The 55374-nt window shown below is 69.8% G+C and carries 52 protein-coding genes, 1 pseudogene and 1 riboswitch (1 of these 54 only partly in view); of the genes and pseudogenes, 27 read left to right on the top strand and 26 right to left on the bottom strand.

Features of this window, described 5'->3' with window-relative positions:
• Window positions 1-608 carry the 3' portion of a DUF899 family protein gene (locus tag ABT186_RS30090; RefSeq protein WP_351927698.1) on the top strand. Its footprint begins 76 nt before the window's first position, so the window shows 608 of its 684 coding nt (coding positions 77-684); the start codon falls outside the window, past its left edge; it ends in the stop codon at window positions 606-608.
• A 406-nt stretch (window positions 609-1014) separates the two neighbouring features.
• A complete protein-coding gene (locus ABT186_RS30085) occupies window positions 1015-2874 on the top strand; it encodes a M1 family aminopeptidase (RefSeq protein WP_351927696.1) in 1860 nt (619 codons plus the stop codon).
• Between the two features lie 162 nt (window positions 2875-3036).
• Here the strand turns inward: ABT186_RS30085 and ABT186_RS30080 are convergent, their stop codons facing one another.
• Together ABT186_RS30080 and ABT186_RS30075 are read right to left on the bottom strand one after the other, a co-directional pair.
• Window positions 3037-3906 (bottom strand): helix-turn-helix domain-containing protein, encoded by an 870-nt coding sequence (locus ABT186_RS30080; RefSeq protein ID WP_351226246.1) that lies wholly within the window; start codon window positions 3904-3906, stop codon window positions 3037-3039.
• A gap of 36 nt (window positions 3907-3942) precedes the next feature.
• Window positions 3943-4670, bottom strand: a pseudogene (locus tag ABT186_RS30075) (helix-turn-helix domain-containing protein); the annotation flags it as partial.
• Between the two features lie 328 nt (window positions 4671-4998).
• On the opposite strand from ABT186_RS30075, the gene ABT186_RS30070 reads away from it, so the two are divergent.
• The 3 genes from ABT186_RS30070 to ABT186_RS30060 all read left to right on the top strand — a co-directional run bounded on the left by ABT186_RS30070 (window position 4999) and on the right by ABT186_RS30060 (window position 6884).
• Window positions 4999-5364 carry a carboxymuconolactone decarboxylase family protein gene (locus ABT186_RS30070; protein WP_351226238.1) on the top strand — a complete coding sequence of 122 codons (366 nt, stop codon included), beginning with the start codon at window positions 4999-5001 and terminating at the stop codon, window positions 5362-5364.
• A 68-nt stretch (window positions 5365-5432) separates the two neighbouring features.
• Window positions 5433-5840 carry a (R)-mandelonitrile lyase gene (locus ABT186_RS30065; RefSeq protein WP_351226236.1) on the top strand — a complete coding sequence of 136 codons (408 nt, stop codon included), beginning with the start codon at window positions 5433-5435 and terminating at the stop codon, window positions 5838-5840.
• A gap of 27 nt (window positions 5841-5867) precedes the next feature.
• Window positions 5868-6884 carry a zinc-dependent alcohol dehydrogenase family protein gene (locus ABT186_RS30060; protein ID WP_351927694.1) on the top strand — a complete coding sequence of 339 codons (1017 nt, stop codon included), beginning with the start codon at window positions 5868-5870 and terminating at the stop codon, window positions 6882-6884.
• Window positions 6885-6953: 69 nt separating this feature from the next.
• Here ABT186_RS30060 and ABT186_RS30055 read toward each other — a convergent pair whose 3' ends face one another.
• The 4 genes from ABT186_RS30055 to ABT186_RS30040 form a co-directional block, all read right to left on the bottom strand.
• Window positions 6954-7928 (bottom strand): aldo/keto reductase, encoded by a 975-nt coding sequence (locus tag ABT186_RS30055; protein ID WP_351927692.1) that lies wholly within the window; start codon window positions 7926-7928, stop codon window positions 6954-6956.
• A 236-nt stretch (window positions 7929-8164) separates the two neighbouring features.
• Window positions 8165-8536 (bottom strand): YybH family protein, encoded by a 372-nt coding sequence (locus ABT186_RS30050; RefSeq protein WP_351226230.1) that lies wholly within the window; start codon window positions 8534-8536, stop codon window positions 8165-8167.
• Window positions 8537-8548: 12 nt separating this feature from the next.
• Window positions 8549-9256: an SDR family NAD(P)-dependent oxidoreductase gene (locus ABT186_RS30045; protein WP_351927690.1), complete on the bottom strand. Its 708-nt coding sequence runs from the start codon at window positions 9254-9256 to the stop codon at window positions 8549-8551.
• Window positions 9257-9531: 275 nt separating this feature from the next.
• Window positions 9532-10152, bottom strand: a complete 621-nt coding sequence (locus ABT186_RS30040; protein ID WP_351226226.1) for a TetR/AcrR family transcriptional regulator — start codon at window positions 10150-10152, stop codon at window positions 9532-9534.
• 375 nt (window positions 10153-10527) lie between these two features.
• Between ABT186_RS30040 and ABT186_RS30035 the strand changes: the two genes are divergently transcribed.
• The 5 genes from ABT186_RS30035 to ABT186_RS30015 all read left to right on the top strand — a co-directional run bounded on the left by ABT186_RS30035 (window position 10528) and on the right by ABT186_RS30015 (window position 16428).
• Window positions 10528-10965 carry a Fur family transcriptional regulator gene (locus ABT186_RS30035; protein WP_351226224.1) on the top strand — a complete coding sequence of 146 codons (438 nt, stop codon included), beginning with the start codon at window positions 10528-10530 and terminating at the stop codon, window positions 10963-10965.
• Between the two features lie 52 nt (window positions 10966-11017).
• The gene (katG, locus tag ABT186_RS30030) at window positions 11018-13222 is read left to right on the top strand and encodes a catalase/peroxidase HPI (RefSeq protein ID WP_351927688.1); all 2205 of its coding nucleotides are present in this window, start codon (window positions 11018-11020) and stop codon (window positions 13220-13222) included.
• A gap of 308 nt (window positions 13223-13530) precedes the next feature.
• Window positions 13531-14448: an SGNH/GDSL hydrolase family protein gene (locus tag ABT186_RS30025; RefSeq protein WP_351927686.1), complete on the top strand. Its 918-nt coding sequence runs from the start codon at window positions 13531-13533 to the stop codon at window positions 14446-14448.
• Between the two features lie 179 nt (window positions 14449-14627).
• Window positions 14628-15752, top strand: a complete 1125-nt coding sequence (locus tag ABT186_RS30020) for an acyltransferase family protein (protein WP_351226218.1) — start codon at window positions 14628-14630, stop codon at window positions 15750-15752.
• Between the two features lie 85 nt (window positions 15753-15837).
• Complete coding sequence (locus tag ABT186_RS30015) at window positions 15838-16428, top strand: histidine phosphatase family protein (protein WP_351226216.1); 591 nt, start codon at window positions 15838-15840, stop codon at window positions 16426-16428.
• A gap of 145 nt (window positions 16429-16573) precedes the next feature.
• Here the strand turns inward: ABT186_RS30015 and ABT186_RS30010 are convergent, their stop codons facing one another.
• The 3 genes from ABT186_RS30010 to ABT186_RS30000 all read right to left on the bottom strand — a co-directional run bounded on the left by ABT186_RS30010 (window position 16574) and on the right by ABT186_RS30000 (window position 18749).
• The gene (locus ABT186_RS30010; RefSeq protein ID WP_351226214.1) at window positions 16574-17332 is read right to left on the bottom strand and encodes a CbtA family protein; all 759 of its coding nucleotides are present in this window, start codon (window positions 17330-17332) and stop codon (window positions 16574-16576) included.
• 21 nt (window positions 17333-17353) lie between these two features.
• Complete coding sequence (locus ABT186_RS30005; protein ID WP_351226212.1) at window positions 17354-17575, bottom strand: CbtB domain-containing protein; 222 nt, start codon at window positions 17573-17575, stop codon at window positions 17354-17356.
• A gap of 35 nt (window positions 17576-17610) precedes the next feature.
• Window positions 17611-17768: riboswitch (cobalamin riboswitch) on the bottom strand.
• A gap of 210 nt (window positions 17769-17978) precedes the next feature.
• A complete protein-coding gene (locus ABT186_RS30000; RefSeq protein ID WP_351927684.1) occupies window positions 17979-18749 on the bottom strand; it encodes an SDR family NAD(P)-dependent oxidoreductase in 771 nt (256 codons plus the stop codon).
• Window positions 18750-18997: 248 nt separating this feature from the next.
• Between ABT186_RS30000 and ABT186_RS29995 the strand changes: the two genes are divergently transcribed.
• Together ABT186_RS29995 and ABT186_RS29990 are read left to right on the top strand one after the other, a co-directional pair.
• Window positions 18998-19624, top strand: coding sequence for an acyl-CoA-like ligand-binding transcription factor (locus tag ABT186_RS29995; protein WP_351927683.1), 627 nt, complete (start codon window positions 18998-19000; stop codon window positions 19622-19624).
• A 17-nt stretch (window positions 19625-19641) separates the two neighbouring features.
• Window positions 19642-21258, top strand: coding sequence for an MDR family MFS transporter (locus ABT186_RS29990; RefSeq protein WP_351927681.1), 1617 nt, complete (start codon window positions 19642-19644; stop codon window positions 21256-21258).
• Window positions 21259-21438: 180 nt separating this feature from the next.
• Here the strand turns inward: ABT186_RS29990 and ABT186_RS29985 are convergent, their stop codons facing one another.
• From ABT186_RS29985 to ABT186_RS29975, 3 genes are all read right to left on the bottom strand, one after another.
• Window positions 21439-22008, bottom strand: a complete 570-nt coding sequence (locus tag ABT186_RS29985) for a TetR/AcrR family transcriptional regulator (protein ID WP_351226204.1) — start codon at window positions 22006-22008, stop codon at window positions 21439-21441.
• Window positions 22009-22200: 192 nt separating this feature from the next.
• The gene (locus ABT186_RS29980; protein WP_351927679.1) at window positions 22201-23523 is read right to left on the bottom strand and encodes a DUF3533 domain-containing protein; all 1323 of its coding nucleotides are present in this window, start codon (window positions 23521-23523) and stop codon (window positions 22201-22203) included.
• Between the two features lie 43 nt (window positions 23524-23566).
• Window positions 23567-24268, bottom strand: a complete 702-nt coding sequence (locus ABT186_RS29975; RefSeq protein WP_351226200.1) for an SDR family oxidoreductase — start codon at window positions 24266-24268, stop codon at window positions 23567-23569.
• A gap of 526 nt (window positions 24269-24794) precedes the next feature.
• On the opposite strand from ABT186_RS29975, the gene ABT186_RS29970 reads away from it, so the two are divergent.
• The 3 genes from ABT186_RS29970 to ABT186_RS29960 all read left to right on the top strand — a co-directional run bounded on the left by ABT186_RS29970 (window position 24795) and on the right by ABT186_RS29960 (window position 27067).
• The gene (locus tag ABT186_RS29970; RefSeq protein ID WP_351927677.1) at window positions 24795-25799 is read left to right on the top strand and encodes a sugar ABC transporter substrate-binding protein; all 1005 of its coding nucleotides are present in this window, start codon (window positions 24795-24797) and stop codon (window positions 25797-25799) included.
• A gap of 172 nt (window positions 25800-25971) precedes the next feature.
• The gene (locus tag ABT186_RS29965) at window positions 25972-26607 is read left to right on the top strand and encodes a TetR/AcrR family transcriptional regulator (RefSeq protein ID WP_351927675.1); all 636 of its coding nucleotides are present in this window, start codon (window positions 25972-25974) and stop codon (window positions 26605-26607) included.
• A 4-nt stretch (window positions 26608-26611) separates the two neighbouring features.
• A complete protein-coding gene (locus ABT186_RS29960) occupies window positions 26612-27067 on the top strand; it encodes a hypothetical protein (RefSeq protein WP_351927673.1) in 456 nt (151 codons plus the stop codon).
• 33 nt (window positions 27068-27100) lie between these two features.
• Here the strand turns inward: ABT186_RS29960 and ABT186_RS29955 are convergent, their stop codons facing one another.
• On the bottom strand, window positions 27101-27604 hold the full coding sequence (locus ABT186_RS29955) for a MarR family winged helix-turn-helix transcriptional regulator (protein ID WP_351226192.1): 504 nt from the start codon (window positions 27602-27604) through the stop codon (window positions 27101-27103).
• Between the two features lie 78 nt (window positions 27605-27682).
• Here ABT186_RS29955 and ABT186_RS29950 point away from each other — a divergent pair, with 78 nt between their 5' ends.
• Both ABT186_RS29950 and ABT186_RS29945 read left to right on the top strand, forming a co-directional pair.
• The gene (locus ABT186_RS29950; RefSeq protein ID WP_351927671.1) at window positions 27683-29050 is read left to right on the top strand and encodes an MFS transporter; all 1368 of its coding nucleotides are present in this window, start codon (window positions 27683-27685) and stop codon (window positions 29048-29050) included.
• Window positions 29051-29104: 54 nt separating this feature from the next.
• Window positions 29105-29881 carry a polysaccharide deacetylase family protein gene (locus tag ABT186_RS29945; RefSeq protein WP_351226188.1) on the top strand — a complete coding sequence of 259 codons (777 nt, stop codon included), beginning with the start codon at window positions 29105-29107 and terminating at the stop codon, window positions 29879-29881.
• Between the two features lie 12 nt (window positions 29882-29893).
• Here the strand turns inward: ABT186_RS29945 and ABT186_RS29940 are convergent, their stop codons facing one another.
• From ABT186_RS29940 to ABT186_RS29930, 3 genes are all read right to left on the bottom strand, one after another.
• Entirely contained in the window at window positions 29894-31099 is a 1206-nt protein-coding gene (locus ABT186_RS29940; RefSeq protein ID WP_351927669.1) for a cytochrome P450 family protein, read from the bottom strand.
• 49 nt (window positions 31100-31148) lie between these two features.
• A complete protein-coding gene (locus ABT186_RS29935; protein ID WP_351226184.1) occupies window positions 31149-32366 on the bottom strand; it encodes a cytochrome P450 in 1218 nt (405 codons plus the stop codon).
• An 89-nt stretch (window positions 32367-32455) separates the two neighbouring features.
• Window positions 32456-33463: a DUF2278 family protein gene (locus ABT186_RS29930; protein WP_351927667.1), complete on the bottom strand. Its 1008-nt coding sequence runs from the start codon at window positions 33461-33463 to the stop codon at window positions 32456-32458.
• A gap of 160 nt (window positions 33464-33623) precedes the next feature.
• On the opposite strand from ABT186_RS29930, the gene ABT186_RS29925 reads away from it, so the two are divergent.
• On the top strand, window positions 33624-34073 hold the full coding sequence (locus ABT186_RS29925; protein WP_351927665.1) for an SRPBCC family protein: 450 nt from the start codon (window positions 33624-33626) through the stop codon (window positions 34071-34073).
• A gap of 31 nt (window positions 34074-34104) precedes the next feature.
• The gene (locus tag ABT186_RS29920; protein ID WP_351226178.1) at window positions 34105-34752 is read left to right on the top strand and encodes a class I SAM-dependent methyltransferase; all 648 of its coding nucleotides are present in this window, start codon (window positions 34105-34107) and stop codon (window positions 34750-34752) included.
• A gap of 38 nt (window positions 34753-34790) precedes the next feature.
• Here ABT186_RS29920 and ABT186_RS29915 read toward each other — a convergent pair whose 3' ends face one another.
• Entirely contained in the window at window positions 34791-35426 is a 636-nt protein-coding gene (locus tag ABT186_RS29915) for a ScbR family autoregulator-binding transcription factor (protein WP_351226176.1), read from the bottom strand.
• 109 nt (window positions 35427-35535) lie between these two features.
• Between ABT186_RS29915 and ABT186_RS29910 the strand changes: the two genes are divergently transcribed.
• Window positions 35536-36450: a ScbA/BarX family gamma-butyrolactone biosynthesis protein gene (locus ABT186_RS29910; RefSeq protein WP_351927663.1), complete on the top strand. Its 915-nt coding sequence runs from the start codon at window positions 35536-35538 to the stop codon at window positions 36448-36450.
• A 271-nt stretch (window positions 36451-36721) separates the two neighbouring features.
• The gene (locus ABT186_RS29905) at window positions 36722-37546 is read left to right on the top strand and encodes an HAD family hydrolase (RefSeq protein WP_351927661.1); all 825 of its coding nucleotides are present in this window, start codon (window positions 36722-36724) and stop codon (window positions 37544-37546) included.
• 9 nt (window positions 37547-37555) lie between these two features.
• Here ABT186_RS29905 and ABT186_RS29900 read toward each other — a convergent pair whose 3' ends face one another.
• The 5 genes from ABT186_RS29900 to ABT186_RS29880 all read right to left on the bottom strand — a co-directional run bounded on the left by ABT186_RS29900 (window position 37556) and on the right by ABT186_RS29880 (window position 44222).
• Window positions 37556-38707 (bottom strand): XdhC family protein, encoded by a 1152-nt coding sequence (locus tag ABT186_RS29900; RefSeq protein WP_351226170.1) that lies wholly within the window; start codon window positions 38705-38707, stop codon window positions 37556-37558.
• A 52-nt stretch (window positions 38708-38759) separates the two neighbouring features.
• On the bottom strand, window positions 38760-40217 hold the full coding sequence (locus ABT186_RS29895) for an NCS2 family permease (protein ID WP_351226168.1): 1458 nt from the start codon (window positions 40215-40217) through the stop codon (window positions 38760-38762).
• Window positions 40218-40375: 158 nt separating this feature from the next.
• Window positions 40376-42754 (bottom strand): xanthine dehydrogenase family protein molybdopterin-binding subunit, encoded by a 2379-nt coding sequence (locus ABT186_RS29890; RefSeq protein ID WP_351226166.1) that lies wholly within the window; start codon window positions 42752-42754, stop codon window positions 40376-40378.
• 2 nt (window positions 42755-42756) lie between these two features.
• A complete protein-coding gene (locus ABT186_RS29885; protein WP_351226163.1) occupies window positions 42757-43329 on the bottom strand; it encodes a (2Fe-2S)-binding protein in 573 nt (190 codons plus the stop codon).
• Window positions 43329-44222 carry an FAD binding domain-containing protein gene (locus tag ABT186_RS29880; RefSeq protein WP_351927659.1) on the bottom strand — a complete coding sequence of 298 codons (894 nt, stop codon included), beginning with the start codon at window positions 44220-44222 and terminating at the stop codon, window positions 43329-43331. The genes ABT186_RS29885 and ABT186_RS29880 overlap by 1 nt, the downstream gene beginning before the upstream one ends.
• A gap of 329 nt (window positions 44223-44551) precedes the next feature.
• Between ABT186_RS29880 and ABT186_RS29875 the strand changes: the two genes are divergently transcribed.
• The 4 genes from ABT186_RS29875 to ABT186_RS29860 all read left to right on the top strand — a co-directional run bounded on the left by ABT186_RS29875 (window position 44552) and on the right by ABT186_RS29860 (window position 48106).
• Complete coding sequence (locus ABT186_RS29875; protein WP_351226159.1) at window positions 44552-46270, top strand: PucR family transcriptional regulator; 1719 nt, start codon at window positions 44552-44554, stop codon at window positions 46268-46270.
• A gap of 73 nt (window positions 46271-46343) precedes the next feature.
• Window positions 46344-46478 carry a hypothetical protein gene (locus ABT186_RS29870; protein ID WP_351927657.1) on the top strand — a complete coding sequence of 45 codons (135 nt, stop codon included), beginning with the start codon at window positions 46344-46346 and terminating at the stop codon, window positions 46476-46478.
• Between the two features lie 193 nt (window positions 46479-46671).
• Window positions 46672-47460: a hypothetical protein gene (locus ABT186_RS29865; RefSeq protein WP_351226157.1), complete on the top strand. Its 789-nt coding sequence runs from the start codon at window positions 46672-46674 to the stop codon at window positions 47458-47460.
• A 133-nt stretch (window positions 47461-47593) separates the two neighbouring features.
• Window positions 47594-48106: a DUF2231 domain-containing protein gene (locus ABT186_RS29860; RefSeq protein ID WP_351927655.1), complete on the top strand. Its 513-nt coding sequence runs from the start codon at window positions 47594-47596 to the stop codon at window positions 48104-48106.
• A 15-nt stretch (window positions 48107-48121) separates the two neighbouring features.
• Here ABT186_RS29860 and ABT186_RS29855 read toward each other — a convergent pair whose 3' ends face one another.
• Entirely contained in the window at window positions 48122-49012 is an 891-nt protein-coding gene (locus ABT186_RS29855; protein WP_351927653.1) for a GntR family transcriptional regulator, read from the bottom strand.
• Between the two features lie 637 nt (window positions 49013-49649).
• On the opposite strand from ABT186_RS29855, the gene ABT186_RS29850 reads away from it, so the two are divergent.
• Window positions 49650-50693, top strand: coding sequence for a DUF2637 domain-containing protein (locus tag ABT186_RS29850; RefSeq protein ID WP_351226149.1), 1044 nt, complete (start codon window positions 49650-49652; stop codon window positions 50691-50693).
• Window positions 50694-50749: 56 nt separating this feature from the next.
• Here ABT186_RS29850 and ABT186_RS29845 read toward each other — a convergent pair whose 3' ends face one another.
• Window positions 50750-51232: an ATP-binding protein gene (locus ABT186_RS29845; RefSeq protein WP_351221348.1), complete on the bottom strand. Its 483-nt coding sequence runs from the start codon at window positions 51230-51232 to the stop codon at window positions 50750-50752.
• Between the two features lie 498 nt (window positions 51233-51730).
• Here ABT186_RS29845 and ABT186_RS29840 point away from each other — a divergent pair, with 498 nt between their 5' ends.
• A complete protein-coding gene (locus ABT186_RS29840; RefSeq protein ID WP_351221349.1) occupies window positions 51731-52357 on the top strand; it encodes a hypothetical protein in 627 nt (208 codons plus the stop codon).
• A gap of 87 nt (window positions 52358-52444) precedes the next feature.
• Here ABT186_RS29840 and ABT186_RS29835 read toward each other — a convergent pair whose 3' ends face one another.
• Together ABT186_RS29835 and ABT186_RS29830 are read right to left on the bottom strand one after the other, a co-directional pair.
• Window positions 52445-54187, bottom strand: a complete 1743-nt coding sequence (locus ABT186_RS29835; RefSeq protein ID WP_351221350.1) for a pyruvate dehydrogenase — start codon at window positions 54185-54187, stop codon at window positions 52445-52447.
• Window positions 54188-54291: 104 nt separating this feature from the next.
• Window positions 54292-55272, bottom strand: coding sequence for a protein phosphatase 2C domain-containing protein (locus ABT186_RS29830; protein WP_351927710.1), 981 nt, complete (start codon window positions 55270-55272; stop codon window positions 54292-54294).
• Window positions 55273-55374: the final 102 nt, after the last annotated feature.

The following is a 55374-nucleotide window of genomic DNA, read 5'->3' as shown; positions in this document are numbered from 1 at the left end:
TCGACCTGATGCGCCACCGCGAGGAGGTCGCGGCTCGGCGGCGGGCGCTTCCCCAGGGACCGCCGGTCGATGACTACGTCTTCATCGAGGGCCCCGCCGACCTCGACGCGGGCGACACCCCCGTCCGCGAGGTCACCCTGAGCGGGCTGTTCACCGCCCCCGGCCGGCCGCTGATCGTCTACCACTTCATGTACGGCAAGCTGCAGACCGAGCCGTGCCCGATGTGCACCCTGTGGATCGACGGCTTCAACGGCGCCGCCCACCACCTCACCCAGAACGCCGACTTCGCCATCGCCGCGGCCGCCGACCTGCCCACTCTGCGGCAGCACGCCCGCAACCGCGGCTGGTCCCGGCTACGCCTGCTGAGCTGCGGCGACAGCACCTTCAAGTACGACCTCGGCAGCGAGGACGAGAACGGCGAGCAGGACTCCACCATCTCCGTCTTCACCCGGGACGACGACGGCACGGTCCGCCACTTCTACTCCACCCACCCGCGCATGGCCGAGGACATCGCCGAGCGCGGCATCGACCTCCTCACCCCCGTCTGGCACTTCCTCGACCTGACGCCGGGCGGCCGCGACGACTGGTATCCGCGGCTGAACTACTGACCGTCAGCCATCAGGTTCAGCACTGCGTCATCAATTTTTTACGTTGAGTGAGCGTGCTGGTGCGCACCGCCAGGAGTTGATCGGTACGGAGCGGCGGCGGTCCTCCGTCCGTCGCTCACCCACGCCCTTCCAGTGACCGCCTTGATCACCTGGTGGCGGCACTCGGCCCCACGAACGTGAGCTTGGTCCCACGACCGGGACCACTTTTGCCTGGCTTATGGCATGTTCTCGTCAACTCTGTCAGGCTTTCGGCAGTCGTTGCCCTGCCCCAGGGGGACGCGACGCAGATCTCACCCCAGCGATCACGCAACCGATACGCGCAGCCCGCGGCCGGCCTCCGGCGCACCCATGCCGGCAGGTGGCCACCGAGCAGGCCGGAACCCCGGCCGTCGCAAAGGAGTTTCGTGTGAGACCAACCCCCCACAAGGCCCTCGCCACGAGCGCAATCGCCCTCGCCGCGTTGGCCGTTGTCTCGCTCCCCGTCGAACCAGCGGCAGCCGCGCCGCCCACGGCCCCTCTGGCCGCCGCCTGCACCCCGGCCCAAGTGGTCTCCAACGGCGGTTTCGAAAGCGGTACTTCACCCTGGAGCCAGTCGTCGGCCGACGTGATCACCAACCGCTCCGGACAGACCGCCCACGGCGGCACCAGCTTCGCCTGGCTTGACGGGGTCGGCAGCACACACACCGACACCCTCTCCCAGAGCGTCACGATCCCGGCCGGGTGCAGCAACGCCACTCTCACCTTCTGGCTGCACATCGACACCGCCGAGACGACGTCGTCCACCGCGTACGACAAGCTGACGGCGAAGATCGGCAGCACGACGCTGGCGACGTACTCGAACCTCGACGAGAACACCGGGTACGTGCAGAGGTCCTTCGACGTCTCGGCGTTCGCGGGCCAGACCGTGACCGTCGCCTTCACGGGCACCGAGGACTCCAGCCTCCAGACGAGCTTCGTCGTCGACGACGTCGCCCTCAACACCTCCGGCGGCACGACCCCGCCCGCGGACTCCACGCGCACCCCGGCCGCACCCTCGTACACGGTCAGCCTGAGCAGCAACACCAGCGGCACCATCTGGACCGGACACGAGAGCGCGACCTTCACCAACGCCTCCTCCACCGCGCTCAGCGAGGTGTACCTGAGGCTGTGGGACAACTACCACGGCACCTGCTCCGCCATGCCGATCGCGGTCAGCAACGTCACTGGTGGCACCGCGGGCGCCCTCTCGGTCGACTGCACGGCCCTCAAGATCGACCTGCCGACGCCACTGGCACAAGGGCAAACCGCCACGATCGGCTTCGACCTGGGCATCACCGTCCCCAGCGGCGCCGACCGGTTCGGCCACGACGGGGCCTTCAGCTTCATCGGCAACGCTCTGCCCGTTCTCGCGGTCAAGGACGCGGCCGGCTGGCACCTGGACCCGTACACCAACAACGGCGAGTCGTTCTACTCACTGACCGCCGACTTCAAGGTGACCCTCGACCACCCCAGCACCCTGCTGGTGCCGGCCACCGGCACCTCGACCGACACCCCCGGCTCCAGCGGACGCACCATCACCACCGCCACCGCCACCAAGGCCCGTGACTTCGCCTGGGCCGCCGGCCCCTTCAGCAAGATCTCCGGCACCTCGACCGCCGGCACCGCGGTGAACATCTACTCCGTCTCGGGCATCAGCTCGGCCGACGCCCAGTCCATGCTCACCACCGCCAAGACCGCCGTGGACACCCACGCGTCGCGGTTCGGCGCCTACCCGTACGGCGAGCTCGACGCGGTGATCGACAACAACTTCTGGTTCGGCGGCATGGAGTACCCGGGGTTCGTCCTCGACCTGGTCAGCACCACGGCACTCACCCACGAGATCGGTCACCAGTGGTGGTACGGGATCGTCGGCGACGACGAGTACAACAGCCCCTGGCTCGATGAGGCGTTCACCGACTATGCCACCGACCTGGCGCTGAACAAGACCGGCACCAACTGCTGGAACAGCGTCTCCTGGGCCTCGGCGGCGGAGAAGATCACCAACTCGATGGCCTACTGGGACGCCCACTCCTCCCGGTACTCCACCGTCGTCTACGGCTACGGCAAGTGCGCCCTGCACGACCTGCGGCGCGTCCTCGGCGACACGGCCATGGCCAAACTCCTGAAGGACTACGCCACTTCGCACTGGTACGGCGTCTCGACCACGGCCGAGTTCAAGGCAGCCGCCCAGGCCGCCACGACCACGGACCTGACGTCGTTCTGGACCACGCACCGCATCGACGGCTGACCCGGCACGGTGCGCTGCGGCGGGCGCCATGTGGCGTCCCCCGCGGCGCACCCGTGACGCATTCGGAGCCGACGTCTGCTGCGCCCCGGTCTGCTGATCACGGCGTTCGCCGCCGGCATGGCGAGGCCCGCTCGTCGTACCGCCGTCGCGTCGAGCGGGAGATCAGCAGGCGGCGCCGGGCATGGGCTGGTTCCCGTGTTCGCCCGCGGCCCAGGAGGCGAGGATGCGCAGGCCGTCATGGGTGGGCGTACCGGGCTCCGCGGTCCAGATGACCAGCTGCTGCTCGGGGTCGGATGTGCAGGTCAGGGTGTCCCACTCCAGGGTGAGTTCACCGGCGACCGGGTGGTTGAGGGTCTTGGCGCCGACCCTGCGGGCGGAGACGTGGTGTTCGGCCCACCACCGCCGGAAGTCAGGGTCGCTCTCGGACAGTTCGGCGACGAGGGCGGTGAGCCCCGGAGATCCGGCGTTGCGGGCGGCCTCCATTCGCAGCTGGGCGACGGTCATTCGAGCCGTGGCCTCCCACTCCGCGTACAGGCCCCTCATACGGTCGCTGAAGACCATCTTCGCGTAGTTGCGGTCCCTGGCCGGAATCTGCGCGAAGTCGCCGACCAGGGCGGCGGCCAGCGGATTCCACGCCAGTACGTCCATCTGACGCCCGAGGACCATGGCAGGGATCGAGACGAGGTCGTCGAGCAGTCGCTGGAGCTGCGGGTTGACCTTCTGCACCTCGTTGCCGCGCGAGCGGCCGGCTTCCTTCCCGGCGAGCTGGAACACGTACTCACGCTGGTCCTCATTGAGCTTCAGGACGCGAGCGAGGGCGTCGAGCACCGGCTCGGACGCCTGCATACGCCCCTGTTCGAGGCGGGTGTAGTAGTCGGTGCTGATCGCAGCGAGCCGGGCCACTTCCTCCCGGCGCAGGCCGGGAACGCGGCGGGTGGCACCGGAGTCGGGCAGTCCCGCCGCCCCGGGGCTCAGCTCCGCGCGCCGGGCCTTGAGGAACTCACCTAGCTCATGAGCTGCGCTCCGCGTCATGACAGCCATTTTCGCAGAGCCGGGCACGGAGTCCCCATGCTGGGCGGCGGTCCAGGAGGACAGGAAACGCAGGCCCTCGTCGGTGGGGCTGCCGGGCTCGGCAGTCCAGATGCACAGTTCCTGGTCGGGGTCGGTGCCGCAGGTGAGGGTGTCCCAGTCCAGGACGAGTTCTCCCGCCACCGGATGGTTGAAGACGTACTTCGCGGCCTGCATACGCAGGTGGGCGACGCAGGTGCGGGCGACGGTCTCCCAGTCGGCGTACAGCGACTTCATCGAGGGATCGGTGAAAAGAATACGGAGGTAGTACGGCTGTTTCTCCGGAACCCTCGCGAAATCGGTGAACAAAGCGGCGGCGGGTTCCAGGCGAGAATGTCCATACGGCGCCCGAGCACCATGCCAGGGGTCGCGGTGAGGTCGTCGAGCAGTCGGCGCAACTGCGGGTCGACCTTCTGTACGGCCCGTCGACGCGGCCGGGCGGTTTCCCTCCCGGCCAGCCGGAACAGGTACTCCCGCTGGTCGTCCCCCAGCTGGAGGACGCGGACGAGGGCGGCCAGCACCTGCGCCGACGGCTGGATACGGCCCTGCTCCAGACGCGTGTAGTAGTCGGTGCTGATGGCCGCGAGGAAGGCGACCTCCTCGCGGCGGAGTCCGGTCACGCGCCGCGGCCCGTCCGTCTCGGGCAGGCCTGCCGTGCGGGGGGTCAGCTCGGCCCGCCGTGCCTTGAGGAATTCTCCCAGCTCGTTGAGATGGACGTTGCTGGTCATGCCCGCCAGTCTGACACCGATCGCCGGTCGTGATGGGGGGAGAGTTTTCTCCCTGGATGAATCCCTCCCAGGATCGAACTCTCCCCTTTGCGGGCCCGCGCAACCGTGACAAGGTCGGTGACGAGGCCGGTGAACAGCACCCGGCACGCGGAAAGATTTAACCGCCAGGAATGGGCGCCCGCCCGTACGGCTCGGCTTGTTTCCGGCTGTCACCGAAATTCACCGATATTCCGTGTGTCACACGCACGAGGCAGGAAAAGACGTGAGGGAAGCGGGGCCGGACGCCACGACTACCACCGCACCCCCATCCCGCAAGGAGCATCACCCCATGGCCGAAGAAGCCGAAGAAGCCGAAGAGGCCGAAGAGGCCGAAGAGGCCGAAGCAAAGGCCGTCGCCCCGCAGGAACTCGCCCGGTTCGCGCCCAAGCTCGTCGACCTGACCGACAAGGTCCTGTTCGGCGACGTCTGGGAACGCCCGGGCCTGTCCCCGCGCGACCGCAGCCTGGTCACCGTCACCACCCTGGCCGCTCTGTACCGCACCGAGCAGCTCGGCTTCCACCTGCGCAAGGCGCTCGAGAACGGGCTGACGCAGGAAGAGCTGGTGGAGGCCATCACCCACCTGGCCTTCTACGCCGGCTGGCCCAACGCCATGACCGCGGTCAACCAGCTCAAGGCGATCGCCGAAGAGCAGTAATCAGAGCAGTAATCAGAGCAGCGATCACAGCAGCGATCAGAGCAGTATTCAGGAGAGAGAAACCCCCCATGGAACTGCTGAAACAGCCCCCGACCATGAAGCTCCCCGCCGAGTGGTTCACCGGCGACGCCTACGCCGATGTCATCCACCGCGGCGAGGAACCCTCCCGCGCGCGGGCGAACATGGTCCGGTTCACGCCAGGCGCTCGCACCGCCTGGCACTCCCACGGCCTGGGCCAGACCCTCTACATCGTCGAGGGCATCGCACTCATCCAGTCCCGCGGCGGCGAGATCCTCGAAGCCCACCCAGGCGACGTGATCTGGACCCCTCCGGGCGAGGAGCACTGGCACGGCGCCGCACCCGACAACTTCATGGTGCACCTCGCGCTGTGGGAGACCGACGAGGTCGCCTGGTTCGAACACGTCACCGACACCGAGTACAGCGGCCCCCGCGTCAGCACCCGCACCCGTCCCTGACCGCCTCGAAAGACCTGAGAAACCGTCATGCGCGCAACCATCATTCACGCCCCCGGTGACATCCGGGTGGAGAACGTCCCCGAGCCCGGGATCGTCAACCCGACCGACGCGGTCATCCGCACCGTCGCCACCTGCGTGTGCGGCTCCGACCTGTGGGACTACCGCGGCATCAACCCGGTCGGCCAACCCCACCCCATGGGCCACGAGTACGTCGGCATCGTCGAGGAGGTCGGCAGCGAGGTCATCTCGGTGAAGCCGGGCCAGTTCGTCATCGGCTCCTTCGCCACCTCCGACAACACCTGCCCGAACTGCCTGGCGGGCTACCAGTCGAACTGTGTGCACCGCGAGTTCATGAGCACCTGCCAGGCCGAGTACGTCCGCATCCCGCAGGCCCAGGGCACCCTCGTCGCCACCCCCGACCAGCCGGCCGAGGCCCTGATCCCCAGCCTGCTGACCCTGTCCGACGTGATGGGCACCGGCTGGTACGCCGCCAAGGCCGCCGAGGTCAAGCCCGGCTCCACCGCCGTCGTGGTCGGCGACGGCGCGGTCGGCCTGTGCGGCGTGATCGCCGCCAAGGAACTCGGCGCCGAGCGCATCATCGCCATGAGCCGCCACGCCTCCCGCCAGAAGCTGGCCCTGGAGTTCGGCGCCACCGACATCGTCACCGAACGCGGAGAAGAAGGCATCGCCCGCGTCAGGGAACTGACCGGCGGCATCGGCGCCGACTCGGTACTGGAGTGCGTCGGCACCCAGGAGTCGATGACCCAGGCACTGCGCTCCACCCGCCCCGGTGGCAACGTCGGCTTCGTCGGCGTGCCCCACGGCGTGGCGATCGACGGCCAAGAACTGTTCTTCTCCCACGTCGGCCTGCGCGGCGGACCGGCCCCCGTCCGCGCCTACCTGCCCGACCTCATCCAGCGGGTCTTCGACGGCAGCATCAACCCCGGCAAGGTCTTCGATCTCACGCTCCCCCTCGACGAGGTCGCCGAGGGCTACAAGGCGATGGACGAGCGCCGCGCCATCAAGACGCTGCTCCGTCCCTGACCTGCCGTCCGGGGGCCGCGGGCACGGCTGAGCGCCGGGCCCGTGACCCTGCGGGCCCCTCGGACGCGGTCAGTACCGGGCGCCGACGGGGGCCGGGATGGCGTCGAGGTCGGCGAGATCGGCCGGGGACAGCTGGACGTTTGCGGCACCTGCATTGTCGGCGAGGTACTTCGGGGTCTTGGTGCCGGGGATAGGGACGACGTGCGGGCCCTGGGCGACAAGCCAGGCGAGGGCGACCTGCGCAGGGGTGGCGCCGATCCGGTCGGCGACTTCGCGGACCTTGGTCGCGATGTCGAGGTTGGCCCGCAGGTTGTCCTGCTGGAAGCGCGGCAGACGCCGCCGCTGGTCCTTTTCCGGCAGCTCGCCGAATGAGGAGAAGCGGCCGGCGAGGAAGCCGCGGCCCAGAGGCGAGTACGGCAGCAGGCCGATGCCGTGCTGCTTGCAGTAGGGCAGGACCTCGGCCTGGACGTCGCGGGTCCACAGGGAGAACTCGGACTGCACGGTGGTGACCGGGTGCACGGTCCGGGCGCGCCGGATCTGCTCGACGCTGACCTCGGACAGGCCCAGGCAGCGGGCCTTGCCGACTGCGACGGCCTCGGCCATGGCACCCCAGGTCTCCTCGATGGGGACCTCGGGGTCGACGCGGTGGAGCTGGTAGAGGTCGACATGGTCGGTGCCCAGGCGGCGCAGACTGGCGTCGATGGAGGCACGGACATGCTCAGGCCGGCCATTGGGCCTGACCAGCGGGGAACCGCCGGGGCCGCCGGTCGGATCGATGGCCTCCATGCCGACCTTGGTCGCGATCACAGCATGGTCGCGTCGGCCGGCCAGGGCCCGGCCGACGAGTTCCTCGTTGGTGTAGGGGCCGTAGACGTCGGCGGTGTCGATCAAGGTCACGCCCAGGTCGAGGGCCTGGTGGATCACGGAGACGGAGGTGGCTTCGTCACGCGGGGTGGCCATGTCGTAGGCGAAGCTCATCCCCATGGCGCCCAGGCCGATGACGCCGGCCCGCGGCCCGTGGGTGCCCAGGGTGGTGTTACGCATGCTGTGTTTCTGCCTTCGTGTTGGATCGGAGGGCTGCCGGGTCACAGCCCGTGAAACGAAAGGGGTCGTGCCGGTCCGGGCGGACGCATCGCCGCACCCGGAGCTGGAATGTGACCGCGCACAGACCCAACCTCCGTGTTTGCAAAGAGAGTTGGGCCATATGACGGCGAGTCGAGCCGCAACGGCCTGAGGCGTGCCAGGGCCCGCGACGCCGGGCTGATCCGAAAGAGCAGGCCCTAGCCGAGGCGGGAGACCTGGTAGTGGCTGATGCGCCAACCGGCTTCTGACCGCTTCAGCAGTACGAGGAGGTTGACCTTGATCGTCGGCCGGTCCGTGAACGAGAAGTCGACGGCCAGGTAGCCGAGCACGATGTCCTCGGAGAGGCGCCGGCTTTCCAGGACGTGGTAGGCGGCCGACAGGCCGGCGGGCTGGGATTCGTAGTAATCGGCGACGCCCTGCCTTCCCACGCTGTAGGGATGCAACCCCTGGAAGATCGCGTCCTCGGTGAAGAGGGATGCGACCAGATCCGGCTGGTGGTTGTCGACGCCTGCCTTCCACCGGTCGAGGAGGTCATGCAGGATCACTTCGGTGTCTGCCATGCCGGGCATCACGGTTCTCCTTCAGTGACCCGCGCTCATGCCACCGTCGACATGGAGGATCTCGCCGGTGACGAACGGAGCGTTCTCCAAGTAGATCACCGCGTCCACGATGTCGCTCTGCTCACCCATCCGGCCGACCGGGTGCAGGGCGGCGAGGGCCTCATGGGTCTCCTCGGCGTGCATGGGCGTCTTGATGGTGCCGGGTGAGACGGCGTTGACGCGGATGCCGCGAGTGGCGTACTCGATGGCGAGGGACTTGGTGGCGGACTGCAGTCCGCCCTTGGTCAGCGAGGCCAGTACGGAGGGAACCCGGGAGTCGGCGTTGTCGACCAGGCTGCTGGTGGCGTTGACGATGTGACCGCCGCCCTGAGCGAGCATCCGATCGAGGGCCAGCTGGGTGATGCGGAAGAAGCCGGCCATGTTCACACCGGTCACGGCGGCGAAGTCGCCCTGGGTGTAGTCGGTGAAGGGCTTGGCGACGAAGATTCCGGCGTTGTTGACCAGAGTGTCGACGCGACCGAACCGCTCCACGCCGGCGGTGATGACACGTTCGGCGGTGGCGGGGTCGGCGATGTCGCCCTGGACCGTCAGGACGCCCGCGTCGGTGGAGGGGGCGATGGTGCGGGAGGTGGCGACGACGGCGTAACCGAGCTTGCGGTAGGCGTCGACGAGACCGGCGCCGATGCCCTGCGAGCTGCCGGTGATGACTGCGACCTTCTGAGTGCTCATGGTGACCTTCTCGGGGATGGGGTGGGGATGCCGCGGCCTGACGCCGCGTCCCTAGCCGACCGGTCGACTATTTGGAACGTAGGCGTGTGGGCAGGGGGAAGTCAAAGGTCAAGAGGGCTTGGGCCGGGACCTGCTTCCTAGTACCTGATAGGCCCGGACTCCCAGCGCACGTCGGAGCGACGGCGGCATCCGATCGGTGCGGTCCGGTCGGGGGCAGGGTGGGAATCCGAATGCTCCCCTCGTCCCGCCCGCCGCATCATCGCTACGGGCGGGCGTCAGACACCGGCCACGGTCTCCCGCGGCGCACGAGCGCCGAGCAGGGCAAGGCAGTTCGCCCACAGGGGACCGAGCCGGTGGGTGCTGTTGTAGAGCTTGGCGAACAGCACCTGACCCTCGAGCTGGGCAACCACCGCCCGCGCGGCTTCCCGCGTGTCGGCCACCTCGACTTCCTGCCGCTCAAGCGCCTCGGTGATGACCGAGTCGACCATCTCGACCTGCGCGTCGAAGATCTCCTGGAGCCGGGTGCGGATGGCCTCGGTCTGGTTGCTCATCTCCAGGGTGAGGTTCCCGAACAGACACCCCGAGACGGTGCCGCAGCTCTGCTGGGCGGCACGGAGGCCGGCCTCCGTCTCCTCGAACAGCCGGCGCAGACGCAGCAGCGGTTGAGCGTCACCGCTGAGAGCAGTTGCCCAGGCGCGCTTCTGACCGGCCCAGTGCTCATCGATGACCGCCAGCGCGAGGGACTCCTTCGAATCGAAGAAGTAGTAGAAGCTGCCCTTGGGCACGCCGGCCGTCTTGCATATCTCGGCCACCCCCAGGGCTGAGTAACCGTGCCTCTCGATCAGCGACCGCGCGGCGCTCAGAATTCTCTCGCGAGCATCACTGGTCCGTCCCATGAAGCCAGTTTACGACCGGTCGACTATTACGGGACCTGACTGACTTCCGGCGGCACGGGAGACGTCGTACACGGCGAAGTCGGTAACCGGGACGTACCCGATTCGCTGGTAGAGGGCGTTGCTGGTGGGGTTGGCCGGGTCCGCGAACAGGACGACGTCGCCGCCCCCCGCCGCCTGCGCCCTCGCACCCGACCCGGGCGTGCCCCTCGGCGCTCGGCTCGTCCAGGGCACGGGCGCCGCCCTGATGATGCCGTCCTCACTGACACTGATCCGCGAGGCGCCGCCGCCACGCCGGCACCGCCCCGGAGCGACACTCAAGACTTGGCATGTTCGTTTTCTTGAACTTCTCGTGTTTATGAGGGTAGGTTCGGGGTCATGACCGCAGCACAGACTCCGTCCACCGCCGAGGAGCTGCGCGGTGCCGGCCTGCGCGTGACGGCCGCCCGCGTCGCACTGCTCGAGACCGTCCGGGGCGGCGACCACCTCGGCGTCGAGGCCATCGCGTCCGGGGTGCGCGGTCGCGTGGGCCATATCTCTCTGCAAGCCGTGTACGAGGCCCTGCACGCGCTCACCGCGGCGGGACTCATACGCCGCATCGAACCGGCCGGCAGCCCGGCCCGGTTCGAGGGGCGCGTCGGGGACAACCACCACCACATCGTGTGCCGGTTGTGCGGTGTCGTCGCCGACGTCGACTGCGCGGTCGGCGACGCCCCCTGCCTGACCGCGTCCAACGACCACGGCTTCTCCATCGACGAGGCCGAGGTCACCTACTGGGGCCTGTGCCCCGACTGTTCCACCGCCCGCAGTTCCTGAGCACGTCAGTTACTGAGCATGTTGATCCGCCCAGTCCGGAAGGATTTCCCCCATGTCTGACTCCCACGAGAACGCCGCAGAGGGCAAGTGCCCGGTCGCGCACGGCCGCGCCCCGCACCCGACTCAGGGCGGCGGAAACCGCCAGTGGTGGCCGGAGCGGCTCAATCTGAAGATCCTTGCCAAGAACCCCGCCGTGGCCAACCCCCTCGGTGAGGCGTTCGACTACGCAGAGGCGTTCAAGAGCCTCGACCTCCCGGCCGTGAAACGTGACATCGCCGAGGTGCTGACGGACTCCAAGGACTGGTGGCCGGCCGACTTCGGTCACTACGGCCCCTTCATGATCCGTATGGCCTGGCACAGCGCCGGCACCTACCGGATCAGCGACGGCCGCGGTGGCGCCGGCGCCGGTCAGCAGCGCTTCGCCCCCCTGAACAGCTGGCCGGACAACGGCAACCTGGACAAGGCCCGCCGCCTGCTGTGGCCGGTCAAGAAGAAGTACGGCCAGAGCCTGTCCTGGGCCGACCTGATGATCCTCGCGGGCAACGTCGCCCTGGAGTCGATGGGTTTCAAGACCTTCGGCTTCGCCGGTGGCCGCGCGGACGTGTGGGAGCCCGACGAGGACGTCTACTGGGGCCCCGAGAAGGTCTGGCTGGACGACCAGCGCTACACCGGCGACCGCGAGCTGGAGAACCCGCTCGGCGCGGTCCAGATGGGCCTCATCTACGTCAACCCGGAGGGCCCCAACGGCAACCCGGACCCGATCGCCGCGGCCCGCGACATCCGTGAGACGTTCCGCCGCATGGCGATGAACGACGAGGAGACGGTCGCCCTCATCGCCGGTGGTCACACCTTCGGCAAGACCCACGGCGCGGGCCCGGCGGACCACGTCGGTGTCGAGCCCGAGGGCGCCCCGATCGAGCAGCAGGGCCTCGGCTGGAAGAGCACCTACGGCACCGGCAAGGGCGGGGACGCGATCACCAGTGGCCTCGAGGTCACCTGGACCAGCACCCCGACCCAGTGGAGCAACGGCTTCTTCAAGAACCTCTTCGAGTACGAGTGGGAGCTGACCACCAGCCCGGCCGGCGCCCACCAGTGGGTGGCCAAGGACGGTGCGGGTGCGGGCACCATCCCCGACGCCCACGACTCGTCGAAGAGCCACGCCCCTACGATGCTCACGACCGACCTCTCGCTCCGGTTCGACCCGATCTACGAGCAGATCTCGCGCCGGTTCTACGAGAACCCCGACGAGTTCGCCGACGCCTTCGCCCGCGCCTGGTTCAAGCTGACCCACCGTGACATGGGCCCGGTCGTGCGCTACCTCGGCCCGGAGGTCCCCTCCGAGGTGCTGCTGTGGCAGGACCCGCTGCCCGAGGCCTCCGGCGAGACGATCGACGCCGCGGACATCGCGTCCCTCAAGGCCAGGATCCTCGAGTCCGGCCTCACGGTCTCCCAGCTCGTGTCCACCACCTGGGCGGCGGCCTCCTCCTTCCGCGGCAGCGACAAGCGCGGCGGTGCCAACGGCGCCCGTATCCGCCTGGAGCCGCAGCGCGGCTGGGAGGTCAACGAGCCCGACCAGCTCGCGCAGGTGCTGCGCACGCTGGAGGGCGTCCAGGAGTCCTTCAACGCGGCCGGCGGCAAGCAGGTCTCCCTCGCCGACGTGATCGTCCTCGCCGGTGCGGCGGGCGTCGAGAAGGCCGCCAAGGACGCCGGATTCGACGTGGAGGTTCCCTTCACGCCGGGCCGCGTGGACGCCACGCAGGACCAGACGGACGTCGAGTCGTTCGCCGCGCTGGAGCCGACCGCCGACGGTTTCCGCAACTACCTGGGCAAGGGCAACCGCCTGCCGGCCGAGTACCTGCTCCTGGACAAGGCGAACCTGCTGAACCTGAGCGCCCCCGAGCTGACCGTCCTCGTCGGCGGCCTGCGCGTCCTCGGCGCCAATTACCAGCAGACGCAGCACGGTGTCTTCACCGAGACCCCCGGCGTTCTGACCAACGACTTCTTCGTCAACCTGCTCGACCTGGGCACGACGTGGACGTCGGTCTCCGAGGACCAGAACGTCTTCGAGGGCCGCGACGACGCCACCGGCGAGGTCAAGTGGACCGGCACCCGTGCCGACCTCGTTTTCGGCTCGAACTCCGAGCTGCGCGCGCTCGCGGAGGTCTACGCGAGCGATGACGCGAAGGAGAAGTTCGTGAACGACTTCGTCGCGGCGTGGGTCAAGGTGTCGAACCTGGACCGGTTCGACCTGGTCTGATCTCCCCGCCTGATCACCCGTCTGATCAATGATGTCCAGGCCGGCCCGCGTGGGCCGGCCTGGACGTGCTCAGTCCGGATCGCAACGGATTCCCCTCCAGCCAATGCATGACATCAGACGTCATGCATTCGCTCGTGTTCTCGGACACGTATCCACTCGGTGCCCCTCACGCCCTCCCTCTGAGCTACTCGGTTCCCGCCTCTGGCCCCCGAGACATACCGGCGGTATACAAAGCCCAGTCGACCGTGCGAGGGCCGCCGCTGGATACCGGCCCCGTGCGGCGTTCCGGCCTCAGGGGGAGGATTCTCATGGCGCACGACACGGATGCGGGCAGACCGGCGGGACGTCGCCGTTGGCCGATCGCGGCAGGGGCGGCGCTCGGCGGTTGCGCCCTCTTCGCCGCTTCCGCAGTACCTGCCGTGGCGCACGGCGCGGGACCCGGCCGCCACACGCACTACGTCTCACTCGGGGACTCGTACACCGCCGGCCCCCTCATCCCGCAGCAGGTGGACGCGAACTGTGCCCGCTCCGACCACAATTACCCCTCGGTCGTGGCGGCGGAGCGAACGGTGACCGCATTCAAGGACGTGAGCTGCTCAGGGGCAACGACCGAGAACATGTGGAAGTCCCAGGGCACCAACGCCCCCCAGCTCGACGCGCTGCAACGGGACACGGATCTGGTGACGGTCCAGATCGGCGGCAACGACGTCGGTTTCAGCTCCATCATCGGTACGTGTGCCCGCCTCAGCTCCCAGGACCCGACGGGAAACCCGTGCCAGCGTGCCTACGCCTCGTCCGGGATCGACCAGTTGACGGTCGCCATCGCGCAGACCGCGCCGAAGGTCGTCCGTGTGCTGCGGGCCGTGCACGCCAGGGCGCCGCACGCCCGGGTGCTCGTGGTCGGCTACCCGGACCTCCTGCCCGACGACGGCAGCGGCTGCTATCCCTCGGTGCCGTTCGCGTCGAAGGACTTCGCCTATCTGCGGGACACCGAAAAGCGACTGAACCTGATGCTTCGTCTGGTGGCGGGGTGGAATCGTGCGCAGTACGTCGACACCTACTGGCCCACGCGCGGCCACGACATGTGCAAGTCGCCGGCGGACCGCTGGATCGAACCGTTGCAGCCTGCCTCGCCCGCGGCCCCCGCACACCCCAATGCCAAGGGTGAGGCAGCCATGGGGCGTGCCGTACTGGAGCGTCTGAGCCAGGGGCGTGGACGCGACTGAGTGGCGCGTCGCCCTCATTCACTCCGTTGCGGGAGGTTTTCGTAGGGCACGTGGACGTCAGGGAGTCGCCTCTCCGGACGCCTGTGGTGTGATGTTTGCTACGGGACCGGAATGAAAAGTGATGTACGGGCAACGTTCCCCTTCATGCTCTGCACGAACGCCCCCCTGAAGGTGACACGATGACGGCGGCGACCGGGACGACCCGGGCGCCGTCCGTCACCGCCACCGCGACCACCGCCAAGTCCCCTCCGCCTGCCCCGGTACCCCTGCTGCCGTCCCTCACCGGACTGCGGTGGGCGGCCGCGCTGCTGGTCTTCGGACTGCACGTGCACAACTTCGGCTATTTCGGAGGTACCGGCGGCCGCCTTGTGACATGGGCGTTCGTAGCCGGCGGGACCGGAGTGTCGTTCTTCTTCGTGCTGTCCGGGTTCGTGCTGATGTGGACCGTGCGGCCGAACGACCGCGCACTAGCCTTCCTGCGGCGGCGCATGGCCCGCATCTATCCGGTCCATCTGGTCACCGCCGCGATCGCGCTGGTCATGGCATACACGCTTGCCCCCCGAGCCAAGCCGACGCTGCCCCAGGCCCTGGCCGATGTCCTGCTGGTCCATTCCTGGTGGCACCCGTGGTGGCAGACGCTGAACCCGGTCAGCTGGTCGCTGGCCTGCGAGGCCTTCTTCTACGCCACCTTCCCGCTGCTGGCGCTCCTGCTGCGCCGTCTCGGCGCCCGGGCATCGGCGGCGCTGGCCGCGGCATCGGTGCTCGCGGTACTGGTCCTGTCCTGGGCGGACGCGCACCACTGGCCGGACCAGACGGTGTACTCCTTTCCCGCCGCGCGCCTGCCCGAGTTCGTCCTCGGCGCCGCCGTGGCGCGGCTGGTGCTCCTCGACCGGTGGCGCGGACCCGGTCTGGAGGCCTCACTCGCCCTGGCGATCGTCGGCTACTTCCTCGTCCCGCAGGTCACCGGCGGATACCCGGCGACGATCTGCACCATCATCGGCTTCGCTCTGCTCATCCCGGCGGCGGCCGTCGCGGACCTGCGCGGCCTGCCGTCGCTGTGGCGGCACCGGCGGCTGGTGCGGCTGGGGGAACTCTCGTTCGCCTTCTACATGGTCCACCTGCTGGTGCTGCGGGCCGGTACCAGCCTGCTCGGTACCACCCCTCGTTTCGGCGTGGTGGCGGGCCTGGCCGTCCTCGCCGCCACGTTCACCGTGTCGCTCGGCCTGTCCTGGCTCCTGTACGAGGCGGTGGAACGTCCCGCAAGACGGCTGCTGCTCCGCAACCGCCGTCCGTCCAGGACGTAGCCCCGTCCGGGCTCCTGCACTCCGACCTGCGTACCGTGTCCGATGCAAACGCGCAGTCCATGGCAGACGCAGGAGGAGCGCTCGCGTGACCAGCCGTGTCACTTTCATCTCGCCCGCCACCAGCCCGTCGCTGCGGCGGGCCCGTTTCGACGACGGGGACTCGATCGACGACATCGGCGCGGCACGTACCCGCGCGGCCGCCGGGTCGCTGCGCGCCCACGGCCGTGTCGTCGTCTCCCCCAGCGTGCGCTGTCAGGAGACGGCCTCGGCGCTCGGCCTCGACGCCATGCGGACCCCTGAACTCGCGGGACTGGACATGGGCCGCTGGCGAGGCCGGACGCTCGACGAGGTCGCCGCTGCCGAGCCGGAGGCGGTGGCCCGCTGGCTGGCCGACCCCGGCGCCGCCCCGCACGGCGGGGAGTCGGTACGGGACCTGTGCGGGCGCGTGGCCGAGTGGCTGGGCACGTCCCGAGCGGCGGACGGCCGGACCCTCGCCGTGGTGGAGCCGGAGGTCGTGCGGGCCGTGGTGGTGCATGTGATGGGCGCGCCCGAGGAGACGTTCTGGCGCCTCGACGTACCGCCTCTGACGGCGACCGAGGTCAGCGGGCGGTCCGCGCGCTGGAACCTGCGGATCGGGCGCCCTCTCGGAGCGCCGGAGGACGAGGCCGGCCAGTGATGTTCCGGTCAGGGCGTCGGGGTGCGGTGGCGGCGCAGCAATTCCGCCATCGCACAGTGCTCGTGCTCCTCCAGGGACAGGGCGACCGCAGAAACGCGAGAGGGCCCCCGGATGGTTCCGCGGGCCCTCTCGTGTGCTCCGTCATTCAGTTCGAGGCGGCGACTGTCCGCCCGCGCACGGCTGTTGCGGGCTTGGGAGACAGCAGCCGCTGGGCCAGCTCACCGAAGACAAGGCCGAAGCCTCCCCACAGGGTGATCTGGATGGCGAGGGCGGAGAGGCGGAACCGCCACAGCAGCGTGGCCGGGAAGTCCTTCGGCACCTCGTTGACGACGGGCAGGAAGGCGAACGCCAGGCCGATCACGACGGCGAAGCCGAGAACCGCGGCGACGGTGGCGTACCAAGTGCCCAGCTTGGGCGCGAGTCTCTTGCCGATGAGGACAGCACCGATCGCGACAAGCACGCTGAGCACCATCATCAGGAAGTACAGGGTCGTCCGCTTGCCAATGGTGTCGGGGTCGCCGACCGACGGCGGGTTGGCCGGGTACTTCAGGAACGGCACGACGTACACCGCGAGCAGCGCGCAGCCCGACAGCAGCAGCGCGGTCGCCCGCGGGCTGAAGCGGCCGACACGCCCGAGTGCGAAGCAGAAGGCGAGGGCTGCGATGCCGCCGAAGGCGACCCCGTAGATCAGCACACCGGTGGCCAGGCCGGCGGTGGACTGCAGGCTGCGGGAGACGATCTCGACCTCGTGCTCGTGCGCGGGGGCATGGGCCTCCTCGTAGCCGATCGCGCTGTCGACGCTCGGCTCACCGAGGAAGTACGCGACGACCAGGGCGAGCACGCCGGCCCCGAGGCCGGCGAGCATGCCCCGCACCAGAAGGTTTCTTACCGTTGCGGAGTTCATGGGCGTGCGGCGTCCCCCACCTCAGTGGCAGGGGAAACCGAGCAGGTGGCGGGCGTCGTGCACCCACTCGTGGACATCCTCGCCGGACATCATGGAGGTGGCGCCCTGCTCGGCGCCGACGAAGTAGAGCAGAACCAGCATCAGGATGCCGAAGAAGACCGCCCAGGGAACGATCGCCTTCAGCGGCAGCTTGGCGGGAACGACGGGGGTGGTGGCTGTCGGCTGGGCGACGGTCTGCGCCATGGCAGAACCTCCTCTGGGAGTTCGCGTCCCATCTCGGTGGTGCAGTTGACGACGGCTACGGGTCTGACTCACGAGGCACCCCAGCAAGGTGAAGCGTCTCGTTCACAGTGGCGCGACCGTGCCGGATTCCCACCGGCTTCCGTTCTGCCGTCGTCGATATCGGACCGACGGTACCGCGTGTCCGGTACATGGCCAAGACCGCACCCACCTGGCGTGATCTTCCTCTCGTGGGATGGCCCGTCCCTGTGGCGGCTGCGCGGTCGGCCGACCGCGGCGGTGTCGGCACATCGAAGTCAACTCCGCGCACATCAAAACCCAGGACAGTTGACGAGGCGTCACGTCGGCAGAGGAATTCCAGCCGGTTGGGACCCGGGCGTTGGCACAGCGCCTGCCAAGGCCGCTCCTACTTGGCCGCCAAGGTCCGCAGCACCAGAGACGACAGCGACGTGGGCAGGATGCGCAGCGTGCGGACCAGTGCGGCCGCGGGCCAGGGAAAGTACGCATGGGCCGGTTCCTTCTCCAAGGCCCGTATGACGTACCGCGCCGCACGCTCCTGGCTGATCTGGAACGGCTTGGGCAGTCCGTCCGCGCTGACGCGGTCGGTTGCCACGAACCCCGGATGGATGGTGGTGAAGCGGATTCCCCTCGGCGCCAGTTCGACGCGCGCGGCGTCGAGGAGCGTGCTCGCGGCCGCCTTGGCCGCCGAGTAAGGACCCTGTCGCGGAAGGCCCATCAGTCCGGCGAGTGAGTTGGTGTGCGCGATCAGGCCCCCGTCGGGTTGTCTTCCCATCTGCTCGATCAGTGGGATCAGGTAGTTGACCACGACGTCGTAGTTCAACGCCATGATCCGTGAGACGTCCCCGACGCCGACCTCGTCCATGGACATGTCCGGGCCCTGGCCGGCGTTGAGGAGGGCGATGTCGACGGAGCCGAACTCCGCGACGGCGGACGACACCACGTCCGCGGCCGCATCCGCGTTCAGGGCGTCGGCCACTATCTCCAAGCAGTCCGCTCCCGCGGTGCGAACCGCCTCGGCCACGGAGGCGAGTTCGGAAGCACGGCGCGCCACGAGGACGAAGCGGTTGCCGCCACCGGCGAGTTGACGCGCCACCTCCGCGCCGATGCCCGAGGAAGCGCCGACGATCAGTACGGTCCTGCCGGTGATGCCCGCCATCGTGTCCCTCTCTTCGCCGGCCCATCCGTGTTCCGCGCACAGGTTATGCGGCCGATGGCTCGGGGGGCGTACGACCTCGGCATGGGCAAGGTGTACTGCGGCGCCAACACCCTGCGCGACGCCTCGGCCGCCTGGTGGCAGCGCTCGTGCGTTGACCTCTGAGCACGCTGCGAACCAGTCACCTGGGCCTTTCCTCCTGCTGGCCTTGCCGATCGCGCAATGATTGCAGAGTGTGCAATCATGGCCCCATGGCACCCCTGGGCAAGGACCTGCGCGAGCGCAGGCGCCGCGAGACGCAGCGTGAGATCCACGCGGCGGTGGTCCGTCTGGCTCGGACGCACGGCTTCGAGAAGGTCACCGTCGAGATGATCAGCGCCGAGGCCGGTATCTCGCAGCGGACGTTCTTCAACTACTTCCCGAGCAAGGAGTCCGCCGCGGTCGGCCAGGCCCCCGGCGAGCTGCCGCCCGACCTGGTGGCCCGTTTTGTCGCGGGCGGCCCTCCGGCGCACCCCCGCGACGTCCTCGCGGACCTGACCCGGCTGCTCGTCGACCATCTCGCCGAGGACCCGCCGGAACGCCAGGACACGCACGACATCTTCGAGCTGGCGCACAGCACCCCGGTCGTCCTCGCCGCGCTCATGGCGCGGTTCGACGCATTCCGGCAGTCCCTCGCCGAGACCGTCGCCCGGCGCATGGGACCGGACGTCGACGAGGAGATCCCGGACCTGATCGCTTCCGTCGCGATGGCCGCCGTACGCAACGGCATGGAGCGCTGGTCCCAGGACACCGCCGACGACCGCGCCGACTCCCCCGTCCCGTATGTGGAGCGGTCGGTCGCACTCCTGAGCACCCTTCTCACCCCCGAACACCCGTAACCCTGGAGCCTTTCCCGATGACCGACGCCGCACCCCCCGCCGCCGGGGCCGGGGAGACCGAGGAGCAGGACTCCTCCGGGCTCCCTCGCCATTTCGGCCTGATATTCGCCGGCCTGATGACAGCAATGCTGTTGTCCGCGCTCGACCAGACGATCGTCAGCACCGCGCTGCCGACCATCGTCGGCGAGCTGGACGGCGTCAAGCACATGGCCTGGGTGACCACCGCGTACATCCTCGCCGCCACCATCGGCATGCCGGTCTACGGCCGCCTCGGTGACCTCATCGGCCGCAAGGCCCTCTTCCTCGGCGCCATCACCGTCTTCATCGCCGGGTCCGCGCTCGCGGGTGCCGCGCAGGAGATGACGATGCTCATCATCGGCCGCGGCATCCAGGGGCTGGGCGGCGGCGGTCTGATGATCACCTCGCAGGCGATCATCGCCGACCTGGTGCCGCCCCGCCAACGCGCCAAGTACATGGCCCCCATCGGCGCCGTCTTCGGACTCGCCTCCGTGGTCGGTCCGCTGCTCGGCGGCTGGTTCACCGACCATGCCGACTGGCGCTGGGCCTTCTGGATCAACCTCCCGCTCGGGATCGTCGCCCTGGCCGTCTGCGCCTTCGCCCTGCGCCTGCCCCGCAAGGCCGCCAGGGCCACCATCGACTACGCCGGCATCACGCTCATGGCCGCCGCCGTCGCCTGCACCGTCCTGTTCGCCAGCTGGGGCGGTACGGAGTACGCGTGGTCCGACCCGGTCATCATCGGCCTCGCCGCCGGGGGCGTGCTGGCCTGGGTGGCGTTCTTCTTCGTCGAGGCCCGCGTGGCGGAGCCGGTGATCCCGCTCCGTATCTTCCGCAGCCGGATCTTCAACATCTCCACCCTGATCAGCATGATCGTGATCGGCATCGGCATGTTCGCGATCATCGGCTACATGCCGACCTACCTGCAGATGGTCTACGGCAAGAGCGCCACCGCGTCCGGCCTGCTGCTCATACCCATGGTCGTCGGCATCATGGCGACCGCCATCCCGTCCGGCCAGGTCATCAGCAAGACCGGCCGCTACAAGGTGTGGCCCGTCGTCGGCACGGCGGTCGTCGGCATCACCGCGTTCCTGATGTCGACCCTGGAGCCGGACACCTCGATCTCTGTCGTCTGCGGCTACTTCCTGCTGCTCGGCGCGGGCATCGGCATGATGATGCAGACCCTCGTCCTGGCCGTTCAGAACGACTTCCCCGGCTCCGACGTCGGCACCGCGACCTCCGCGAACAACTTCTTCCGCGAGATCGGCGCCACGCTCGGCACCGCGGCGGTCGGCGCCATCTTCACCCACCGTCTGACCGACCAGCTCGCCTCCCGTGTGCCGGCCACCGCCTCCAAGGCCGTCGGCAACACCGAATCCCTGACCCCGGCGCTCGTCCACAAGCTCCCGGCCCGGCTCCAGGACGCCGTCATCCTCTCCTACCAGCACGCCCTGACCCCGGTCTTCCGCTACATGGTTCCGCTCTTCGCGGTGGGGCTGGTCCTGGCCTTCGTGCTGCCGGAGAAGCGCCTGGCCAGCACCCACGCCGAACTGGAGGGCAGCGACACCGGCTCCGGGGCGGGTTCCGATACCGCCGAGGAGGAGCTGACCCGAGCCTGAGCACACCGCGCTGCGGCCGGCCGCGGGCACGGCCCCGGAGACGTACGCGGCCCCGGAGACGTACACGGGGCCGGCGTCGACGGGGGCCACGGTCACCTCGGGGCGAGCGGTGAGTGAGTTTGAAATGCAGACTCACTCACTGCGGGTGAGTCTGGAAAGCAAACCAACTCGGAGCCTCCGTCAGTGCACGCCCGCCGCGTCCAGGAGAGTGACGAGGGTCGGCATGACCAGGCCGGCCAGATTGTCGGCCTTGATGCCGGCTCGGGCACTCGCCCCGTCGAAGACCAGGACCAGCTGCCGGGCCAGCAGGTCGGGGTCGCTCGCCCCGCCCCGCTCCGCCTCGCCACGGAAGAACACCATCAGGTTCTGCTTGACCTGCTGCGCGACCCGGCTGGCGGGATGCTCCGGGTTCTTGAGTTCGATCTGGACGGCGAGGTAGGGGCAGCCCCAGAACTCGGGCGAGTCCGCCTGGGACTCCAACTGCTCGAAGACGTGCAGGATTCGCTCGCGCGGCGACCGCGCGGCACCCTCCTCCGGCAGCAGCCGGGCCGCGAAAGCGGCGGCCCGCCGCTGCAGACTCGCCGCCAGCAGTTCGTCCTTGCTCTCGAACAGCTGGTACATCGAGCGCTTGGACACCCCCGCCGCCTTGCACAGCGCCTCGACGCCGATACCGACACCTTCCGCGTAGGCGAGCGTGGCGGCCGCCTCCAGGAGCCGGTCGCGAGAACTGGGCTTCGAATCCGTGGTCATGAAGAGAGACTAACTCCGTTCCGACCCGAATGAAAACGATCGGTTTACCCCTGTGCCCGTGGCCCGGCCCCGGTCCTCATCGCTCGAAGACCAAGGCCGGGCCCCGGGAGGTGCGTCGCCGCCCGTCCTCACGGAGCGACGCACACGGGGGGCGCGGCCGCTCCGGCGGCCCACGTCCGCGGTCCGCTCCGGCTACGCGGGGATCGCCGTGGCCGGCTGGGGTTCCGGGTTGTCGTGGGGGATGCGGTCAAGTCCCTTGCGGTCGTACAGGTGGGTCATGCCGAAGCCGAAGAGGCAGGCCGCGGTGAGGCCGACGGCGAGCATGATCCAGCCGCGGGTCAGACCGGCGTCGCCCTGGGCCCCGTAGTAGAGGATCGAGCGGACGCCGCCGGTGATCTGCCGCAGCGGCTCGAACTCCGCCAGGAAGCGGTAGAAGCCGGGCAGGGCCTGCAGCGGTGTGGTGGCGCCCGCCGTGGGCACCGCCATGGCGATGAAGACCAGGGTGACCAGCAGCATTCCGGGCGTGCCGAAGACGGCGAGGAGGGTGAGTGCGCCGATGCCGCAGACCGCGATGGCGCAGACCGAGTACAGCCACAGCAGTGGCAGGTGGGAGGCGTCCATGCCCATGATGCCGACCGCGCCGGCCAGCACCAGGCTGCCCATCACCAGGGACAGGGCGATCATGAGGGTGCCGGCGATGGCGAGGGTCTGTGCGCGGCCGGCGCGGATCAGGGGGCGGTGGACGCGGCGCGGGCCCATGTCGTTGTGGGTGTAGCCCAGGGCGTGGTCGACCTGGCCGCTGATGACGTTGGCGGAGAGCATGCCGCACACCACCAGGACGAGCGCGTAGTAGAACGCGGTCAGGCCCATGCCGCTGTGGGTGCCGAGCGGGTGCCCGTCCTGGACGGTGACGGCGGCCGGGTCGGCCAGCAGCAGGCGCGCCGCGGCGGGCAGCCGGTCCTGCTCGCTCTGCGGGATGCGCGCGGTCAGTTCCTTGCCCACCTGCCGGGAGGCGGCCTGTGCGGCGGTGGTCGTGGCAACGCGGGCCAGGCTGGAGCCCAGGCTGCCGGCGGACTGGTTGGTCAGCACGGTCAGCTGCGGACGGTGGGGGGCACCGGCCGTGGCCGTCGGGGTGGGGGTGGGGGTGGTGAGTGCAGTGACGGAGGCGGAGAAGTCGCCGGGCACGAGCAGGGCGCCGAACAGCCTGCCTGTGCCCAGTTCCTTCTGGACCTGCTGTTCGTCCATCACCTTCCACTCGATCTTGTCGCCGCCCGCGGTCGACTTCTTGATCGATTCGGTGATCTGCGCGCCCAGGTCGACCTGCCGGCCGCCGACGGTTGTCCCCTTGTCGGCGTTGACCAGGCCGACCGGGAGCTGGTGCAGATGGTCGGCCGGGTCGATGTTGGCGCCCACGTAGAACACGGTGAACAACAGCGCCAGGACACCCACGATCACACCGTTGGTGATCCACAAAGGTTTCGCACGCAGCACACGCAAGGGGTGAATACCCGTCATCACTTACTCCGGTCCGTTCTACAGAACTGCAAGGGCGGGGGCGTTACTTGGCGAGTTGCTGGTACATGGACGCCACCGCTCCGGACAGCGCCCCCTTGACCCACCGGGTGATGTCGTCGGCCAGCACCTCGTGCGCTCCCGTCTCGATGCCGTCCAGCGCGGCCACGGCGATATCGCGGGGGCTGGACTTGGGCGCGTCGATACCGGCCGTCATGTCGGTGTCCACGTACGCCATGTGAAGCCCGGTGACCTCGATGCCGCGTGGCTGCAGCTCCAGGCGCAGGCTGTTGGTCTGCGACCACATCGCGGCCTTCGAGGAGCTGTAGGTGCTGCCGTCGGCGAGCCAGGACAGCGCGGAGTGGACATTGAGGATGTGGCCGCCGCCGTTGCGTTCGATGACCGGCACGAAGGCGCGGGTGAGCAGCAGCGGGCCATAGAAGTTGATCTCGAACTCCCGGCGGATGTCGTCGACCGGCGACGTGAGGAAGCGCGCGCGGGTCGAGGCACCGGCGTTGTTGATCAGGACGGTGACGTCCCGGGCCTGCGCGGCGGCCGCCGCCACGGAGTCGGGGTCGGTGACCTCCAGCGCCAGCGGAACGGCGTCCGGGTGGGTCACGGTACGTGGGTCGCGGGCCGTGGCATAGACCTTGCCGACGCCCCGGGCGTACAGCTCCTCCACCAGCGCCTTGCCGATGCCCCGGCTGCCGCCGGTGACGAGGACGACGGAGTCCTTGATCGCAGTCATGACCATCTCCAGAGAGTGAAACCGATCGGTTTTCCTGCAGCGTAAACCGATCGGTTTCAGGGTTCAAATCCAAGGTGCGCCGCCGCGGGTTCACATCCAGGCACCGCGGGTTCACATCCAAGGTGTGCCGCCGCGTGGATCAGGCTCACTGCGGCCGCATGGCGGACGTGGCGTTTGCCGCCATACGCGACCGGTTCGACTTCGGCGTTCATCGGGCCCGCAGCCCGATCGCGCACCGACCTGCACACCCCCGGCGCAGCTCGAACGTTTTGTTGGGACGTCCTGACATACCTGTTGACATCGCCTGGGGGCCACCCCATAGTACGAGCCACTAGAGCGCGCTAATAAAGCGCTCTAGCGAGCTCCGGTGACGGCGAGGCAGTCCCCACCCACGGCTGCCGCAGACCGCGCTCACGCCGCCACCCAGGGCGCAATCAGGCCCGGGTGCGCCCCGCATCAGCCGACCTCCTCCCCCCTCAACCCACCTGCACACCCACCCAGACCAGCACAGCGAGGTGCAAGGGACATGCACAGACACCACCGAGCCGCCGCTCTGACCGCCACTCTGCTCGCCGGCGCCCTGTTCGCCGCCGGCTGTTCCAGCAGCTCCGGCGGCAAGAAGTCCGAGGAAGGCGGCGCGGCGGCCTCCGCGGGCAAGGCCACCACCCCCCGCATGACCGTGGCCATGGTCACCCACGCCTCCCCCGGCGACACCTTCTGGGACCTGATCCGCAAGGGCGCCCAGGCCGCCGCCGCCAAGGACAACATCAAGCTCGTCTACTCGTCCGACCCGAACGCCGGAAACCAGGCCAACCTCGTACAGAACGCCATCGACCAGAAGGTCGACGGCATCGCCCTCACCGCGGCCAAGCCCCAGGCGATGAAGGACGTCGTGGCCAAGGCCAAGGCGGCCGGCATACCTGTCATCGGCTTCAACTCCGGCCTGGACAACTGGAAGCAGCTCGGCATGCTCGAGTACTTCGGCCAGGACGAGAACATCGCCGGCCAGGCCTTCGGCCGGCGCCTGAACCAGCTCGGCGCCAAGCACGCCCTGTGTGTCATCCAGGAACAGGGCCAGGTCGCCCTGGAGGCCCGCTGCGCCGGCCTGAAGAAGGGCTTCAGCGGCAAGACGGACAACCTCTACGTCAACGGCACCGACATGCCGTCGGTGAAGTCGACGATCACCGCCAAGCTCAAGCAGGACTCCTCCATCGACCAGGTCGTCACCCTCGGCGCGCCCATCGCGCTGACCGCCGTGCAGTCACTGTCGGACGCGGGCAGCAAGGCCAAGGTCGCCACCTTCGACCTCAACAAGGACCTGGTCAAGGCGGTCCAGGACGGCTCCGTCGAGTTCGCCGTCGACCAGCAGCCGTATCTGCAGGGCTACTTGGCGGTCGACTCGCTGTGGCTCTACAAGACCAACGGCAACTTCAGCGGAGGCAGCACCGCGCCCGTCCTGACCGGTCCGGCCTTCATCACCAAGGACAACGCCGACCAGGTCGCCAAGTTCGCCGCCAACGGCACGCGGTAACCGCAAGGACCGGTGCGTCGGCACCGGCACGATCACGGGGCCACAGTCTCAGGAGCCGGGAGGGTCCGGCTCCTGAGCCTGTGGCTCTCGTCAAGTGCGGAGGCACCGCATGAGACGATGATGGATTCATCAGTACTGCGATTGATCTCGAACCGGTTGTTAGACTCACCGCATGCCGAATCCAGCCCCACCCCGTAACCGCTTCGAACGGCGCCGCGCCGAGACCCGGCAGGCACTCGTCCGCGCGGCCCGGCAGATCCTCGCCGAGACCGGCGACACCAGCGTGAGCATCCAGGCGATCGCCGAGCGTGCGGATGTCGGCTTCGGCTCCTTCTACAACCACTTCGAGTCGAAGACGGAGCTGTTCGACGCAGCCGTGGTGGACGCGCTGGAAGAATTCGGCCAGACCTTCGACGAGCGCCTGAGCGGGATCGACGACCCGGCGGAGCTCGTCGCCGCGGGCTTCCGGCTCAGCGCACGGATGGCCGACTCCCATCCGGAACTCATGCAGGTCCTGCGCCACCGCGGGCTCGGCTACCTCCACTCCGAGAAGGGTCTGGCCCCGCGCGCCTTGCGCGACCTGGAACGCGGCGTCGCCTCGGGCCGCTTCGTCCCGGTCGAGCCGGCCGTCGCCCTGTCCGCGCTGGGCGGGACACTGCTCTCCCTGCTGGAGCTGAGGTTCGCCCGGCCCGACCTCGACGGCGACGAGGCCGCCGCCGGCCTGGCCGAGATGGTCCTGCGCATGCTGGGCGTCCCGTCGGACGACGCCCGCGAGGTTGCCCGGCGCCCATTGCCCGACCTCGGCTGAAGAGATGAAGCACGACTCCCTGCCCAGACCTGCAACATACCCTGGCCCGCCGCATCTTGCCGGGCTGACGGAGCCCGCCGAGCGGCCCGCCCATGTGTCCGAACGTCGCTGGGCCGACCTGCTGGGCGCCGGCTGGGCAGGGCGGCTGTGCGGCCCGGCCGGGCAGACCCGCTTCCGCTTGCGCTATCACGGGGACGTGTCCGAGGGGCTGATCACCGACGACGCACAGGGCCTGCCCGCGCTGGTCCACGCCGTACCGGCGTCCGGGGAACCCGTCCTGCTGTTCGACGGCTCGGCACACGGCTACAACGCCCTGTTCTGCGACACCTGGGACGCGCAGGCCCTGCGCGCCCGCCGAGCCGACCGGACCTATGTCGACGCCGACGGGGAGGACACCTTCGAACTGGTCGTCTGGCCGCAGCCTGCGCTGCCTGACGTCGGTGCCCGGAGAGGATCGTGATGCTCGACGACGACGGCGGCGCGGGCGGGGCCGTCAGGACGACTCGGCCTCCAGCATCACGCGCCGTAGCAGGGCCGCCAGTTGCCCCCGCTCGTCCTTGCTGAGCACTCCCAGCAGCCGTTCCTCCTCGCGCCCGACCGCTCCCAGCGCCTGATGCCAGGCCGCGCGTCCGGCGTCCGTCAGTTCGACGTCGACGCGGCGGCGGTCGACGGCCGAGGGGGTGCGGCGGACGAACCCGCGGCGCTCGAGTCCGTCCATCCGGCCGGTGACCGAGGCGGGCGCGAGTCCGAGGTCGGCCGCGAGTTCGGAGGGGGCGGCCCGGCCTCCGCGGCCGGCGAGTTTGTGCAGGGTGTCGTACTCGTGCCGGTCCAGTCCTGAGGCGGCGAGGGAGCGTTCCTTGGTCCGACGCAGATGCCGGGTGAGCAGCATGGCGCGGGTGACGGCGCCCTCGGTGTCCGGGTCCAGGTCCGGCAGCACCGGCAACCATCGCGCCACATGCTCGTCAGTCGAGTCGCGGAGTTGTGGGGGCTCGGCCATGGCGTCATGGTAGCGCCGGTGCTTCGGGAGCAGATATTTCGGTAGCGAATAATTCGTTGCCGAAGTATCTTGCCGGCCATGACTACGCCGGAACCCGCCATGCCCTCCGCCTCCCATCCACTGCTGACGCACCGCTTCCAGTTGCTCTTCACCAGCCGCTCGCTCGCGCTGCTGGGCGATGCGATCGTGCCTGTCGCACTCAGCCTGGCCGTGCTGGAGGTGACGGGATCGACCGGCGCCCTGGCGCTGCTGCTGGGCTGTGCGATGGTGCCGCGACTGCTCCTCCTGCCGGTCGGCGGCGTGACCGGTGACCGAATCAACGTCCGTACGGTGGCGCTGACCACCGCGCTCGTCCGATCCGCGGCCCAGATCTTCGTGGGGGTGCAGTTGCTCGGCGACGCTCCGAGGCTGTGGTGCCTGGCGGTCGCCGAGGTCCTCGGCGGGGCGGCCACGGCTTTCGCTCAGCCCGCGTTCTCGCCACTGGTCATCGGTACGGTGCCGGAGGCAGGGCGGCAGCGGGCCAACGCCGCGGTGGCCGCGGCCTCCAGCGCGGCGCGGCTCGCCGGGCCCCCGCTCGCGGGTGCACTGCTGCTCGCCGGGGCGGGCTGGGCGTTCATCGCCGTCGGCATCGGCTATGCGGTGAGCGCCGCGCTGCTGCTGCCGCTGCGGGTGGCCCATGTACGGCCGCAGCGACGGGCGTTCCTGACCGATCTGCGCGACGGCTGGGCCGAAGTGCGCTCCCGCGACTGGTACTGGACGAGCCTGATCGCGCACGCGGTGTGGAACGGCGCCGCCGCCGTGCTGGCGACGCTCGGCCCCGCGATCGCGCTCGATGAACTGGGCGGCAAGAAGGTGTGGGTTGCCATGTCGACGGTCGCGGGTGTGGGCCTGCTGCTCGGCTCACTGGCGGCCGGCCGGGCCCGGCTGCGCAATCCCGTACTGACCGGCAATCTGGCGCTGGCCAGTTACGCAGCACCGCTTGCCCTGCTCGCCGTGCCCGCTCCGGCGTCGCTGGTCATCCCGGTCTACGGCCTTGCGATGGCGGCGCTGGGCTTTCTGAACCCGGTCTGGGAGACGGCAGTCCAGCAGGTGGTACCGGGACCGGTGCTTGCCCGGGTCGTCTCCTACGACTGGCTCCTGTCGCTCGCCGCGATGCCACTGGGCTACGTGCTGGCCCCACTGGCGGCCGACGCCTGGGGGCCACGGACGCCATTGGCCGTGGCCTCCGCACTGGTCGGCGCGGCGTGCCTGGCAACAGCGGCGGTACCCGGAGTACGCCACTTCCGGATGCCGCAGGAGGATCGCGCACCCTCAGTCGTCACTGCCGGGTCTCAGGCGTGTCCTGTGGATCTTCGCAGCGTCGCAGACGGCCCGTCAGTCGGCCGTCCGTCCCGGGACCGTCGGCAGCACCTGCTCGGCGACGCGGACCAACGCCGCGATGTCTGAGCTGTACATGCAGGCTATGTATGCCGTGTATAGCCTGCATGTATAGTCGCGCCCATGCTTTCGACGGGTAAGACGAACAGAGGTGCGATCAGGTTGCGGGCCGCAGTCGCCCTTCTCGCGACGGCCTTCGCGCTCTCGGGGTGCACCACGCTGCACACCACCGCCCCCAGCACCGTCCGCGCGCACGCCGCCGCGGGCGCGCCGGCCCGGTTCGGGACCGTGGACTGCCGCGAGGCCAAGTGCATCGCGCTGACCTTCGACGCCGGGCCGAGCGAGAACTCGGCGCGGCTGCTCGACATCCTCAAGGAGAAGAAGGTCCCCGCGACCTTCTTCCTGCTCGGCAAGGGGCACATCGAGAAGTACCCGGAGCTGGTCAAGCGGATGGCCGCCGAGGGACACGAGGTGGCCAGCCACACCTGGGACCACAAGATCCTCACCGAGATATCGCCGCAGCAGATACGCGAGGAGCTGGAGAAGCCTGACGACGCGATAGAGAAGCTCATCGGGCGCAAGCCCACACTCATGCGCCCGCCCCAGGGCCGCACGAACGACACCGTGCACAGGATCAGCCGGGAGTTGGGGCTCGCCGAGGTGCTGTGGAGCGTGACCGCCAAGGACTACACGACGAACGACTCGAAGCTGATCCAGAAGCGGGTGCTGGAGCAGGCGTCCCGGGACGGGATCATCCTGCTCCACGACATCTACAAGGGCACCGTGCCCGCGGTGCCGGGAATCATCGACGCGCTCAAGGAGCGCGGGTATGTGTTCGTCACGGTCCCCCAGCTGCTGGCACCGGGGAAGACCGAGCCGGGGACGGTGTACCGGCCCTGACGCGCCGTCGGCTCAGCCGAACCGCACCGGGATCTCCCGGTAGCCGTACGCGATGAACGACTCCACCTGCTCGACCGGTCCGTCCAGGCGCAGCCCCGGGAAGCGGTCGAAGAGCGCGGGCAGGGCGATGGACGCCTCCAGGCGGGCCAGCGGCGCACCCATGCAGTAGTGGACGCCGTGGCCGAAGGCGAGGTGTTCCTTGTCGGCGCGGCTGATGTCGAAGCGGCCTGCGCTCACGCCGTGCCGACTCGGGTCGAGTCCGGCCGACAGGTACGTCGCGAAGATCGCGTCCCCGCGCTGGATCAGGGTGCCGTCGGCGAGCTTGATGTCCTCGACGGTGTACCGCAGCGGGAGATTCGCGATCGAGGGGGCCCAGCGCAGGGTCTCCTCGATGACCTCGCTCCAGGGGATCTCGCCGGTGCGGACGCGGGCGAGCTGGTCGGGATGGCTGAGCAGTGCGTGGACCGCGTTGCCGATCAGATTGACCGTCGTCTCATGGCCGGCTCCGATGACCAGCAGGAGCGTGTCGATCAGCTCGATCTCGGTCAGGCGCGAGCCCTGCTCGTCGCGGGCGGCGATGAGGGCGCTTATCATGTCGTCGCCCGGCCGCTGCCGCTTGTCGGCGACCAGCCCGGCGAGCAGCTCATGCACCTCGTGCCAGGTGGCCATGGCCTGCTCGGGCGTGACCGTGGTGTCCATGTTGGCCTCGATCAGGCGCGCCATGGCGCCCTGCCGGTCCTCGGGGATCCCGAACATCTCGCAGATGACGCGCATGGGCAGCGGATGCGCGTACGCCGCACGTAAGTCCGCACGGCCACCAGGGAGTTCGGCCATACGGTCGAGCAGCTCCGTGCCGATCTCCACGATGCGCGGCCTCAGTGCATCCGTACGGCGCTTGGTGAACGCGGGCGAGACGAGTTTGCGCAGCCGCCGGTGGTCGGCGCCGTACGCGGTGAACATGTTGGTCACACCGACCCAGGAGTTGATCCAGGTCTCGCGGTACTCACCGGCCATCCAGGCGGGCCAGTGCAGATTGGGGTTCTTGGAGACGCGGTCGTCGGCGAGGAGCTGTCTGAGGACGTCGTACCGCGTGGGCGCCCAGGCTCTGATGCCGCCGGGCAGTTCGATCCGGGCGGCGGCTCCGTGCTCGCGCAGCAGGGCGGCCTCGCCGTGGAGGTCGGCGCCCGCGGGATCGATGACGTAGGGCTGGTCCTGCACGGGATCTCCTGTCGTCGCGGACCACCAGAGGTGGATGACCGAAGGCGGGTCACCAGGCTATGTGCAGGCTCTCCGGGGAGCGGTGGATCAGGGTGGGGCGCATGGTGACGGGACGGTCGTCGGCCGGCCGCAGCCCGGGCATCCGGCGGGTGAACTCCTCCAGCGTGAGACGCAGTTGCTCGCGGGCGAGCTGGGAGCCGGGGCAGCCGTGGACGCCGTGGCCGAAGGCGACATGGCGAACGGGGGTACGGGTGATGTCGAACTCGTCGGGGCGCGGATGCCGGGCGTCGTCCCGGTTGGCGCCGCCGAAGGCGACGAACACCTGTGCTCCGGCGGGGAGTTCGGTGCCGGCGAGAGTGACCGGCCGGGTGGTGACGCGACGGAATCCCTGCAGGGCGCTGTCGTGGCGGGCGGCCTCCTCGATGGCCGCGGGGATGCGGTCCGGCTCCGCGCACAGAAGCTCCCACTGACGCGGGTGCCGCAGGAAGTTCAGCACGGTCGTACCGATCAGGGCCGTCGTCGTCAGATGCCCGGCGATGAGGAGATTCTGCAGATGCGCGACCATCTCGTGCCGCTGATCGAGCGTCAGCTCCCCATCTCCCGGGGCCAGGGAGGCGAGGAGTTCGCTGATGAGGTCCTCACGGGGGTGGGCGCGCCGGTCGCGTACGTACCCGTCGAGAATGTGCTGCATCGCGACGACATCCTCGGCGGCCGCGATCTGCTCGTCCTCCTCCAACGGCCGGAACAGCAGTTCCTCCGCGCGGTAGCCGCCGTGCACGACGGCCGGCACATCGGCGGCGTCGAGGCCGACGATCCGCCCGATGACCTCTCCGGGCAGCCGCTGGGCGTATGCGGACATCAGCTCGACATGCCCGTCCTTGAAGAAGGTGTCGACGACTCCGGCGACGCGTTCGGCGGCGTAGGGCAGCACGGCGGCGACCCGGGCGGGCGAGAGCCCGCGGACGATCGGGGTGCGCAGCTCCTGATGCCGCGTCCCGTCCGAGGTGACGACGACGGGGCGCCCGCCGAAGCCGCGGCCGAGCACGGCGAACGCGGCGGGCGAGGGCATCACATCGGGCCTGAGCACGTTGCCCGACGAGAAGTCCTCGGGCCGCCGCAGCACCTCCCTCACGTCGGCGTCCCGCGCCACCAGCCAGGCGTCCAGTTCGGCGACATGGATGAGGCCGTCGGCCTGCCGCGCCCGTGCGTAGTGCGGGTACGGATCACGTTGTAACTCGTCCAGCCTGCCGTGCAGTTGACGGTCCACGGGGCGCCCTTCGGCCAGGGGTGAAAGGTCGCCTCATGGTGCCGTACATCGGTGCGAACGCGGTAGAGGCCGCTATGTCCGGACTCTGCTCAGAACACCACCGTCCAGCCCTCCCGCGCCGCCTGCTGCGCGGTGTACGACACCCCGTGCACCTTCCGGCCGTCGGCGTCGAGCAGGGTGACCTCGCCGCCGTGGTTGCCGAGCTGGGCGCCGTCGGCGAGCGGGACGGTCAGACAGAGACCGGCCGCGAGGGGGCCCGGCGGTACCGGGCAGGTGTGGCCGAGGCGGTCCACCAGGCTCCAGCCGGTGAGGTCGACCGGGGCGGGCGAGGCGTTGATGAGGGTGACGGTCTCCGGCTCGGGGTCCGGGCCGCTCGGGTTGACCAGGGCGGCCACGATCCGTACCGACGGGTCACCGGGCTCGGGACGGGCGCCGTCCGGGTCGAGGGCGTGGCCCGTGACGTCGTCCGTGTGCCACTGCTGGCTCTGGAAGGCGAGGAAGATGCCGACCCAGCGGGACTGGGCGGGGAAGTGGAGCAGCAGTCCGCCGTCCTGCCAGACGCCGTCGTCCTGCGCGAAGCGCCCGCTGTTGCCCTGGTTCATGTGGACGTCGTGGACGCCGTTGCCGGGCAGGAAGCCGAAGACCTTGTCACGGACGTTCGACTCGGGGCCCCAGCGCTCGCCGAAGACGTACAGCCGGGCTTCCGAGTCGCCGACCGCGCGCCGCACATAGTGGTCGAGGAGGTCGGCCAGGTCATTGTCGGGGCCGCTGACGTCCGGCGGCAGCGGGCGCATCCGGGCCGGGTCGAAGAGGTTGCCGCGGACGAAGTCGAGATTCGGCCCGCCGGGACCGGGCGGCAGCGTGTTCCAGCCGCCGGTGAGGCCCTGCAGCCGGTCGGTGACCGGATGCCGGAAGTCCTCGCTGACGAGGTAGAGCAGATCGGAGGGCTTTTCCTGCGACTTCACATTGACGGCCGCGCGGAAGTGCGTGTCCTGATCGTCCGTCAGGTGGATCTGGTAGTGCGGTGTGTCGGCTCCTGCCTCGCGGCGGGTGTCGACGGCGCGCCCTATGAGGACGCCATAGGCCTTCAGTGGCATGGTGACCAACTCCCCCTGGGGGACGGGCGCGTTGCCCGCCCATGCCGGGAATGCTAATGAGATTGCTCGCTTTGTCACTTGTTCCGCCGGGAATTCAGGTTCTGTCCATCCGCGCGTGGCTGAGGGAACGGATGGGACCCCCGGTGCGTACGATCCCCCCGTGGTCCTCTTCCACCTCGAACGCGTCGCCCCGCTCCCCGTCGACCAGGCCTGGCTCCGGCTCACGGACTGGCCGCGCCACGCGGACGTGGCACCGCTGACCCGGATCACCGTGCGCACCCCGCCGCCGACCGCCGCGGGCACGGTGTTCGTGGCCCGCTCCGGCATCGGACCGCTCGCCTTCGACGACCCGATGGAGGTGGTCGCCTGGCAGCCCCCGAGGCGGTGCCGGCTGGTCAAGCGGGGCGGTTTCGTCACCGGCTGGGCCGAGATCGAGGTGCATCCGCACGGCGTGGGACACTCGCGCGTGGTGTGGCGGGAGGACCTTTCCGTACGCCTGCTGCCGAGGCTGTTCGACCGGCCGCTCGGCTGGGTGGCGCGGCGGACGTTCGGGCGCGCGGTGAGGAATTTGCTGGAGTACGACTCCCATCACGGGGAGCCGCGCGGGTAGTTGTCAGTGGCGGCCTCTACAGTCCTGGCCCATGACGGAGACCTCGCATCTGAAGGCCACCAGGGACTCGTACGACACCGTGGCCGTCGACTACGACCGGCTGTTGAGGAACGAGCTGGACAACATGCCCTTCGACCGGGCCATGTTGGGGGTGTTCGCCGAGCGGGTGCTGGGCGGCGGGGGCGGGCCCGTCGGGGATCTGGGGTGCGGGCCGGGACGGGTGACGACCTACCTGGACAAGCTCGGGCTCGATGCCTTCGGGATCGACCTGTCGCCGCAGATGGTGGCCGTGGCCCGGCAGGCGTACCCGGGACTGCGGTTCGAGGTGGGGTCGATGACCGGCCTCGACGTCGAGGCCGGCACCCTGGCCGGCGCACTGGCCTGGTACTCCACGGTGCACACGCCGCCCCGGGAACTCCCCGTGACCTTCCGGGAGTTCCACCGGGTCCTGGCTCCCGGTGGCCATCTCCTCATGGCCTTCAAGGTCGGCGACGAGTGCGTGCACCTGGACCACGCGTACGGACACGACCTGTCCCTCGACGTCTACCGCTTCCGGCCCGAGCAGGTTTCCGGGCTGCTGGCGGACGCCGGGTTCGTCGAGGTCGCCCGGCTCGAGCGTGCGGCCGACGAGCGGGAGAACACCCCGCAGGCGTACATCCTGGCCCGCAAGCCCGTCTAGCTCCTCGCGGTTGCGCAGGACACGGTCACGGGACCGCGTCACGCGCCCGTGACCAGGTGGGTGCTCGCCCTGGCCAGCAGGGCGTGTGGGGTGGGGTCGGTCTGCAGGCCGGGAAGCAGCAGCAGCCAGAGATCGGCCAGGCGGTCCTCGATCAGCAGACGGTCGTCGAGCACGTCGGAGAGCGTGTGCAGTCCGAAGAACGCGGCGACCAGGGTGGGCGCGTCGCGGCTCGGCTCCGCGTGGGAGGCGAGGTCGCCCTCGGCGCGCGCCCGGGTGAGCATGCGCTCGACCGTGGCGATCCAGTCCACGAAGGGTGGAGGCATCTCGACGTCGATGGACCTGCGCTCGGCCCAGAGCCGGGCGCCCGCGCGGACGAGGACGTCGTCACGGAACGCGCGCCCGACCGCGAAGCTGAGGCGCACAAGCTTCTCCAGGGCCGGTTCGGGGGCCGCTTCATGGCGCGCGACCATGGCCGGCCAGGTTGCGAAATGTGCTTTCACCACGGCAAGGGCAAGCTGCTCCTTGTTGGTGTAGTGGAAGTAGATGGCCCCGCTGGTACGGCCGGACCGTTCGCTGATATCACTGATACTGGTCGCCACGTACCCCCGTTCGAAGAACAGGTGAGCTGCTGCCAGCAATACGGCTTTGCGGGTTTCTTCCGCCCGATCCTGCACTCGCGTTCCCTTGCCCGTCGGTGGGTGCCGAGGAGGAATGTAGTCGCCTCCGCCACCGGGCCGTGAAAACCGGCATGCGGAATCGACGGTATTATTTTTAGTCTTTTCCATGGACTTCGGTCAGCGTACACAGGACTCGCGCGAATCCCTGAGTTCCCTGAGCTGGTCCAGGACCGTCGAACGCGAACTGGTGCACAGGATCTCGGTGGCCGAGGTCCTGCTGACGGACGTCCGCCAGTACGGGCCCCTCGCCTTCCGCGCCGCGGCCGCGTGGACCCGTTCACATCCCACATTCCCCCGAGGGCGTGACGACCGGCACAGCCCGTGGATGGTCGTCGAGACACTGCGTCAGCTCGGCATCTACATTCCGCTGCGTCACTTGGACGTGCCCCCCACGGTCCGGTGCCTGATCAGTGACGTGTCCTTCGACCTCGATGTGTCGGCGGAGCCCAGGGCACCGCACGGCGCAAGCGAGATCACCTGCCTGGCCACGGTCGGCGGCCTTCGCACCGACCGCACCGGGACCATGCTGACCGGGCTTCGGATGCGGGTCGACTTCCTGGCCGGCGGCCGCACCTTCGCCCACGCTGCGGGCGGGGCTCGGTTCCTCGACGCCGGACGGTACACGCAGCTCCGGGGCCGGGCCGCCACGGCCGTGGCCTCGGGTGGGCGCCCGCGGCCGGAACCGGCCCTGCTGGGTCTGGAGTCGGAGCCGGACGTCCTGGTCTCCCTGGAGGACGGGGATCTCCTGATGGATCCCGCCGATCCCCGCCATCCCTTCTTCTTCGACCACGGCACGGACCACGTCCCGGGGATGGCCTTGCTGGAGGCGGCTCGGCAGGCTGTCGCCCTGCGCAGCGGAGGACATCTCGTCCGACCGGTTTCAGGCCGGATGACGGCCTTGCGATTCACCGAACACACACCGCCCGCCGTCATTCACTGTTCCCTCCACGGCCGTACCGGCTTCTTCTCTTTCCGGCAGGGCGACGGGCAGACGGCCGAAGGGGTGCTGCGCTACAGCTGAGCCGTCACCCATATGTGCGTATTGCGGTGGCAAATCTCCACGAACTCCGGGACCAAGCGTAACGTTCATTATGTTTCTGGTTCCGAATGCACACGGAACCACCGCAGTCCATGGTGCGCGCCCACGGCATGCGCGAAACAGCCATATCCGCCTGCGATTTCACGCTTTCCCGGAGTGAAGTGAGGGAAGCGCCGCAGGCGCACCGGTATTCGTCGACCGGCGGAGCGTGCCGCCCTCCGGCAGTTCCGTCCTGGGCCAGAACGGCAAGCACATGACATCCCATCGCATTTTCGACTGGACACCACGAGCCGTCGTCTTCGACTGCGACGGCACTTTGGTGGACTCCGAACGGCACTGGCAGCAGGCGCGTGACATCGTCCTGCGGGACCACGCCATCGAACCCGGCCAGGAGTTCACGGAAAGCACCAAAGGCCTGCACTACACCGAGTGCGGCGCCCTCATGGCGCGCCTCGGCGGCAAGCCCGACAGAGCCGAGGAGATGACGCTGCAACTCCTGGCGACCTTCCGCGCTCTTGTCGCGCAGCACCCGGCGGCCACGCGCGGAGCTCAGACCCTGGTGACGGCCCTCGGCCGGGGCGCACCCCTGGCCGTGGCCAGCAACTGCCCTGCGGACGTGGTGGAGTTCTGCCTGGAGTCCGTGGGCTTACGGCACCACTTCCGGCACGTCGTCGTACCGGAGGCGGGAGTACGTCCCAAACCGCAGCCCGACACCTACGCGGAGGCCGTACGGCGTCTTGGTGTGGACTGCGGCAGCGCCCTGGCGGTGGAGGACTCGGTCAACGGGCTGAAGGCCGCCGTCGCCGCGGGTCTGCGGGTCATCGGGGTGGGACGCCGACCCGGCCGGGAGGCCCTGGCCCTCGCCGATCTGTGGGTGGACGCGCTGGACGACCCGAAGCTCACGGCCTGGGCGGAGAACCGGCCCTCGGCCCTCCGGGAGGAGACCGGAACCGCACGCACCGGCTCGGCACAGCCCATGGTGCCCAGGCAGGGCGGCCCCGTCCGGTCCGGAATCCGATCCGCTCCCGACGGCTCGAAGCTCGTCGGCGATGCGGCACGCGATCCGCTGTTCGGGTGATCCTCTCCGTCAGGCCGCCGAGCCGATCCTGCCCGTCCCGGTGGGCGTCTCGTCGTGGTGGATCGGGGTGTGGGCGCCGGTGAGGGAGACGCCGCTGCCGCCTCGGCGTGCCGCGACGATCTCCGAGGCGATGGACAGAGCGGTCTCCTCGGGCGTACGGGCGCCGAGGTCGAGGCCGATCGGGGACCTCAGGCGCGCCAGCTCCAGCTCGGTGACGCCGGCTTCACGCAGGCGCTCGTTACGGTCCAGGTGAGTGCGCCGGGAGCCCATCGCCCCGACGTAGGCGACCGGAAGCCTGAGCGCCAGCTGGAGCAGCGGTACGTCGAACTTGGCGTCGTGGGTCAGGACGCACAGGACCGTGCGGGCGTCGACCTCCGTGCGCTCCAGGTACTTGTGCGGCCACTCGACGACGATCTCGTCGGCCTCCGGGAAGCGGGCACGGGTGGCGAAGACCGGGCGGGCGTCGCAGACCGTCACATGGTGGCCGAGGAACTTGCCGATGCGGACCAGCGCGGAGGCGAAGTCGATCGCACCGAAAACGATCATCCGGGGCGGCGGCACGGACGACTCGACCAGCACCGTGAGCGGTGCTCCGCAGCGAGATCCCTGCTCTCCGATCTCCAGGGTTCCGGTGCGGCCGGCGTCCAGGAAGGCGCCCGCCTCGGCCGCCGCCGTGCGGTCCAGTTCGGGGTGGGCACCGAAGCCGCCGTCGTACGCGCCGTCAGGACGTACGAGCAGCGCCCGGCCGAGCAGTTCGGCCGGGCCCGTCACGATCCGCGCGAGGGCCGCGGCGGAGCCGGAGGCCGCGGCGGCCAGCGCGGACGCGAGCACCGGACGGGCGGGATCGGCCGCCCGCACCGGTGTGACGAGGATGTCGATGACGCCGCCACAGGTCAGGCCGACGGCGAAGGCGTCCTCGTCGCTGTACCCGAAGCGCTCCAGGACGGTTTCGCCGTCCTGCAGGGCCTGTTGGCACAGGTCGTACACGGCGCCCTCGACACAGCCGCCGGAGACCGAGCCGATCGCCGTGCCGTCGGCGTCCACCGCGAGGGCGGCGCCGGGCCGGCGCGGGGCGCTGCCGCCGACCGCCACCACCGTGGCGACGGCGAAGTCGCGTCCCTGCTCGACCCACCGGTGCAGCTCGTCGGCGATGTCCAGCATCTCTCGGTCTCCTTGAGGACGTGTGCGGGAGGGCTCCTGGGGCGTCCGGCGCCTAGTGGACGCCCAGCCAGCTCTCGATCGGGTTGAGGGCGAAGTAGATCAGAAAGACCGCCGTCAGGCCCCACATGAAGGCGCCGATCTCACGCGCCTTGCCCTGGGCTGCCTTGATGGCGACATACGAGACGACACCCGCGGCGACACCCGTGGTGATGGTGTACGTGAACGGCATCAGGACCACGGTCAGGAACACCGGGATCGCGGTGGCGCGGTCGGCCCAGTCCACATGGCGGGCGTTCATCAGCATCATCGCGCCGATGACGACCAGGGCGGCGGACGCCACCTCCTGGGGGACGATCGCCGTGAGCGGGGTGAAGAACAGGCAGGCCGCGAAGAACAGGCCGGTGACGACCGAGGCGAGGCCCGTGCGCGCTCCCTCGCCGACCCCCGTGGCCGATTCGATGAAGACCGTCTGGCCGGAGCCGCCGGCCACGCCGCCGATCGCGCCGCCCGCGCCGTCGATGAGCAGCGCCTTGGACAGGCCGGGCATCCGGCCCTTGTCGTCGGCGAGTCCCGCCTCGGTGCCGACGCCGATGATGGTGGCCATCGCGTCGAAGAAACCGGCGAGGACGAGCGTGAAGACGATCATGCCGACGGTCATCGCGCCGACCTTGCTCCAGCCGCCGAACTCGACGTGCCCGAAGAGCGAGAAGTCGGGCATCGAGACCGCGCTGCCGTGCAGTTCGGGGGCGCCGCCGGCCCAGGCGTCGGACTTGATGACCCCGGCGGCGTTGAGGATCGCGGCGACGATCGTGCCGCTGACGATGCCGATGAGGATGGCGCCGGGCACGTTCCGGGCCTGGAGCATGAAGATCAGGAGCAGGGTCCCGGCGAAGAGGAGAACGGGCCAGCCGGCGAGTTCGCCCGCGGGGCCGAGGGTGACCGGGGTGGCCTTCCCCTGGTGCACGAAGCCGGACTTGTAGAAGCCGATGAGGGCGATGAACAGGCCTATGCCCATCGTGATGCCGTGCTTGAGCGCGAGCGGAATCGCGTTCATGATCATCTCGCGTAGGCCGGTGAGGACCAGCAGCATGATGACCACGCCGTACATCACACACATGCCCATGGCCTGCGGCCAGGTCATCTGCGGGGCCACCTGCGAGGAGATGACGCCGGAGACGGAGAGACCTGCGGCGAGGGCGAGCGGCACCTTGCCGACGAAACCCATCAGCAGCGTGGTGCAGGCCGCGGCGAACGCGGTCGCGGTGATCAGGGCCTTCTGGCCGAGGGTGTCCCCCGCCGCGTCCTTGCCGGACAGGATCAGGGGGTTGAGCAGGAGGATGTACGCCATCGCCATGAAGGTGGTGACGCCGCCGCGCACCTCACGCGCGAACGTTGATCCTCGCTGGGATATGTGGAAGTACCGGTCGAGCCAGGACCTGCCGGCCGGGACGCGGGTTCCCGCACCCGCGTCTTCTGCGGCGGTCCTGGGCTCCACTGACTGCTGGGTCATGGTGCCATCTCCCAAGGTTCATAGGGGCACCCGTGCGTTGCCTTCGGCGACGTACGGGATTTGGGATCTGCACGACCCGGGGGACGGCCCGAGACGAACATCGGGGGTCTGGGGGACGGAGTCCCCCAGAAAAACTCACCTGCTCGACCCCGGAGGGGTCAGGTTCCCGTCAGGTGTTCCGGACGGACCGGCGTCCTGTTCAGCTCCAGGCCCGTCGCGTTGCGGATCGCCGCGAGGACCGCCGGAGTTGACGACAGGGTCGGGGCCTCGCCGATGCCCCGCAGCCCGTACGGGGCGTGCTCGTCGGCGAGTTCGAGCACGTCGACCGGGATGGTCGGCGTGTCGAGAATGGTGGGGATCAGGTAGTCCGTGAAGGAGGGGTTCTTCACCTTCGCCGTCTTCGGGTCGACGACGATCTCCTCCATGACCGCGATGCCCAGGCCCTGGGTCGTGCCGCCCTGGATCTGGCCGACGACGGACAGCGGGTTGAGGGCCTTGCCGACGTCCTGGGCGCAGGCCAGTTCGATGACCTTGACCAGGCCCAGCTCGGTGTCGACCTCGACGACGGCGCGGTGCGCGGCAAAGGAGTACTGGACGTGGCCGTTGCCCTGGCCGGTGCGCAGGTCGAAGGGTTCGGTCGGCCGGTGACGCCACTCCTCCTCGACCTCGATCGCCTCGTCGCCGAGGACGTCCACCAGGTCGGCGAGCACCTCGCCGCCGTCGGTGACGACCTTGCCGCCCTCCAGCAGCAGCTCGGCCGTGGCCCAAGCGGGGTGGTACGAGCCGAACTTGCGGCGTCCGATCTCCAGGACCTTCTCGCGCACCAGCTCGCACGCGTTCTTGACGGCACCACCGGTGACGTAGGTCTGGCGGGACGCGGACGTCGACCCCGCCGACCCCACCTGGGTGTCCGCCGGGTGGATCGTCACCCGGGCGACGCCCAGCTCCGTGCGGGCGATCTGTGCATGGACGGTGACACCGCCCTGGCCCACCTCCGCCATCGCCGTGTGCACGGTGGCCACGGGCTCGCCCGCGATGACCTCCATGCGGACCTTGGCGGTGGAGTAGTCGTCGAAACCCTCGGAGAAGCCGACGTTCTTGATGCCGACCGCGTAGCCCACACCGCGTACGACGCCTTCGCCGTGCGTGGTGTTGGACAGACCGCCGGGCAGTTGCCGTACATCCGCGCCTTCGGAGCTCTCCCACTGGCGCTCCGGCGGCATCGGCATCGCCTTGACCCGGCGCAGGAGTTCGGCCACCGGAGCCGGGGAGTCGACCGGCTGCCCGGTCGGCATGATCGTGCCCTGCTCCATCGCGTTCAGCTGCCGGAACTCCACCGGGTCCATGCCGAGCTTCTTCGCCACCTTGTCCATCTGGGCCTCGTACGCGAAGCACGCCTGGACCGCGCCGAAGCCGCGCATGGCGCCGCAGGGCGGGTTGTTGGTGTAGAGGGCGATGGCCTCGATGTCGACGTCGTCCACGATGTACGGGCCGACGCCGAGCGAGGAGGCGTTGCCGACGACGGCGGGAGAGGCGGAGGCGTAGGCGCCACCGTCGAGCACGATGCGGCACTTGACGTGCGTCAGCTTGCCGTCCTTGGTCGCCCCGTGCTCGTAGTACAGCTTCGCCGGGTGGCGGTGGACGTGCCCGAAGAAGGACTCGAAACGGTTGTAGACGATCTTGACGGGCTTGCCGGTGCGCAACGCCAGCAGACAGGCGTGGATCTGCATCGACAGGTCCTCGCGACCGCCGAACGCGCCGCCGACACCGGACAGTGTCATGCGTACCTTCTCCGGCGGCAGGCCGAGTACGGGCGCGATCTGGCGCAGGTCGGAGTGGAGCCACTGGGTGGCGATGTACAGGTCGACACCGCCGTCCTCCGCCGGGACCGCGAGTCCGGACTCGGGGCCGAGGAAGGCCTGGTCCTGCATGCCGAAGGTGTACTCGCCCGTGACGATCACGTCGGCCCTTTTCGCGGCCTCCGTCACGTCGCCGCGGACGATCGGCTGACGGTGGACGATGTTCGGGTGGGAGACGTGGCCGATGTGGTGGTCGGTTCGGTTCTCGTGGACCAGGACCGCGTCCGGAGCGGTCGCGGAGGCCTCGTCCGTGATGACCGGCAGCTCGCGGTACTCCACCTTGATCTTGGCCGCTGCACGGCGGGCGGTCTCCGGGTGGTCTGCGGCGACGATCGCGACCGGCTCGCCGTGGTGGCGGACCTTGCCGTGGGCGAGGACCGGCGTGTCCTGGATCTCCAGGCCGTAGTTCTTCACGTCGGTCGGCAGGTCGTCGTATGTCATGACCGCGTACACGCCGGGCGTGGCCAGGGCCTCGCTCGTGTCGATGGAGACGATCTCGGCGTGTGCGACCGTGGAGCGCAGGATCTGGCCCCAGAGCATGTCCTCGTGCCACATGTCGGACGAGTACGCGAACTCGCCGGTGACCTTGAGGGTGCCGTCCGGGCGGAGCGTGGACTCGCCGATGCCTCCCTTTGTCTGCGAGCCCTGCGTGATCTTGGTGGGAGCGCCGTTGGGCATGCTCAGACCCCCTCGGACTGCCGGGCGGCCGCCAGGCGGACCGCGTCCATGATCTTCTCGTAGCCGGTGCAGCGGCACAGGTTGCCCGACAGCGCCTCACGGATGTCCGCGTCGGTCGGGTTCGGGTTCCGCTCCAGCATCTCGTCGGCGGCGACGAGCAGACCCGGGGTGCAGAAGCCGCACTGGACGGCGCCGGCGTCGATGAACGCCTTCTGGACGGGCGACAGTTCGCCCCCTTCGCCGGTCTGGGAGTCGGTGCCCTTCGCCTGCCAGTGCTTGGCCTCGTCCAGCGACGTGCCGCACGCACCGCTCCCACAGGAACGCTGCTTCGCGTAGTCCGCGAGCCCCTCGACCGTGACGACCTCGCGGCCCTCGACCTGACCGGCGGCGACCAGGCAGGAACACACCGGCACGCCGTCCAGGCGGACCGTGCACGAACCGCACTCGCCCTGCTCACAGGCATTCTTCGACCCCGGAAGACCGAGCCGCTCCCTCAGCACGTACAGCAGGGACTCGCCCTCCCACACGTCGTCGGCTTCCTGCGGCCGTCCGTTGACGGTGAAGTTGACGCGCATTACGCAGCTCCCTCCGAGGTGCGGCGGGCGGTGCCGCGGTACGACTCCCAGGTCCAGGTCAGCGTGCGGCGGGCCATCACGCCGACGGCGTGCCGGCGGTAGCTCGCGGTGCCCCGGACGTCGTCGATCGGGTTGCAGGCGGCGGAGCACAGGTCCGCGAACTGCTTGGCGACCGACGGCGTGATGATCTTGCCGTTGTCCCAGAAGCCGCCCTCTTCGAGCGCCGCGTTCAGGAACTCCTCGGCGGCCTTGGCCCGGACGGGGGTGGGCGCGGCGGAGCCGATGCCCGTGCGGACCGTGCGGGTCTCGGGGTGCAGGGCGAGACCGAAGGCGCACACCGCGATGACCATCGCGTTGCGGGTACCGACCTTCGAGTACTGCTGAGGGCCGTCGGCCTTCTTGATGTGGACGGCCCTGATCAGCTCGTCCGGGGCGAGCGCGTTGCGCTTCACGCCGGTGTAGAAGTCGTCGATCGGGATGCGGCGGGAGCCGCGCACGGATTCGACCTCGACCTCGGCGCCGGCCGCAAGGAGGGCCGGGTGGGCGTCACCGGCCGGGGAGGCGGTGCCGAGGTTGCCGCCGACGCCGCCACGGTTACGGATCTGCGGGGAGGCGACCGTGTGGGAGGCGAGGGCCAGGCCCGGCAGTTCGGTCCGCAGGTTCTCCATGATCTTCGTGTACGGGACGGAGGCCCCGAGCCGAACGCTGTTCTCTCCGACCTCCCACTCGTAGAGGTCGCCGATGCGGTTCAGGTCCATCAGGTATTCGGGCCGCCGGTGGTCGAAGTTGATCTCGACCATCACGTCGGTGCCACCCGCAATCGGCACGGCGGTGGGGTGCTCTGCCTTGGCGGCGAGCGCCTCCTCCCAGCTCGCGGGGCGAAGGAAGTCCATGACCGGCTCTCTTCTTCGTCTCGTTGGTCGTACGGATCGAGCCAGTTCCGGTGCGGGGGGCCCGGCTCATTCATGTCCTGTTCACGCGGAGTGGAGTCAGTACACCGCCCCGTCCTCCACCAGGGTCAGTCACCGAAACCATGAAGGAGTTGGCTGGCCAGGGCGCCCATCTTGTAGATTCGTATGAACGGAGGCCATCAGTAACCTCTCCGCTTTCCTCTGGAAACACCGCGCACAACCAGGGAAAACGCGAGCACTGCTTCCGAAAGCCCAGGCCAAACGCCCTGGCCGACCGAACGTAGATTTCTGGACAAGGACGGCGACGCGACATGCGGCTGCGCGCACTGCTGAACACCGACGCGCTGGGGCTGCGGCTGCTCGGCGGCGGGGACGAGCTGGACCGCACCGTGCGCGGTGTGATGACCACGGATCTCAAGGACCCCAGCCGATACCTCTCCGGCGGTGAACTGGTCCTCACGGGCCTGGCGTGGCGGCACACCGCCGCGGACTCCGAGCCCTTCGTCCGCATTCTCGCAGGTGCGGGCGTCGCCGCGCTCGCCGCGGGCGAGGCGGAGCTGGGCGACATTCCGGACGATCTGGTCGTGGCCTGCGCCCGGCACCGGCTGCCGCTGTTCGCCGTGCACGAGTCGGTGGCGTTCGCCACGATCACCGAGCACGTCGTACGGCAGGTCTCCGGCGAGCGGGCCGGCGATCTGGCGGCCGTGGTGGACCGGCACCGGCGGATGATGACCTCGGGCCCGGCGGGCGGCGGCCCGGACGTGGTCCTGGACCTGCTCGGCTCCGACCTGGACCTGCGTGCCTGGGTGCTCTCCCCCACCGGCCGGCCGATCGCCGGGCCGACGCCGGGGCTGACGGCGGACGTGTGCACCCAACTGGCCGCCGAGCATCTTGCGGCAGCGCGCACCGGCCGTCGCGGACCGCACCGGGTGACGGTCGGTACGACGACGTACTCGCTCTTCCCGATCCGCAGCAGCAGCCGCGGCGGAGGCGCCTCGCGGGACGTGCGCGAGACGGTGCTGTCCGACTGGCTGCTGGCCGTCGAGGCGGACGCGGGGGACTGGGCCGAGGAGCGGCTCGACCTGCTTCAGGGCGTCACCCAGCTGATAGCGGTCGAACGGGACCGGCGGGACGCGGCGCGCACCGTGCGGCGGCGGCTCGCGCAGGAGGTCCTGGAGCTGGTGCAGACGGGGGCCGCGCCCGCCGAGATCGCGGCCCGGCTGCGGGTCGCCGCACCCGTGCTGCTGCCCGGCCTCGGGGCGGCCCCGCACTGGCAGGTGGTCGTGGCCCGGGTCGAGTGGGACGAAGTACGGGGCGGGCCCGCAGGGCCCTCGGCCGAGGGCGGTGCCGGGCGGCGCGCGGGACAGATCGAGGGCGGCCCGGTGGCCCAGTCGCTGCTGGAGGAGATCCTGGTCGACCCGATGTCGACCGGTCCGGAGCACTCCGACCGCATAGCCGTGGCCCACATGGGTGACGAAGCGATCGCGCTGGTCCCGCTTCCCGCCGTGTCCACGGAGCACGACGGCTCCGAGTCGGGCATCCTCGCCGACGCCCTCCTGGAGGCGGTACGGGACCCGTTGTCCGCAGGGCTCGACGGTGACGGGCGGCTCACGCTGGGCGTCAGCGCGGCGGTGCACTCGGCCGAGGGGCTGCGCGGCGCCCTGGAGGAGGCGCGGCACGCCCGCCGGGTCGCCGCCGCCCGCCCCGGGCGGGTCTGCGCGGCCGGCCACCAGGAGCTGGCCTCGCATGTGCTGCTGCTGCCGTTCGTCCCGGACGACGTGCGCCGCGCCTTCACGGCCCGCCTCCTGGATCCCCTCCGGGACTACGACCGCCGGCACCGCGCCGAGCTGATCCCGACGCTGGAGGCGTTCCTCGACTGCGACGGCTCCTGGACCCGCTGTGCCACCCGGCTGCACCTGCACGTCAACACGCTGCGGTACCGAGTGGGGCGTATTGAGCAGTTGACGGGCCGGGACCTTTCGCGGCTGGAGGACAAGCTCGACTTCTTCCTTGCCCTGCGCATGAGCTGAGATCATGGGGCGGGTGGAACCACGTGCCGTTCCCGCCCCATGTGGTGTCCTACGACTTTGCCACCTTCTCGCCGTGAACGGCGAGCTTGTGACCGGCAGTTCGCACCTCGTCGAGCTCCTCGGCGCCGCCGGCTGCGGCATGGAGGTCGCATCCGCCCCGGCGGGCGCGGGACCGGTGGCCTGGCCCACACCGGGGAGACCCCGATGACGCCGGCCCGATCGACGCCAGCCACAACCGTGTCCCCGGTAAACCGGTTCGTGCCTTCAAAGGGCTCACAGACTGACTGCACGAGTTTAGCGCAAGTGAAATCTTTCACACACACCCTCTTGGCCGGGCCCGGCGATTGGTGCTGGAATGCCGCCACCACTCAAAGCTCAATGGCGTGCTCGGGGAGGGCAACGTGGCGCATACCGCCATGTCTGGTACCGGAACGACCGCAGGTGACGATCCACTCCAGACCGCGGTATGGCGGCTGCGCTCACGCGCCTGCTGGGCCGACGCGGCGGCGCTCCTCCAGCCGGGGACGGCCGAGGCCTCGCTCCAGCGGGCGGCGCTGCTCGTCGAGCGGTGCCTGTACACGGAGCAGGGCTGGGAGGAGGCCGAGGACGCGCTGCGCACGGCCGAGGCACAGGCCCACAGCGACGAGGAGCGGGGGGCCGCGGCCTGCGAGCGCGGCCAGCTGGCGTACGCGGCCACGCTGCACGGCGTACGGGACCGGGCGGACGAGGCCCGCGCCGCGCTCGGCCGGGCCGCCGCACTGATCCCGCCCGGCGCCCCGGGCCGGGCGATGCTGGACTTCCGGCGCGGGCTGCTCGCCGAGAACCTCGCCCGTTCCCCGCAGGCCGCCCGTGCCGCCTATCACCGGGCCCACGCGGGCGCCTCGGCGCACGGCGACGAGCTGCTGCTCTCCTTCACCTGGCGGCACCTCGCCGGACTCGCCCTGCGCGACGGCGAGATGAAGGAGGCACGGCACGGCTTCGCCGAGTCGCTGCGGATCCGTGAGGAGCTGGGCTACCTCGTCGGTACGGCACCGGCGCTGGCGTCGCTCGCGGACACGGAGACCGAGCCGGAGGCGTCCCGGCTACGGGCCGAGGCGGGTCGGCTGTTCCGGCTCCTGGGCGGCGTACCGACGTGGCTGGCACGGCAGCTGGCTTCGGTGAAACCGGCGCCGGGACCGGACGCTTCGTAACATATTGACCGGTTCATCCAGGTTCACCCTCAGAAGAAGCTGAGAAATTGCTGTGCCAGGCTGGCGCGCCGATCGGCGGCTCGGACCGGGTCCGCGCCGCCCGCCGACTGGTCGCCTCCTGGAGGAGTACCCGATGAGCCTCGTCAACGGCTTGCCCGCGCACGTGCTGTTCGTCCACTTCGTCATCGTCCTGGTCCCCCTGAGCGCGCTGGCGCTCGTCATCAGTGCCGTCTGGTCCAGGGCCGCGCGGCGGCTGGGGCTGATCCTGCCCGTGCTCGCGTTCGTCACCCTGGTCACCGTGCCCCTGACGACCCAGGCGGGCGAGTGGCTGGAGCGGCACGTCGACAGCGACACGCTGGTGCGCCGGCACGCCGAGCTCGGCGACGGGCTGCTGCCGTGGGCCGCGGGCCTGTTCGTGCTGGCGACCCTCGTCTGGTGGACGACCCGCCGGACGTCCGCCCCCGGCGACCGCTCCTCGGCTGCGACCGGGACCCGCGGCGGCGCGATCGTCCGGGTCGCTGCGGCCCTGCTGTCCGTCGCGGTGGCCACCGGCGCGGTCGTCGACGTCTACCGCATCGGCGACTCCGGCGCAAAGGCCGCCTGGCACGACTCCTTGACCCGGACCGCCACCGGTCACGGCGGCTGACCACCACCCGTCCGCTCAGGACGCCCCGGCGAAGTGCTCCCGTACCAGCGCCTGAACCACCGCGAGGTCCTGTGCGACCAGCGCGTCCAGCAGGGCCGCGTGCTCGGCCGCGTCGGCGGTCAGCTCGGCGCGGCCGCGCGAGGCGGGGCCGCCCACGAGCGGGCACTGGGCGCGTCGGTGCAGGTCCTCCGCGATCCGCACCAGTTGCTCGTTGCCCGCGAGGGCGAGCACCGCGCGGTGGAAGGCGCGGTCGGACTCGGCGTACGTGGCCCGGCACCCGGAGGACGCGGCACGCACGGTCGCCTCGGCGAGCGGGCGCAGCTCCGCCCAGCGTTCGGCGGGCACCGTACGGGCGAGCCGCAGCATCACCGGGACCTCGATCAGCGCCCGGATCTCGGCCAGTTCGGCCAGTTCGCGGGCGCCGCGCACGACGACACGGAAGCCCCGGTTGGGCACGACCTCGACGGCTCCCTCCAGCGCCAGCTGCTGCATCGCCTCGCGCACGGGGGTCGCGGACACCCCGAACCGCTCACCGAGCGCGGGCGCGGAGTAGACCTCGCCGGGCGTCAGCTCTCCCGCGACCAGCGCGGTGCGCAGGGCGTCGAGGATCTGGCCGCGGACCGAGGACCGCTGGACGACGGGACGCCCGCCTTCGGCCGGGAACCGCTCCGCGCCGGGCGAAGCCTCCTGGCCCGCTCCGGAGTGCCGCCTCTCCTCCACCCGCGGGAGCGGGATCGGCGGCTCGCTGTGGGTGTGCTCACCGCGCGTAGAGCCGGTGGCGACACCCCGCTCGCGCACCTCGTCCCCCGGCCTCAGCTGCGGCGGCACCCGGGCGGACTCCGTCCGGATGTCCGGAACCGCCGGCTCGGCGGAGCCCTCCGCGCTGCGGGAACGGGCCTGCTCCACGGGGTCCTCCTCCGGTCCTGGCGGTGCTGGTGGTACTGCGGGTCACATTCATGTGGATTGTTACCGCTCGTGAAGAACCTTAGGCGCCTTACTCGCCAGTTCAAACATCGATCCCTTTGAATAAGGTAAGCCTTACCTAAGGGTGGGCGCGAAGAAGCGGCCCCTACACACCCACTCCCGCCCCGTCCCGGCCGCCAGTCCCGCGGAGGGCGGGGCCACGCTCGACGCACCCCTGGCGCGGGACGAGGCTGCCCGCTGATCACCGTCCCATGGCTCCTGCGACGCCGACCGGGTCGGCAAGACGGCGATGACGCCGACCGGTTGACGTCATCTCAGGGGCCCCGCGACCAACCGTGCGCCATGTGCCGTAAGATCCGCTCCGGATGGGACTCCCACACGGATTACAGGCGTTTCACAACTTCCTCACTCGTCGCAGGAACTTTCCGTGGAACCACCCGTACGGGTAGTCTTATTCGAACTCAACTCCCGCCCCTCAAGCGGCAGTTCGAGCAGAACGCCGCCCTGGGCATCCCCTTGCACTTCCTTGGCGGCCTCTTGCCCCGAAACCCCCTGAGGGCCGGTGGGATTGGGCCACTATGGCGGGCGTTACGCCCTATCCCAATGCAAGGGACCCCAGATGAGACTGACCGACATATCGCTGAACTGGCTGCTTCCGGGCGCCGTGTTGCTCCTGGGCGCGGTGGCAGCGGTGGCGGTGCTCGCGCGCGGCAAGCGCTCCTCCGGGGAGAACGCGAGCGCGGACGACTCGTGGGAGCGCGCCGAGGAGCGCCGCAGGCGCAAGGAGGCCATGTACGCCACTGCCTCCTATGTGCTGCTCTTCTGCTGTGCCGCCGTCGCCGCGGCGCTCTCCTTCCACGGCCTGGTCGGCTTCGGCCAGCAGAACCTCGGCCTCACCGGCGGCTGGGAGTACCTGGTCCCGTTCGGCCTGGACGGTGCGGCCATGTTCTGCTCCGTGCTCGCGGTGCGCGAGGCCAGCCACGGTGACGCGGCGCTCGGCTCCCGGATCCTGGTATGGACGTTCGCGGCTGCCTCCGCCTGGTTCAACTGGGTGCACGCGCCCCGGGGCATCGACCACGCGGGCGCCCCGCAGTTCTTCGCGGGCATGTCGCTCTCGGCCGCGGTGCTCTTCGACCGTGCACTGAAGCAGACCCGCCGCGCCGCACTGCGCGAACAGGGCCTGGTGCCGCGTCCGCTGCCGCAGATCCGCATCGTCCGCTGGCTGCGGGCGCCCCGTGAGACGTACAAGGCCTGGTCGCTGATGCTGCTCGAGGGCGTGCGCAGCCTGGACGAGGCCGTCGAGGAGGTCCGCGAGGACCAGCGCCAGAAGGAGCTGAACAAGGCGCGGCAGCGCGAGCAGCAGCGGGTCGAGCGTGCGCAGCTCAAGGCGCTCAGCCGCGGCCACCACGCGCTGACCGGCGGCAACGGCGGACGCAAGGTCGATATGCCGACCGTGGAGCGGGCGACACCGCCGGTCTCTTCGGAGCCCGCCATACCCGCGGGAGAACTGCCCGCGCGTACCCGTCCCTCGCTGCAGCCCGTCCGGAGCTCCTCCGCTGACCCGATCACGGTCGACCTCACCGCCGAGGACGACACCATGGCTCTGCCCCGCCTCGACTCCCTGGAGCGCAAGCTCAAGGACCTCGAGCAGCAGTTCGGCTGAGACCTGACGCAGTCACTGGAAGGGGGCGCGGCGGGTGCCGCGCCCCCTTCAGTGCGTCATGCGGCTCCCGCGTCCAGTTCGAACCAGACCGCCTTTCCCACGCCATGGGACCGTACGCCCCACTCGTCCGCGAGGGACTGCACCAGCATCAGGCCTCTGCCGTGCGTACCGTAGTCGGCGTTCGGTACCCGCAGCCTCGGCCTGCGTCCCTCGAAGTCCCGCACTTCCACGTGGAGTCCATCCGGTGAGACGGTGGCCGTCAGGACCGCGTCGTGATCGGTGTGGATGAGCGCGTTGGTGACGAGTTCGCTGGTGAGCAGTTCGGCTATCTCGGATCGTCCCGGCTTTCCCCAGTGAGTGAGCAGCTCGCGCAGGGCCCTGCGCGCCTCGGGCACCGCCCGTAAATCGGCCCGTCCCAGCCTGCGCCTGAGTTGTATGCCGTCTGATCGGTCCGTCGCGCCGTCGGTCGTTTCCTCCGTCTTATTCGCCGAGGAGGCCCCGATGACCCCGGGACCGCCCCCTCGTGCTCGCCTCTTCATGTCCCCCGCCCGCACGTGGATGTCGGTTCCCCTCCTGGTCGAACATGTTCACGGGGATCCATGCCCCGTCGGCGGGACGACAGTCATGTCGAATCGTCAACGACCGAATGCGGCGCGTCGGAAACGCTCGATCGGGCGGGAGTTCGACCGCCGCCAAGGGGCTTATCGACCGACTGGGGACTGCCGATACGGCCGTACGAGGGCTGCGGTCGCTCCAGTAGAACTCCGGGTTCGACGTGCGCCACCCACTTGCCGACGGCCGGCGCAGTCAAGTCACTGCCGAGGGGCGGCAGTTGGATTCACGGAACCCTACGACGCCTGCGTCGACGAAGGCCCCGCGGCACCCTCCCCCGAGTGACGGGGCGTCAGTGACGACATTACTCCAATCGAAGTGTTCGTCATATTTTCAGCATGTCCGACATGACACGCATTGCCCGGGTATGTACGTTCAATCACGCATCGGCTCACAGCCGACGTCTCTCAGACAGGAGAACTCACATGGCAACGCGTTCCAAAGTAGTCACAGCCGCATCCGCGGCCGCCGCGGCCCTGGCAGCCACCGGCATCACCTACGCCTCGGCCGCCTCCGAGCCGGTCCAGACGGCTCCGGTCGCCCAGCAAGCGGCCGCTCCCACCACCGTCCAGGGCGGCAGCGGCGAGAACAACGTCGGCAAGGGCTTCGAGGGCGGCCGCCGGGGTGGTGGTGGGTTCCGTCGCCCGTTCATCGGTGTGGTCCACATCAACGAGCGCACCTACACGGCGGTCCCGGACGGCTGCATCACCGTGGTCAGCGGGCTCGGCGCCAACAGCCTGAACGTTCGCAACGACAGCAAGCGGACCGTCGAGGTGTTCAACGGCGCCACCTGCGACAACGGTGCTCCCATCGCCACCGTCGGCCCCTTCAGCTCCAGCAACGGGCTGTTCCCCCGTCGTGTCCGGGGCGGTGTGAAGGTCAAGCACGGCGTGGTGGCCAGCTTCCGAATTGTCCATCGCGAGGACTTCGGATTCGGCGGCTTCGGCGGCTTCGGCGGCTTCGGCGGCTTCGGCGGCGGATTCGGTGGCGGATTCGGTGGCGGATTCGACGGCGGCTTCGACGGCGGATTCGACGGAGGCGGCGGCCGGTGACCCGGTCACCCGCGTGATGCAGAAAGGAACGAGAACCCCGGCCCGCCGGAATCGGGCCGGGGTTCCGGTCTGTGCACCTCGGACCTGCTAGGGCCGGGGCACGTTGCGCAGGTTGGAGCGGGCCATCTGCAGCATGCGGCCGACGCCTCCGTCCAGCACGATCTTCGAGGCGGAGAGCGCAAAGCCCGTCACCATCTCCGCGCTGATCTTCGGCGGGATGGACAGGGCGTTCGGGTCGGTGACGATATCGACCAGTGCCGGACCCTTGTGCCGGAAGGCGTCCTTCAGGGCGCCCGCGAGTTGCCTGGGCTTCTCCACCCGGATGCCGTAAGCCCCGCACGCGCGGGCCACGGCCGCGAAATCGGGGTTCTTGGTGGCCGTGCCGTACGAGGGCAGTCCGGCGACCATCATCTCCAGCTCCACCATGCCGAGCGAGGAGTTGTTGAACAGGACCACCTTCACCGGCAGGTCGTACTGCACCAGGGTCAGGAAGTCACCCATCAGCATCGAGAACCCGCCGTCACCGGACATCGACACGACCTGCCGGTTCCGGTCGGTGAACTGCGCGCCGATCGCCATCGGCAACGCGTTCGCCATCGAACCGTGGGAGAACGAACCGATGATGCGCCGGCGGCCATTGGGCGAGATGTAGCGGGCCGCCCATACGTTGCACATCCCTGTGTCGACCGTGAAGACCGCCTCTTCGTCGGCGATCTCGTCGAGGACGGCCGCCACGTACTCGGGGTGGATCGGGATGTGCTTGTCGACCTTGCGCGTGTAAGCCTTCACCACGCCTTCGAGGGCGTCCGCGTGTTTCTTCAGCATCTTGTCGAGGAAGCGGCGGTTGACCTTGGGCTTCACACGCGGGATGACACAGCGCAGGGTCTCCTTGACATCGCCCCACACCGCGAGGTCCAGCCGGGAGCGCCGGCCCAGGTTCTCCGGTCGTATGTCGATCTGGGCGATCGTCACATCGTCCGGGAGGAAGGCGTTGTACGGGAAGTCGGTGCCCAGCAGGATCAACAGGTCGCACTCGTGCGTGGCCTCGTAGGCGGCACCGTAGCCGAGCAAACCGCTCATTCCGACGTCGTACGGGTTGTCGTACTGGATCCACTCCTTGCCGCGCAGGGCGTGGCCCACCGGGGACTTGATCTTCTCGGCGAACTCCATGACCTCGGCGTGCGCGCCCGCGGTGCCGCTGCCGCAGAAGAGGGTGACCCTCTGTGCCTCGTCGATCATCCGCACGAGCCGGTCGATCTCGGCGTCACCCGGGCGGACGGTGGGCCGGGAGGTGACGAGAGCGGTCTGGGCGACCTGGTCGGGGGCCGGCTGGTCCGCTATGTCGCCCGGGAGCGAGACGACGCTCACGCCGCTGCGGCCTATCGCGTGCTGGATCGCCGTCTGCAGCAGCCGGGGCATCTGCCTCGGGTTGGATATCAGCTCGCTGTAGTGGCTGCACTCGCGGAACAGCTGGTCGGGGTGGGTCTCCTGGAAGTAGCCGAGACCTATCTCGCTGGACGGTATGTGCGAGGCGAGGGCGAGCACGGGGGCCATGGAGCGGTGTGCGTCGTACAGGCCGTTGATGAGGTGGAGGTTGCCGGGGCCACAGGAGCCGGCGCACGCGGTCAGCTTCCCGGTGATCTGTGCCTCGGCGCCCGCCGCGAAGGCCGCGGTCTCCTCATGCCGGACATGGACCCAGTCGACGGCTGAGTTGCGACGGACGGCGTCCACGATCGGGTTGAGGCTGTCGCCGACCACCCCGTACAGACGTCTGACTCCGGCGCGGGCGAGGATGTCCACGAACTGGTCGGCAACGTTCTGCTTGGCCATGGATGCATGCACCCCTATCGGTCCCAGGGTCCCCCGTCGTCGAACTCCCGGCATCCGCCCGGAGGCGACGGGGCCCTGGAACCATCAACCCACAGTGGCCCCGATCACGCCTCCCAGACGGCTGCCGCCGTACGGTCGTCGGCGTAACCCTTCACCCTCACCAACGTGTCCGCGAAGAAGGCCGCGAGACCCGGCGGTTCGCCCGTCGACCAGCGGGTCGTCAGGTGCTCGGCGAGCTGCGGCTGGCCGCGCAGAGGGTCCGCGAGGCCGCTGGTGCACAGCAGCAGCGTGTCACCCGGACGGGCGATGGACGCGCGGAAGCGGAAGGGGTCTCGGGGTGGCTCGGGGGAAGGTTCGTACGGGCTCGGGGGCGTCGTGATCCCCAGGTCCATGGTGAGCCGGTCGCCCTCGGGGGTCTCGGACGGCAGCGATCCGAAGCCGACCACGGCCTCGCCCGTCGCCTCGGCGACGGGCGGCTCGATGTCCTGCCAATCGCCGTCCCGCAGCCGGAACAGACCTCCCTCGCCGACTCCGAAGAAGACACGGGTGCGGCAGGCGGGGTCGGCCGGCAGCAACAGACAGCGGAGCGTGGCGGTGTACTCCTCGGGCGCGACCCCCTGCTCAGCGGCGCTGGCCCGGAGCTTGCCGAGACTGCGGTCGGTGAGCCGGTGCAGACCCGACTTGAGGTCGCCGCGCCGGGCGGCCCGGATGTCCTCGCCGAGGCGGAGGTAACTGCGCCCGACGGCCCGCCCGATCCAGTGACACACCTCGGCGGCGGCCCGGTGCGCCCCGGGCGTGGCCCGCGCGCCGGTCGCCATGGCGACGAGGACGAGCGCCTGGTCGCCGGTGCCGAAGCGGGCGGTGAGCAGGGAGTCCCGGCGCGGCTCGCCCCGGAAGCGGGCCGAGTCGCCGCGCACGGAGACCGCCCGCAGCGTGCAGGCCCCGTACCGCGCCCCGTCCAGCACGGTGTCGGCCACCAGGTCCGCGAGATCGTCCGGATCGGCGAGCGGAATCGCGGTGGGCTCGGCGTCGTAGGTGGGCGGCCCGGAGCCGACGTGGTCGACCGGAGGCGGGGTGTCGGGGATGGTGAGCGGGGGCGGCGCGGACTCGGCGGGCGGGGAGGCGGTGGCCGGGGCCGCGGCCGGGGCCGGGGTCCGGGCCTGGGAAGAGGGGCCGGGCGAGGCCGG

The organism is Streptomyces sp. NPDC001634 (assembly GCF_040298185.1).
In the GTDB taxonomy this organism is placed as follows: domain Bacteria; phylum Actinomycetota; class Actinomycetes; order Streptomycetales; family Streptomycetaceae; genus Streptomyces.
This window is presented reverse-complemented; position numbering and strand designations above follow the sequence as displayed.

Bases quoted from the DNA above. Each gene is read 5' to 3' on its own strand.
- ABT186_RS30080 (WP_351226246.1), bottom strand. From the start codon at position 3,906: ATGACGCGGAGCGCAGCTCATGAGCTAGGTGAGTTCCTCAAGGCCCGG.
- ABT186_RS30070 (WP_351226238.1), top strand. From the start codon at position 4,999: ATGGCCGAAGAAGCCGAAGAAGCCGAAGAGGCCGAAGAGGCCGAAGAG.
- ABT186_RS30065 (WP_351226236.1), top strand. From the start codon at position 5,433: ATGGAACTGCTGAAACAGCCCCCGACCATGAAGCTCCCCGCCGAGTGG.
- ABT186_RS30060 (WP_351927694.1), top strand. From the start codon at position 5,868: ATGCGCGCAACCATCATTCACGCCCCCGGTGACATCCGGGTGGAGAAC.
- ABT186_RS30055 (WP_351927692.1), bottom strand. From the start codon at position 7,928: ATGCGTAACACCACCCTGGGCACCCACGGGCCGCGGGCCGGCGTCATC.
- ABT186_RS30050 (WP_351226230.1), bottom strand. From the start codon at position 8,536: ATGCCCGGCATGGCAGACACCGAAGTGATCCTGCATGACCTCCTCGAC.
- ABT186_RS30045 (WP_351927690.1), bottom strand. From the start codon at position 9,256: ATGAGCACTCAGAAGGTCGCAGTCATCACCGGCAGCTCGCAGGGCATC.
- ABT186_RS30040 (WP_351226226.1), bottom strand. From the start codon at position 10,152: ATGGGACGGACCAGTGATGCTCGCGAGAGAATTCTGAGCGCCGCGCGG.
- ABT186_RS30035 (WP_351226224.1), top strand. From the start codon at position 10,528: ATGACCGCAGCACAGACTCCGTCCACCGCCGAGGAGCTGCGCGGTGCC.
- katG (WP_351927688.1), top strand. From the start codon at position 11,018: ATGTCTGACTCCCACGAGAACGCCGCAGAGGGCAAGTGCCCGGTCGCG.
- ABT186_RS30025 (WP_351927686.1), top strand. From the start codon at position 13,531: ATGGCGCACGACACGGATGCGGGCAGACCGGCGGGACGTCGCCGTTGG.
- ABT186_RS30020 (WP_351226218.1), top strand. From the start codon at position 14,628: ATGACGGCGGCGACCGGGACGACCCGGGCGCCGTCCGTCACCGCCACC.
- ABT186_RS30010 (WP_351226214.1), bottom strand. From the start codon at position 17,332: ATGAACTCCGCAACGGTAAGAAACCTTCTGGTGCGGGGCATGCTCGCC.
- ABT186_RS30005 (WP_351226212.1), bottom strand. From the start codon at position 17,575: ATGGCGCAGACCGTCGCCCAGCCGACAGCCACCACCCCCGTCGTTCCC.
- ABT186_RS30000 (WP_351927684.1), bottom strand. From the start codon at position 18,749: ATGGCGGGCATCACCGGCAGGACCGTACTGATCGTCGGCGCTTCCTCG.
- ABT186_RS29995 (WP_351927683.1), top strand. From the start codon at position 18,998: ATGGCACCCCTGGGCAAGGACCTGCGCGAGCGCAGGCGCCGCGAGACG.
- ABT186_RS29990 (WP_351927681.1), top strand. From the start codon at position 19,642: ATGACCGACGCCGCACCCCCCGCCGCCGGGGCCGGGGAGACCGAGGAG.
- ABT186_RS29985 (WP_351226204.1), bottom strand. From the start codon at position 22,008: ATGACCACGGATTCGAAGCCCAGTTCTCGCGACCGGCTCCTGGAGGCG.
- ABT186_RS29980 (WP_351927679.1), bottom strand. From the start codon at position 23,523: ATGACGGGTATTCACCCCTTGCGTGTGCTGCGTGCGAAACCTTTGTGG.
- ABT186_RS29975 (WP_351226200.1), bottom strand. From the start codon at position 24,268: ATGACTGCGATCAAGGACTCCGTCGTCCTCGTCACCGGCGGCAGCCGG.
- ABT186_RS29970 (WP_351927677.1), top strand. From the start codon at position 24,795: ATGCACAGACACCACCGAGCCGCCGCTCTGACCGCCACTCTGCTCGCC.
- ABT186_RS29965 (WP_351927675.1), top strand. From the start codon at position 25,972: ATGCCGAATCCAGCCCCACCCCGTAACCGCTTCGAACGGCGCCGCGCC.
- ABT186_RS29960 (WP_351927673.1), top strand. From the start codon at position 26,612: ATGAAGCACGACTCCCTGCCCAGACCTGCAACATACCCTGGCCCGCCG.
- ABT186_RS29955 (WP_351226192.1), bottom strand. From the start codon at position 27,604: ATGGCCGAGCCCCCACAACTCCGCGACTCGACTGACGAGCATGTGGCG.
- ABT186_RS29950 (WP_351927671.1), top strand. From the start codon at position 27,683: ATGACTACGCCGGAACCCGCCATGCCCTCCGCCTCCCATCCACTGCTG.
- ABT186_RS29945 (WP_351226188.1), top strand. From the start codon at position 29,105: ATGCTTTCGACGGGTAAGACGAACAGAGGTGCGATCAGGTTGCGGGCC.
- ABT186_RS29930 (WP_351927667.1), bottom strand. From the start codon at position 33,463: ATGCCACTGAAGGCCTATGGCGTCCTCATAGGGCGCGCCGTCGACACC.
- ABT186_RS29920 (WP_351226178.1), top strand. From the start codon at position 34,105: ATGACGGAGACCTCGCATCTGAAGGCCACCAGGGACTCGTACGACACC.
- ABT186_RS29910 (WP_351927663.1), top strand. From the start codon at position 35,536: ATGGACTTCGGTCAGCGTACACAGGACTCGCGCGAATCCCTGAGTTCC.
- ABT186_RS29905 (WP_351927661.1), top strand. From the start codon at position 36,722: ATGACATCCCATCGCATTTTCGACTGGACACCACGAGCCGTCGTCTTC.
- ABT186_RS29900 (WP_351226170.1), bottom strand. From the start codon at position 38,707: ATGCTGGACATCGCCGACGAGCTGCACCGGTGGGTCGAGCAGGGACGC.
- ABT186_RS29895 (WP_351226168.1), bottom strand. From the start codon at position 40,217: ATGACCCAGCAGTCAGTGGAGCCCAGGACCGCCGCAGAAGACGCGGGT.
- ABT186_RS29890 (WP_351226166.1), bottom strand. From the start codon at position 42,754: ATGCCCAACGGCGCTCCCACCAAGATCACGCAGGGCTCGCAGACAAAG.
- ABT186_RS29885 (WP_351226163.1), bottom strand. From the start codon at position 43,329: ATGCGCGTCAACTTCACCGTCAACGGACGGCCGCAGGAAGCCGACGAC.
- ABT186_RS29880 (WP_351927659.1), bottom strand. From the start codon at position 44,222: ATGGACTTCCTTCGCCCCGCGAGCTGGGAGGAGGCGCTCGCCGCCAAG.
- ABT186_RS29875 (WP_351226159.1), top strand. From the start codon at position 44,552: ATGCGGCTGCGCGCACTGCTGAACACCGACGCGCTGGGGCTGCGGCTG.
- ABT186_RS29860 (WP_351927655.1), top strand. From the start codon at position 47,594: ATGAGCCTCGTCAACGGCTTGCCCGCGCACGTGCTGTTCGTCCACTTC.
- ABT186_RS29850 (WP_351226149.1), top strand. From the start codon at position 49,650: ATGAGACTGACCGACATATCGCTGAACTGGCTGCTTCCGGGCGCCGTG.
- ABT186_RS29845 (WP_351221348.1), bottom strand. From the start codon at position 51,232: ATGAAGAGGCGAGCACGAGGGGGCGGTCCCGGGGTCATCGGGGCCTCC.
- ABT186_RS29840 (WP_351221349.1), top strand. From the start codon at position 51,731: ATGGCAACGCGTTCCAAAGTAGTCACAGCCGCATCCGCGGCCGCCGCG.
- ABT186_RS29835 (WP_351221350.1), bottom strand. From the start codon at position 54,187: ATGGCCAAGCAGAACGTTGCCGACCAGTTCGTGGACATCCTCGCCCGC.